54 protein-coding genes, 3 tRNA genes and 1 rRNA gene (1 of these 58 only partly in view) are annotated in these 56,691 nt (G+C 64.2%); 14 read left to right on the top strand and 44 right to left on the bottom strand.

All coding sequences use genetic code 11. The annotated features are described in order from the left end of the window. A protein-coding gene (locus MC381_RS09630) for a LysR family transcriptional regulator (protein ID WP_251977538.1) crosses the window boundary here: on the top strand, positions 1–439 show its 3' portion. Its footprint begins 479 nt before the window's first position; 439 of the gene's 918 nt are visible here — the last part of the coding sequence; its start codon lies off the left edge, out of view; the stop codon is at positions 437–439. A 62-nt stretch (positions 440–501) separates the two neighbouring features. Here MC381_RS09630 and MC381_RS09625 read toward each other — a convergent pair whose 3' ends face one another. The 4 genes from MC381_RS09625 to paoA form a co-directional block, all read right to left on the bottom strand. Then, on the bottom strand, positions 502–1,287 hold the full coding sequence (locus MC381_RS09625; protein ID WP_251977537.1) for an SDR family NAD(P)-dependent oxidoreductase: 786 nt from the start codon (positions 1,285–1,287) through the stop codon (positions 502–504). Between the two features lie 171 nt (positions 1,288–1,458). After that, positions 1,459–3,639 carry an aldehyde oxidoreductase molybdenum-binding subunit PaoC gene (gene paoC / locus MC381_RS09620; protein ID WP_251977536.1) on the bottom strand — a complete coding sequence of 727 codons (2,181 nt, stop codon included), beginning with the start codon at positions 3,637–3,639 and terminating at the stop codon, positions 1,459–1,461. 3 nt (positions 3,640–3,642) lie between these two features. Beyond that, positions 3,643–4,593, bottom strand: a complete 951-nt coding sequence (locus MC381_RS09615; protein WP_251977535.1) for an FAD binding domain-containing protein — start codon at positions 4,591–4,593, stop codon at positions 3,643–3,645. After that, on the bottom strand, positions 4,590–5,225 hold the full coding sequence (gene paoA, locus MC381_RS09610; protein WP_251977534.1) for an aldehyde dehydrogenase iron-sulfur subunit PaoA: 636 nt from the start codon (positions 5,223–5,225) through the stop codon (positions 4,590–4,592). Before paoA ends, MC381_RS09615 begins: the two co-directional genes overlap by 4 nt. A gap of 405 nt (positions 5,226–5,630) precedes the next feature. Between paoA and MC381_RS09605 the strand changes: the two genes are divergently transcribed. After that, positions 5,631–8,129: an EAL domain-containing protein gene (locus tag MC381_RS09605; protein ID WP_251977533.1), complete on the top strand. Its 2,499-nt coding sequence runs from the start codon at positions 5,631–5,633 to the stop codon at positions 8,127–8,129. Positions 8,130–8,177: 48 nt separating this feature from the next. Here the strand turns inward: MC381_RS09605 and MC381_RS09600 are convergent, their stop codons facing one another. From MC381_RS09600 to MC381_RS09545, 12 genes are all read right to left on the bottom strand, one after another. Continuing rightward, positions 8,178–13,172 (bottom strand): AvrE-family type 3 secretion system effector, encoded by a 4,995-nt coding sequence (locus MC381_RS09600; protein WP_251977532.1) that lies wholly within the window; start codon positions 13,170–13,172, stop codon positions 8,178–8,180. Positions 13,173–13,351: 179 nt separating this feature from the next. Then, positions 13,352–13,798: a hypothetical protein gene (locus MC381_RS09595; RefSeq protein WP_251977531.1), complete on the bottom strand. Its 447-nt coding sequence runs from the start codon at positions 13,796–13,798 to the stop codon at positions 13,352–13,354. A 98-nt stretch (positions 13,799–13,896) separates the two neighbouring features. After that, a complete protein-coding gene (locus tag MC381_RS09590) occupies positions 13,897–14,412 on the bottom strand; it encodes a hypothetical protein (protein WP_251977530.1) in 516 nt (171 codons plus the stop codon). 131 nt (positions 14,413–14,543) lie between these two features. Continuing rightward, on the bottom strand, positions 14,544–15,467 hold the full coding sequence (locus MC381_RS09585) for a hypothetical protein (RefSeq protein WP_251977529.1): 924 nt from the start codon (positions 15,465–15,467) through the stop codon (positions 14,544–14,546). A 215-nt stretch (positions 15,468–15,682) separates the two neighbouring features. Next, positions 15,683–16,936, bottom strand: coding sequence for a hypothetical protein (locus tag MC381_RS09580; RefSeq protein ID WP_251977528.1), 1,254 nt, complete (start codon positions 16,934–16,936; stop codon positions 15,683–15,685). A gap of 184 nt (positions 16,937–17,120) precedes the next feature. Continuing rightward, positions 17,121–17,744: a type III secretion system stator protein SctL gene (gene sctL, locus MC381_RS09575; RefSeq protein ID WP_251977527.1), complete on the bottom strand. Its 624-nt coding sequence runs from the start codon at positions 17,742–17,744 to the stop codon at positions 17,121–17,123. Positions 17,745–17,769: 25 nt separating this feature from the next. Then, a complete protein-coding gene (locus MC381_RS09570) occupies positions 17,770–18,309 on the bottom strand; it encodes a hypothetical protein (protein ID WP_251977526.1) in 540 nt (179 codons plus the stop codon). Next, positions 18,306–19,208: a type III secretion system inner membrane ring lipoprotein SctJ gene (sctJ, locus tag MC381_RS09565; RefSeq protein WP_251977525.1), complete on the bottom strand. Its 903-nt coding sequence runs from the start codon at positions 19,206–19,208 to the stop codon at positions 18,306–18,308. Before sctJ ends, MC381_RS09570 begins: the two co-directional genes overlap by 4 nt. A 98-nt stretch (positions 19,209–19,306) precedes the next feature. Next, the gene (locus MC381_RS09560; RefSeq protein WP_251977524.1) at positions 19,307–19,699 is read right to left on the bottom strand and encodes an EscI/YscI/HrpB family type III secretion system inner rod protein; all 393 of its coding nucleotides are present in this window, start codon (positions 19,697–19,699) and stop codon (positions 19,307–19,309) included. An 84-nt stretch (positions 19,700–19,783) separates the two neighbouring features. Continuing rightward, the gene (locus MC381_RS09555; RefSeq protein WP_251977523.1) at positions 19,784–20,050 is read right to left on the bottom strand and encodes a hypothetical protein; all 267 of its coding nucleotides are present in this window, start codon (positions 20,048–20,050) and stop codon (positions 19,784–19,786) included. Positions 20,051–20,334: 284 nt separating this feature from the next. After that, positions 20,335–21,039, bottom strand: coding sequence for a hypothetical protein (locus MC381_RS09550; protein WP_251977522.1), 705 nt, complete (start codon positions 21,037–21,039; stop codon positions 20,335–20,337). A 168-nt stretch (positions 21,040–21,207) separates the two neighbouring features. Continuing rightward, a complete protein-coding gene (locus tag MC381_RS09545) occupies positions 21,208–21,807 on the bottom strand; it encodes an RNA polymerase sigma factor (protein WP_251977521.1) in 600 nt (199 codons plus the stop codon). A gap of 612 nt (positions 21,808–22,419) precedes the next feature. On the opposite strand from MC381_RS09545, the gene MC381_RS09540 reads away from it, so the two are divergent. From MC381_RS09540 to MC381_RS09515, 6 genes are all read left to right on the top strand, one after another. Then, complete coding sequence (locus MC381_RS09540; protein WP_251977520.1) at positions 22,420–22,638, top strand: type III secretion protein HrpF; 219 nt, start codon at positions 22,420–22,422, stop codon at positions 22,636–22,638. Positions 22,639–22,787: 149 nt separating this feature from the next. Beyond that, a complete protein-coding gene (locus tag MC381_RS09535; RefSeq protein WP_251977519.1) occupies positions 22,788–23,174 on the top strand; it encodes a hypothetical protein in 387 nt (128 codons plus the stop codon). Between the two features lie 45 nt (positions 23,175–23,219). Continuing rightward, positions 23,220–25,391: a type III secretion system outer membrane ring subunit SctC gene (sctC, locus tag MC381_RS09530; RefSeq protein WP_251977518.1), complete on the top strand. Its 2,172-nt coding sequence runs from the start codon at positions 23,220–23,222 to the stop codon at positions 25,389–25,391. Continuing rightward, positions 25,388–25,597 (top strand): HrpT family type III secretion system protein, encoded by a 210-nt coding sequence (gene hrpT / locus MC381_RS09525; RefSeq protein WP_251977517.1) that lies wholly within the window; start codon positions 25,388–25,390, stop codon positions 25,595–25,597. The genes sctC and hrpT overlap by 4 nt, the downstream gene beginning before the upstream one ends. 16 nt (positions 25,598–25,613) lie before the next feature. Next, on the top strand, positions 25,614–25,967 hold the full coding sequence (locus MC381_RS09520; protein ID WP_251977516.1) for a hypothetical protein: 354 nt from the start codon (positions 25,614–25,616) through the stop codon (positions 25,965–25,967). A gap of 94 nt (positions 25,968–26,061) precedes the next feature. Then, entirely contained in the window at positions 26,062–26,460 is a 399-nt protein-coding gene (locus MC381_RS09515; RefSeq protein WP_251977515.1) for a CesT family type III secretion system chaperone, read from the top strand. Between the two features lie 59 nt (positions 26,461–26,519). Here MC381_RS09515 and sctU read toward each other — a convergent pair whose 3' ends face one another. The 18 genes from sctU to MC381_RS09425 form a co-directional block, all read right to left on the bottom strand. After that, positions 26,520–27,626 carry a type III secretion system export apparatus subunit SctU gene (sctU, locus tag MC381_RS09510; RefSeq protein WP_251977514.1) on the bottom strand — a complete coding sequence of 369 codons (1,107 nt, stop codon included), beginning with the start codon at positions 27,624–27,626 and terminating at the stop codon, positions 26,520–26,522. A gap of 73 nt (positions 27,627–27,699) precedes the next feature. Then, entirely contained in the window at positions 27,700–28,500 is an 801-nt protein-coding gene (gene sctT / locus MC381_RS09505; protein ID WP_251977513.1) for a type III secretion system export apparatus subunit SctT, read from the bottom strand. Between the two features lie 2 nt (positions 28,501–28,502). Continuing rightward, positions 28,503–28,763, bottom strand: a complete 261-nt coding sequence (gene sctS, locus MC381_RS09500; RefSeq protein WP_251977512.1) for a type III secretion system export apparatus subunit SctS — start codon at positions 28,761–28,763, stop codon at positions 28,503–28,505. Between the two features lie 7 nt (positions 28,764–28,770). After that, positions 28,771–29,424 (bottom strand): type III secretion system export apparatus subunit SctR, encoded by a 654-nt coding sequence (sctR, locus tag MC381_RS09495; protein ID WP_251977511.1) that lies wholly within the window; start codon positions 29,422–29,424, stop codon positions 28,771–28,773. Then, positions 29,421–30,524: a FliM/FliN family flagellar motor switch protein gene (locus MC381_RS09490; protein WP_251977510.1), complete on the bottom strand. Its 1,104-nt coding sequence runs from the start codon at positions 30,522–30,524 to the stop codon at positions 29,421–29,423. The genes sctR and MC381_RS09490 overlap by 4 nt, the downstream gene beginning before the upstream one ends. Further along, positions 30,521–31,120 (bottom strand): type III secretion system HrpP C-terminal domain-containing protein, encoded by a 600-nt coding sequence (locus tag MC381_RS09485; RefSeq protein WP_251977509.1) that lies wholly within the window; start codon positions 31,118–31,120, stop codon positions 30,521–30,523. The genes MC381_RS09490 and MC381_RS09485 overlap by 4 nt, the downstream gene beginning before the upstream one ends. After that, positions 31,117–31,548, bottom strand: coding sequence for a type III secretion system stalk subunit SctO (gene sctO / locus MC381_RS09480; protein WP_251977508.1), 432 nt, complete (start codon positions 31,546–31,548; stop codon positions 31,117–31,119). The genes MC381_RS09485 and sctO overlap by 4 nt, the downstream gene beginning before the upstream one ends. Further along, complete coding sequence (locus MC381_RS09475; protein ID WP_251977507.1) at positions 31,538–32,890, bottom strand: FliI/YscN family ATPase; 1,353 nt, start codon at positions 32,888–32,890, stop codon at positions 31,538–31,540. Before MC381_RS09475 ends, sctO begins: the two co-directional genes overlap by 11 nt. Continuing rightward, a complete protein-coding gene (locus MC381_RS09470; RefSeq protein WP_251977506.1) occupies positions 32,890–33,822 on the bottom strand; it encodes an FHA domain-containing protein in 933 nt (310 codons plus the stop codon). The genes MC381_RS09475 and MC381_RS09470 overlap by 1 nt, the downstream gene beginning before the upstream one ends. A gap of 158 nt (positions 33,823–33,980) precedes the next feature. After that, positions 33,981–36,077 carry a type III secretion system export apparatus subunit SctV gene (gene sctV / locus MC381_RS09465; RefSeq protein ID WP_251977505.1) on the bottom strand — a complete coding sequence of 699 codons (2,097 nt, stop codon included), beginning with the start codon at positions 36,075–36,077 and terminating at the stop codon, positions 33,981–33,983. Next, positions 36,074–37,159 carry a TyeA family type III secretion system gatekeeper subunit gene (locus MC381_RS09460; protein WP_251977504.1) on the bottom strand — a complete coding sequence of 362 codons (1,086 nt, stop codon included), beginning with the start codon at positions 37,157–37,159 and terminating at the stop codon, positions 36,074–36,076. Before MC381_RS09460 ends, sctV begins: the two co-directional genes overlap by 4 nt. 113 nt (positions 37,160–37,272) lie before the next feature. Next, positions 37,273–38,259 carry a hypothetical protein gene (locus tag MC381_RS09455; RefSeq protein WP_251977503.1) on the bottom strand — a complete coding sequence of 329 codons (987 nt, stop codon included), beginning with the start codon at positions 38,257–38,259 and terminating at the stop codon, positions 37,273–37,275. A 340-nt stretch (positions 38,260–38,599) separates the two neighbouring features. After that, positions 38,600–38,675, bottom strand: a tRNA-Thr gene (locus MC381_RS09450). A gap of 20 nt (positions 38,676–38,695) precedes the next feature. Continuing rightward, positions 38,696–38,770, bottom strand: a tRNA-Gln gene (locus MC381_RS09445). Between the two features lie 8 nt (positions 38,771–38,778). After that, a tRNA-Phe gene (locus MC381_RS09440) sits at positions 38,779–38,854 on the bottom strand. A gap of 100 nt (positions 38,855–38,954) precedes the next feature. Continuing rightward, positions 38,955–39,227 carry an oxidative damage protection protein gene (locus tag MC381_RS09435; RefSeq protein ID WP_251977997.1) on the bottom strand — a complete coding sequence of 91 codons (273 nt, stop codon included), beginning with the start codon at positions 39,225–39,227 and terminating at the stop codon, positions 38,955–38,957. 8 nt (positions 39,228–39,235) lie between these two features. Continuing rightward, complete coding sequence (gene mutY, locus MC381_RS09430) at positions 39,236–40,318, bottom strand: A/G-specific adenine glycosylase (RefSeq protein ID WP_251977502.1); 1,083 nt, start codon at positions 40,316–40,318, stop codon at positions 39,236–39,238. Between the two features lie 185 nt (positions 40,319–40,503). Continuing rightward, entirely contained in the window at positions 40,504–42,885 is a 2,382-nt protein-coding gene (locus MC381_RS09425; RefSeq protein WP_251977501.1) for an AsmA family protein, read from the bottom strand. A 253-nt stretch (positions 42,886–43,138) separates the two neighbouring features. On the opposite strand from MC381_RS09425, the gene hisB reads away from it, so the two are divergent. From hisB to hisF, 4 genes are all read left to right on the top strand, one after another. Next, on the top strand, positions 43,139–43,732 hold the full coding sequence (hisB, locus tag MC381_RS09420; RefSeq protein ID WP_251977500.1) for an imidazoleglycerol-phosphate dehydratase HisB: 594 nt from the start codon (positions 43,139–43,141) through the stop codon (positions 43,730–43,732). 37 nt (positions 43,733–43,769) lie between these two features. Next, entirely contained in the window at positions 43,770–44,411 is a 642-nt protein-coding gene (gene hisH, locus MC381_RS09415; RefSeq protein WP_251977499.1) for an imidazole glycerol phosphate synthase subunit HisH, read from the top strand. A 103-nt stretch (positions 44,412–44,514) separates the two neighbouring features. After that, positions 44,515–45,261, top strand: coding sequence for a 1-(5-phosphoribosyl)-5-[(5-phosphoribosylamino)methylideneamino]imidazole-4-carboxamide isomerase (gene hisA, locus MC381_RS09410; protein WP_251977498.1), 747 nt, complete (start codon positions 44,515–44,517; stop codon positions 45,259–45,261). Between the two features lie 11 nt (positions 45,262–45,272). Then, positions 45,273–46,046, top strand: coding sequence for an imidazole glycerol phosphate synthase subunit HisF (gene hisF, locus MC381_RS09405; RefSeq protein WP_251977497.1), 774 nt, complete (start codon positions 45,273–45,275; stop codon positions 46,044–46,046). A gap of 125 nt (positions 46,047–46,171) precedes the next feature. Here the strand turns inward: hisF and MC381_RS18345 are convergent, their stop codons facing one another. From MC381_RS18345 to MC381_RS09390, 3 genes are read right to left on the bottom strand one after another with little or no spacing between them, the layout of a single operon-like run. Next, entirely contained in the window at positions 46,172–46,999 is an 828-nt protein-coding gene (locus MC381_RS18345; RefSeq protein ID WP_251977496.1) for an RsiV family protein, read from the bottom strand. Between the two features lie 57 nt (positions 47,000–47,056). Then, a complete protein-coding gene (locus tag MC381_RS09395; protein ID WP_251977495.1) occupies positions 47,057–47,647 on the bottom strand; it encodes a YjaG family protein in 591 nt (196 codons plus the stop codon). A 52-nt stretch (positions 47,648–47,699) separates the two neighbouring features. Continuing rightward, the gene (locus tag MC381_RS09390) at positions 47,700–48,002 is read right to left on the bottom strand and encodes an MGMT family protein (protein WP_251977494.1); all 303 of its coding nucleotides are present in this window, start codon (positions 48,000–48,002) and stop codon (positions 47,700–47,702) included. Positions 48,003–48,061: 59 nt separating this feature from the next. On the opposite strand from MC381_RS09390, the gene MC381_RS09385 reads away from it, so the two are divergent. Continuing rightward, positions 48,062–48,733 carry a type 1 glutamine amidotransferase gene (locus tag MC381_RS09385; protein ID WP_251977493.1) on the top strand — a complete coding sequence of 224 codons (672 nt, stop codon included), beginning with the start codon at positions 48,062–48,064 and terminating at the stop codon, positions 48,731–48,733. 13 nt (positions 48,734–48,746) lie between these two features. On the opposite strand, the gene mnmH is transcribed toward MC381_RS09385, so the two are convergent. The 5 genes from mnmH to MC381_RS09360 all read right to left on the bottom strand — a co-directional run bounded on the left by mnmH (position 48,747) and on the right by MC381_RS09360 (position 54,155). Next, positions 48,747–49,850: a tRNA 2-selenouridine(34) synthase MnmH gene (gene mnmH / locus MC381_RS09380; RefSeq protein WP_251977492.1), complete on the bottom strand. Its 1,104-nt coding sequence runs from the start codon at positions 49,848–49,850 to the stop codon at positions 48,747–48,749. Beyond that, positions 49,847–50,887, bottom strand: coding sequence for a selenide, water dikinase SelD (gene selD / locus MC381_RS09375; protein ID WP_251977491.1), 1,041 nt, complete (start codon positions 50,885–50,887; stop codon positions 49,847–49,849). Before selD ends, mnmH begins: the two co-directional genes overlap by 4 nt. An 83-nt stretch (positions 50,888–50,970) precedes the next feature. Continuing rightward, positions 50,971–52,350: a DNA repair protein RadA gene (gene radA, locus MC381_RS09370; protein WP_251977490.1), complete on the bottom strand. Its 1,380-nt coding sequence runs from the start codon at positions 52,348–52,350 to the stop codon at positions 50,971–50,973. Positions 52,351–52,465: 115 nt separating this feature from the next. Further along, the gene (locus tag MC381_RS09365) at positions 52,466–52,927 is read right to left on the bottom strand and encodes a copper resistance protein NlpE N-terminal domain-containing protein (RefSeq protein WP_251977489.1); all 462 of its coding nucleotides are present in this window, start codon (positions 52,925–52,927) and stop codon (positions 52,466–52,468) included. A 130-nt stretch (positions 52,928–53,057) separates the two neighbouring features. Beyond that, positions 53,058–54,155, bottom strand: a complete 1,098-nt coding sequence (locus MC381_RS09360; protein ID WP_251977488.1) for an alkene reductase — start codon at positions 54,153–54,155, stop codon at positions 53,058–53,060. Positions 54,156–54,360: 205 nt separating this feature from the next. Between MC381_RS09360 and hisC the strand changes: the two genes are divergently transcribed. After that, positions 54,361–55,413, top strand: a complete 1,053-nt coding sequence (gene hisC / locus MC381_RS09355; protein ID WP_251977487.1) for a histidinol-phosphate transaminase — start codon at positions 54,361–54,363, stop codon at positions 55,411–55,413. 26 nt (positions 55,414–55,439) lie between these two features. Here hisC and MC381_RS09350 read toward each other — a convergent pair whose 3' ends face one another. After that, positions 55,440–56,189: an SDR family NAD(P)-dependent oxidoreductase gene (locus MC381_RS09350; protein WP_251977486.1), complete on the bottom strand. Its 750-nt coding sequence runs from the start codon at positions 56,187–56,189 to the stop codon at positions 55,440–55,442. Between the two features lie 403 nt (positions 56,190–56,592). After that, a 5S ribosomal RNA gene (gene rrf, locus MC381_RS09345) occupies positions 56,593–56,691 on the bottom strand; the annotation flags it as partial.

Genomic DNA, 56,691 nt, shown 5'->3' with positions numbered 1-56,691 from the left:
CCGGCTCGGCACACAGCGGCTGGTGATCTGCGCCGCGCCGGCGTATCTCGCCGCCCACGGCCGCCCGCAGACGCCCGAGGAACTGGTGACGCGAGACTGCCTCGTCGGCTGGCGGCGCCACGATCAGGCGCGTTGGCTGCTGCGCGACGCTACGGGAGGATTGTCGTCGCAGCTGGTTCGCGTGCGCCACGCCTTGAGCGATGGCGAAGCGATCGTCTCGGCGACGCTCGCCGGCAGTGGACTGAGCCAGCTACCGACCTGGCTGATCGCCGACGAGCTGGCGACTGGCCGTCTGCAAACCGTGCTCGACGACCATGCGGGCGCGGAGATGTCCATCCACGCGCTGTGGCCGGCCAACCGCTATCTGAAGCCCGGCGTGCGCGCGGTCATCGATGCACTTCAGCAGGCGGCACGTGAAAGCCCGGAGTTCGGGCTCTGATACCGATCGCCTCTGGGCGTCGTTGAAACCGACCCGGCCAGCTCACCACCCGTTGGCGAATCTCAATCCGCAGGCAAAGCCGTCAACTCGACACCACTTATCGCGCGCAGCCGTTCCAGAAGCGCCTGCTGAAAGGCTTCATCGTTGACCTCACTGGAAGGCTGCTGGCGCCGGCGATGAAACCAGTAGCCGCCGCTCCCCATTGCCTGCTCATCATCGCTAACCGCCAGCCAGGCCTGGGTCTGGTGTCCGGCGTCCAGATCGTCCGACGCCGAGCTGCCGCCCATCTTCGTCGGGACCCAGCCGGGATCGACGGCGTGAACGATGGTGTCAGGCCAGCGCACAGCCAGTGCCATCGCAAGCGTCGTCACCAGCAGCTTGCTCTCGCCATAGGCTTCGCTGCCGGCCCAGCGCCGCTCACGCCACGCCATGTCGTCCTGGGCCTTCCGGGCATCGTGGCCGCGATGCATGCTGCTGCTGATGAAGATCAGCCGGGCTGGCCTATCGAGGTCGGCGGTGAGCACATAGGGCGCCAGCACGTTGACCGCCAGCATGCGAAGCTGTCCCTCGTCGTTCTCCTCCCGCGAGCGATCGAAGATACCGGCATTGTGGATGACCGCGTCCATACGTCCGAGTTCATTGACCTTGCGAGCCAGCGCCCGCGTCTCGTCCAGCCGGCTCAGATCGCCGGTGACCACCGCCAGCGCCCGCTCGGCGGTACTGCCGATGTCGCGGGCACGCGCCGCGGAGCGCGTGTGAAGCACCACCTCATGCCCCTGCGCGATCAGCTCTCGAGCGGCGTTGAGGCCGAGACCGTCGGCGGAGCCGGTAATCAGAATACGTGCCATGCAGCGGTTCCTCCTTGAGCCGATCGACCGCCCTGAGCTGTCGATCGTCATGTGTCGTCTTGCAGGCAGCGGAGATCACACCATCGCCGCCCGACTGACGGAAAGGCCCGGCATGTCCAAGACATGCCGGGCCTTCGGTGGGTAATCGTTCTGCCGGTATTGGGGCAGCGCTTATACCGCTGGCAGCTGGTCGATCATGCGATCCAGCGTGACCGGGTAGTCGCGCACGCGGACGCCAGTGGCGTTGTAGGCCGCGTTGGCAATCGCCGCCGCCACGCCGCAGACGCCCAGCTCCCCGACCCCTTTCGCCTTGAGCGGTGTCGCCACCCCATCGACGGTATCGAGGAAAACGACTTCCTGGTGCGGGATATCGGCATGCACCGCGACCTCGTAGCCGGCCAGATCGTGGTTGGCGAAGAAGCCATGCTCGAGATCGACCGCTAGCTCCTCCGACAGTGCTCCGCCGGTGCCCATCACCATGCCGCCGATGACCTGACTGCGTGCGGTGATCGGGTTGAGAATGCGCCCGGAATCGCACACCGCCAGCATCCGCCGGACGCGCGTCTCGCCGGTCGCCACATGCACGGCGACCTCGACGAAATGCGCCCCGAAGGTCGCCATCAGGTAATCCTCGGTCTGGAAGCCGCCGAAGTTGATCGAATCTTCGGCGCTCAACTCCTCGGTGATCGCCGAGAGCGGGGTGACATTGTCTCCCGCCACCACATTGCCATCACTGAACTCCGGGTCGCTGACGCCCAACCGTTCGGCGATCTGCTCACGCAGCGCGACGCAGGCGGCATAGACACCGGCGGTGGAGCTGGCCGCCCCGAACTGCCCGCCGGAGCCGGACGAGACCGGCCAGGCGCTGTTGCCCAGGCGCACCTCGACCCGCCCCATCGGCAGCCCCATCGTCTCCGCCGCCGTCTGCGCGAGAATGGTGTAGGAGCCGGTGCCGATATCGGTCATGTCGGTCTCGATGATCACACGGCCGTTGGAGAGCGTGGCACGGGCGCCGGACTTCAGGTTCAAGTGACCGCGATAGGCGCCTGCCATACCGTGGCCGATCCACCACATGCCCTCGCGACGCCCGCCGGGAGTCGTGTTGCGATCGGCCCAGCCGAAGCGATCCGCGCCCTCGCGCAGACACTCGACGAAGTGCCGCTCGGAAAACGGGATCGACGGATCGCTCGGGTTGACCTGGGTATCGTTGAGAATGCGGAACTCGACCGGGTCCATCTCGAGTTTTTCCGCCATCTCGTCCATGGCGATCTCGAGTGCCATCAGCCCGGAGGCTTCGCCGGGCGCGCGCATGTCCGACGCTTCCGGCAGATGCATCTCGACCAGATGGTGGATCACTCGGCGGTTCGGTGCGGCATAGAAGTACGGGGTCTGCGCGGTGGCGTTCTCGCCGCGGCCGCCCGGCAGCGTGTGCGAGGCCGCCTCGTGATCGATCGCCGTCAGCTTGCCATCGGCACCGGCGGCCAGCCGGATGCGCTGGATCGTGGCGGAACGATGGGTGGTGTTGTTGATCATGAACGGGCGCGGCAGCGCCAGTCTGACCGGCGCGCCGAGCGCGCGGGAACCGATCGCGGCGAGCACCGCATCGGCACGCAGCCACAGCTTGCCGCCAAAACCCCCACCGATGTATGGGCTCTCGACGCGGATACGATCGGGCTCGATGCCGAACGTGGTCGCCAGCGCCTGACGGTTCCATTCGATCATCTGGCTGGAGGTCCAGACCGTCATCTGCCCGCCGTCGGACCAGTCGACGATGGAGGCGTGCGGCTCCATCATGGCGTGGGTCTGTGACGGCGTGTGGTACATCTGATCGAGCGTGACGGCGGCACTGTCGAACGCGGCGTCGACGTCCCCGACCTGCGTCGACGGCTCGCCGGTGCCCTGCATGCGCTGCCAGCCCGCTTCGAGGTCGACATCGATCGCGTCACGTTCGTAGGTGGTCTCGATCAGGGCAGCGGCGGCCCGGGCCTGCTCGAACGTCTCGGCCACGACCACAGCGATCGCCTGCTGATAGTGTTCGACCACGTCGCCGCCAAACAGCCGCGCGACATTGTAGTTCCAGATACCGAGCGGCTCGATATCCAGCGTGGTGACCACCCCGCGTACGCCGGGCGCACTGCGCGCCGCGTCGGCATCGATCGCGACGATCCGCCCCTTGGCGATGGCCGAGCCGACGGGGTAGCCGTAGAGCTGCCCCGCGACCACGTCATGCCGCTCGTAGGCGTAGGGCGCCGTGCCGGTCACCTTGAGCAGGCCGTCGATCCGCGCATGCGGCTTGCCGACGACCGTAGCGCGGTCGAAAAGGTTCTGGTCTGCCGGTTGATTGAAGTCCATGGATCACCCCTCGGCCAGCATGCCGGCGAGCGTGCGCTCGGCCAGCTGGATCTTGAAAGCGTTCTCTTCGGTCGGGCTGGCGCCATCCAGAAGGCGCGACATCACCGCGTTGGCCCCGTCCGGCAGCGCCGCATCGGCCTGTGCCCGTCGCCACGGCTGTGGCGCCACGCCGCCCAGCGCCACGCGTCCGCTGCCGTCCGACTGGCGCACCAGCGCCACCGAAACCAGGGCAAAGGCGTAGGAGGCGCGATCGCGCACTTTATAGTACGCCTGACGCCCGCCGACCGGCGGCGGCAGCTTGACCGCCGTGATGAACTCGCCGGGCATCAGCGCCGTCTCGATCTCGGGCGTATCGCCCGGTAGCCGGTAGAATTCATCCAGCGGAATCGTGCGCGAGGCACCGGCAGGCGTGACGGTCTCCACCTCGGCATCGAGCACGCGCAGGGCCACCGCCATGTCGGAGGGGTGCGTGGCGATGCAGGCGTCAGAGGTGCCGATAATGCCGAGCTGGCGCGAGAAGGCACCCTGCCCCAACGCCGCACAGCCGGTACCGGGCGCACGCTTGTTGCAAGGCATCGCCGTGTCGTAGAAGTAGGGGCAGCGAGTGCGCTGCAGCAGGTTGCCGGCGGTGGTCGCCTTGTTGCGCAGCTGACCGGAGGCGCCGGCCATCAGCGCCCGCGTCAGCACGCCATACTCCCGCCGCACCCGTTCGTTGGCGGCCAGGTCGGTATTGCTGACCAGGGCACCGATGCGCAAGCCGCCCTCACGAGTGTCGGAGATGCTGTCGAGCCCGGTGCCGCTGACGTCGATCAGGTGGACCGGCGTCTCGATCTCGAGCTTCATCAGGTCGAGCAGGTTGGTCCCGCCGGCGATGAACTTGGCGCCGGGGACTTCGGCCGCCCTCGAGGCCGCCTGCGCCGGCGCGCTAACCCGTTCGTAGGAAAACGCTCTCATGTCGGTTCCCCCGCCGCCTGGTGAATCGCTTCGAGAATATTGGCGTAGGCGCCGCAGCGGCAGATGTTGCCCGACATGCGCTCGCGAATCTCCTCGTCCGTGGCTTCGATCCGCGCCGTCAGGTCCTGCGTCACATGACTCGGCACGTTATCGCGGATCTCCTCCAGCACGGCCTTGGCCGAACAGATCTGTCCCGGCGTGCAGTAGCCGCACTGGAAGCCGTCGTGATCGAAGAACGCCTGCTGCATCGGATCGAGCTGCTGGGGCGTACCGAGACCTTCGATGGTGGTCACCTCATCGCCCTGGTGCATCACTGCCAGGCTCAGGCACGAGTTGATACGCTCGCCGTTGACGTTGACCGTGCAGGCACCGCACTGGCCGTGGTCGCAGCCCTTCTTGGTGCCAGTCAGCTGCAGGTGTTCGCGCAGCGCATCGAGCAACGTGGTGCGGTTGTCGACCGCCAGTTCTCGCGGCTCGCCATTGACGACGAGCGTGAAGGTGGAACGTTCCGGCCCGGCCAGCGAGGTCGGCTGGGCGTTGGCTCGCCAGGGGATATTGGCCGCGACGACCGCACTGGCGGTTCCCACCAGAAAGGTTCGTCGACGCATCTCGAATCGAATGGGAGGGCTCATAAGCTAGGTCCTCTCGAACGCGGCGTCGGGCGCCGAGTCACGGGTTGTCTCGTTATTATGTCGGTCAAGCGAAGTCAGGTTCGCCATGGCTACAGCCTAGTGCGCTCGACGCGGATGAACACGGATTTGCGTAGACGCCAGGCTGATAGCACCCATGATCTATTCTCATGAATCTTTGCCCTTGCCGGACGTTGATCGCGAGACGCCTTGCTCTCTCACCCGCCCCGGCCCACTTCGTTCCAGTCTCTTCACACGTGGGCGCCCCTGACCCGCCATGCCCGCGGTCACGATGGCGCCAGGCTGAATCGGACCGCGCAATTAAAAATACTTAGCTTTCGGCCGATAGACCTATCGAGCGCCTTCTTGATGCGCGTGTTTCCCCCTTGCCAACCGAGACTCTCCCCCATGCTGGCTGACTGGAACCTGCCGCTGGTCGCGCTCTCCTATCTGGTCGCGACGCTGGCTTCGTTCACTGCACTGGAGCTGACACGCCGCCTTCGCCAGACGCTCGGCGCCAGCATGCGGCGATTCTGGCTGTGCTGCGGTAGCTGCGCCATGGGGCTCGGCGTATGGTCGATGCACTTCGTCGGTATGCTGGCGTGGAATCCGGCGGCCGGTATCGACTATGGGCCAGGGCTGACGCTGCTCTCCCTGCTGCTGGCTATCATCAGCGCGGCTCTGGCACTGCGACTGGCCGCCGATCGGGCCACTCGCCGCTGGATGCTGGTTCCCGGCGGGCTGGTCATGGGCAGCGGTATCGCGCTGATGCACTACCTCGGTATGGCCGCCATGGAAATGGGCGGCGGGGACTGGTCCTACGACCTGCCACTGCTGCTGCTCTCCATCGCGATCGCCGTGATCGCCGCCACCGTGGCTCTGGGACTGTTCCGCTTCCACAGCGAGCGGCCCGCCGAGGGGTTCTGGCAGGCTCGGTTGCTATCCGCCGGCGTCATGGGGTTGGCGATCTGCGGCATGCACTATACCGGCATGGCGGCGGTTCGCATGGACATGGCCACCACGCACGACGCGGCGGGTGCCAATACCCTCTGGCTCGCCTTGTCGGTTGCGATCGCGACGCTGATGATTCTCGGCTTCACCCTGATTCAGCTGCTGGCCGACGGTAAGCTCAGTGCACAGATTCGCATGGGGCGAGAGCTCCAGCACCTGCTCGACAGTACCCACCAGACGCTCGATCACGAACGTACCCACGGACGCATGATGCTCAACGCGATCGACGACGGGGTGTTGACCGTCGATCAGCACGGCATTGTCCAGCATGCCAATCCCCGGGCGCTGAAACTGCTCGGCGTCGATGACAGCTTCGACCTGCAACGCCCCTTCGATGCGCTCTGCCACCTGCATAGCGAGTTCGAGACACAGGCCATCGAGTCGCCCCTGGCACCGGTATTGGCACACGGTCAGGTGGTGCATCTCTACTCCGATATCATGCTGGCCGCCTGGGACCAACAGCACCACTTTATCGATCTCAAGGCCTCGCCACTCCACGCCCGTAACGGCGACGTCATCGGCGCGGTCGCGATCCTGCGCGATATCTCATTTCGGCGTGAGATGATGGGGCGACTCGCGCACGAAGCGCTGCACGACAGTCTGACCGGCCTGAACAACCGCCGCGCGCTGGATCAGGAGCTGCTGCGCTACCGTCAACGCCTGGATAGCGGCAACGACTACCTGCTCTTTCTGGATCTCGACCACTTCAAGGTCATCAACGACAGCTGCGGCCATGGCGCGGGCGACGAGGTCCTGCGTGATTTCGCCCGCATCCTGCTCGCCAGCTTCGAACCGAACGACTTCGTGGCCCGGTTGGGCGGTGACGAGTTCGCCGTCATCGTATGCCAGCAGCTGCAGGAAAACGTATTGCGCAATGTCGAGCGGCTGCGGTACGCCGTCTCGACCTACGCCCATGAACACGATGGTCAGCACTACGGTCTGGGGGTCAGCATCGGCCTGGTCGTGATGAACGGTCGCTTTACCTCGATCGACGAGGTCATGATTGCCGCCGACCGCGCCTGCTACAGCGCCAAATGCAACGGCCGCAATCGGCTCAAGATCTACGAGGAGGGCGACCGCCAGGCGCTACAGCGTCAGCACGAAGCCCTCTGGATTCCGCGGATCAAGGATGCGCTGAAGCACGATCGCTTCGTGCTGTATGCCCAGCGGATCGTCCCGACCGTCGCCGCAGCGGGGGAGGAGCGCCAATATCACGAGGTGCTTTTGCGCTACCTCGATGACGACGGTGCCCACGTGGCGCCCGGTACGTTCCTCCCCGTCGCCGAGCGAGGGGACCTGATGCCGGAGATCGATCGCTGGGTCATTCATCACACCTTCCAGATCCTCTCCCGACAGCCGCGACGCGACGGCATCCGCTACCGATTCTCCATCAACCTATCGGGACAAAGCCTGAGCGATGAAGGTCTCGCCGCCTGGATTCTCGAGCAGTTACGCGCGTTCGCGATCCCGCCCGACTTGATCTGCTTCGAGATCACCGAGACCGCCGCCATCTCCGGATTCGATACCGCGCAGCGCTTCATGCAGACGCTCAGTCGCCACGGCTGCCGCTTCTCTCTCGATGATTTCGGTAGCGGCATGTCCTCATTCGCCTATCTCGCCGCCCTACCGATCCATCAGATCAAGATCGACGGCAGCTTCATTCGCGACCTGCCCGGCAACGAGGTGAATCGAGCCATCGTCGCCTCGATCCGCGGGCTCGGCCACAGCCTCGGCTTGAAGACGGTGGCGGAGTTTGTCGAAAACGCCGAGATCCGTGCCATCCTCGGGGCGCTGGGCGTCGACTATGTCCAAGGCTACGGCATCGACCGGCCGGGAGAGCTCGCGCCACGACTCGCCCTCACTGTCGAGTCAAGCGCCCTGACCGACGCCAGATAGCCCGAGTGTGCCGAACGGGCATGTGCCCATCGGCGAGCAGGCGCGGCGCTACAAGCCGCCGCGACCGGGGCGCGATGCCGTCTCGTAGGTCGGACCGCGCACCTCGCGAGGCTCCTGGGTCTCGACCTCTTCGGCTTCCTCCGCGGGGGGCGTCAGGTTGGCAAGATAGTGGAAACGTACGCCGCGCTGCTGCAATCGGGTATGCAGTGGGCTGGCATTGTCCTGCAGAGCGAACCCGCCCCCGGCTACGACCGCCATGGGGCGGTCGGGATCCGCGCCATACTCGAATTTGATCGAGCCGCGCTGCTGCGTGTGCTGCAGCTCTGCCTTGCTACCGAAGCCGATCAGGAAAGGCGGGGTGGCAAAGGCGCTGGGCGAGGAAACCGTGTGCGTGACGCTGATACCGCCGACGCGAAGATTCTCCGGGTTCTTCAGGGCCTCGCGCAGGACCGTGTCGATCCCTTCGTCACCGGCAATGACCTGGTCTTCGAGTGCCTCGCGCACGCTATCCTTGAGCTCGAATTCCGCTTCGGCCGCCGTATTGCGTGCCTCCAGCGCGCTGACCAGATCGGCGAAACGCGGCTGTCGCACCATCAGATCTCGCACCTGTCGCTGGTTCTCCGCCGACGCCCCCTGAAGCCATGGCTGCTGGGCGCGCGTACGCAACTCGTCGCGTTGCGCCGTCAGGTATTGGCTCAGCCCCCCTTTCCACCACTGGCCACGACGATTCCCACTTGCCGTATTGGCCTCGTCAGCTGGCCCCTTCGGCGGTGCCAGCCAGCCCTTGGCGGACGGGAGCGCCAGCGTCTTGGTGGCCGAGGCGAACTGGCGTACACCGGTGTCATAGGCACGCTGCTGGCGCACGAGCTGCCCCAGCGCATGCAGTACCGTGTGCTGTTCGTCGTTCAGCGCGCCGCCACCGGCGGTCTGCCCTTCACGCCAGCGCTGCAGTCCCGCCAGCCTGTCGGAGACCGGCCGCGTCTCGGCGTTCGCCGCGTCGATGCCCTCGCGGCGCTCGGGGAATGCCTCCTTGAGCGACTTCACCAACTTGTCGATCGATGCCGGCTTGACCGTCTGGGGCGTCTTGAAAGCGACACTGAAGGTATTGGCCTTCGAGCGGTCCAGCGTGATCTTGGAAGAGATCTCCAATGGCACACGCTGGAACGCGTGCTCGCTGCTCGCGACGGCCTGCACGGGGCGGAACAGCACTCCCGCGCTGGCCTGGGAAAAGAGATCGGTCCGGTGACGGGTTGCCTGCTCGACCTTGCCGCCAGGTCCATGAGTCTCCTTGTGCTCCCGCTCACGGGTAACGAGGTTGAGGCTTCCGGAGAGACCGATGCCGGCTCGGAACCAGGCAGAGGGCGATGACTGGGTATCTCCCAGACTGATTCGCAGGTCCGCGGGAATGGCACTCAGATCCAGTTGTGCCTGTTGGGTCACGGTGCGCGACACCGACGGGTCGTGACCGATACGCAGCAGGTCGAGCAGGCGGGCGTTACGCTGCGTGAAATGGCGCATGACGCTCTGGATCTCGTTGCCATGCAGATTCATGGCCAGGCTGTCCTGAGTGCTTCGGCTCACGCTGCCGTCGAGATCCACACCGGAGAAGAGGCCGGACGATGCCTGATCGTTGATCCGCGGCATGGGGGACTCCGTCACCCCACCGGCAGAGACCAGGAAGGTCCCCCAGGTATTGCTGAGACTGGCAGCCTGCTTACGGGACAGCGATAGCTTCACGCCTTCATCCCGGCGCGCGACTTTCATCTCGTTGCCGCGCTCGGCGCTGGCGCTGGCCGACGTATAGATCGGCACGCCGGGGGCCGGAAAGAGATACGGCGTGGCCAGCGTACCGGAACGGGACGTACCGAGTTTGGTTTCATCCCCCTCGCGCATGCTGCGCACCTGCGTCGTCAACGCCTGTTCCAGGTTGTCGCCGCCCTCCAGCGTCCGCTGCAGATGCCGGTTGAGCGGACGCCCGGACTCAGCGAGATCGCGATTGAGTGCCTCGTGGGCCGCCGCGACGCGCTCCAGACTGCGATAGCTGTTGAACGACGCCGCGGCATACTGCTGCAGCTCCGAGGTGTCGAAGCCGTCGTATATCAGCTGGTCGAAGCGCTGCTTGAGCGCATCGAGGCGGCCTTCCGGCAAGCCGGACGCCGCCTCGCTTTCGAGACCGGCGGCGATCTCATGAAGCGCACGCAGCGTATCGCCGTTCTGAATCAGGCTGGCCCGCAGAATGGCTGTCGGATCGCGTCGATCTCGCTCGGTCTGTCGGGTTGGGTAGGCGATCACCATCCCGCGCTGCAACAGCTCGCCGAGGGCCTGCGCCGACCGGTTGTCGGCCGTGCCGGGATAGCGCAGCAACAGCCGGTGAATATCGGCCAGCAGGTTCGGCGCTTCGGCATCGCCGGCGCGCCCGCTCAGGCGCTGTCGTGCCCGCCCGATAAGGCCCGAATCCGCCGGTGTCTGCTGGCGGTGAATCTCGCCCAGCCGAATGATATCCCCGTAGCTGCGGGTGTCGAGCTTCTCGCCCCAGTGCTCGAGGCTGGTCAACAGGGGAAGACGAGCGTCGGCAGGCTCGCCCTGCCGCAGCGCCTCGACCCGCGCCGCAAGGTCCGCTGGGGCGGCCGCCGGTGACGCCGCCACCAGTTGTGGCAGGCGTGCTACCATGGCGCGTTCTTCCCGGTAAAGCGTCTGCAGATCATCGCGCCCGCCATTCCGGCGCCCCAGGTCACGCATCGCCCGCCCGGCGTCACCTCGTGGGCGCAGGTGATTGGCCATGTCGGAAACCGCATGTCGCTGCCTCAGAGGATTGAGGCTATTGCCGGCAGAGCCGAACACACTGTGTGTCTCCGTGGTATGGGCATCTCCATGGCGCATGCCTTTTCCCGGATCGTGCTGCTGCTGTAGCTGTTCGTGAAGCCGGCCGGCGGCGCCCTCCGCCAGCGGCACCTCGCGAGCCACCCGGTCGCCAGGCTGCCAGGTCGGCGCCCCCGATGCCGACTGTCTCAGGCTGAAACGTCGCCCGCCGGCGCTGGCACTGAGCTGGCCCGAGGCATCCGATGTCACACTATCCACCGGCAAGCCCGCGGGCGGTGCCGTCGCCTGCCAGCGTGCCGTGTCGGGCATCAGGCGCTGCCACTGACGCCGCGCCAGTGAATGCAGGCGCCCTCGCGCATCGAGCAGGTGCAGAGTCTGATCGCCATCAAGCGCCAGATCCCGGGCCGACGGCACGCCAGCCGGCAGCGGGATCGCGATGTCTCGTCCGTCAACTCGCGCCCGGCAAGCACCTTGGTCATCAAGCGTCAGGAAACGATCCCTGTCGGCGACCGCGAAAGCCTGAACGGTCTGCCCGCCCCCGCCAGCGATCGTCTTATCCATCGCCACGCGCGTGCGTCGCTGCGACGGACTCAGCTCATGCAGGTCGTCGACCGGCATGCGGGACCCGGTATACTGAATATCGAGCGGCCTGACCTTCCCATGGCGCAGGATATAGGCGACGTTGTCCAACCCCTGCTCAAGCCTGTCGATGCCGTCGATGCGCGTACTGCTCCAGTTTGCCTCGTCAGGGCCCTGCACACGCAGCGTCCCCTCGTGTAGCGCGAGGTTGCCGCGTCGGCCCAGATCGACCACGTGATCATCACTCGGAGCATCGCGGTCCGCACCCGCGAGCGTCATGACCACCGCATCCGTCAGATTCCAGCCCGGTTGGACATTGGCGTTTTCGTCGATGTAGACGCTGTGCAGCTGATCATGCCGATCCCTGACGAGCAGGTTGAGCCGGCCACTCTCGTCGTGCATGAAGCCTTCGGTCTTGAGCTGGCGACCGAGAAAAGCCTCGATCGGCGCCATGTCGAACGGCACCATTGCGAGCGACTGTTCCGACGTCGACGTCTCAAACAGCCGGCCGCTGCGGTCGGCCACCGAGCGGATCGGCGCATCCTCCTCGCCATCGAGATAAAAGTAGGTCGGCTCTGCCCCGTCACTGCCGACATCCTCGCCGGCAGCGGCCAGCGCCGGCAGCGCGTCGGTTCGGAAAAGCGTCCCCGCCTGATCTGCGGCGTAGAGCACCTGGTCACTGGCGTGGGCAATGCGCGTGGCCTTCAGCGGGCGTCCATCCGCCTGCGTCAGACGCAATGACAGACCGATATCCCGCCCCTCGGCGAAATCCGGCCCCCTGCCTGGTAGCTCGCTGATACGGATACGCGAATTGTCTCGCCGCGGCAGGTCGAAGCGAAAACCGTCGGCACTGATGGAAACATCCCAGGCACCGCTCGGCGTACCGTACACGCGGCCGTCGGCATGTCGGGCCAGCCGTTGATAGCGTGTCTCGTCGGCCAGCGCCTGCCAGTCGCCGCCCTGATCGTCGTAACGATGGACCCGCGTGCCGACCAGCCGATACTGACCCTCGTCACGACTGCCGTGAATGCCGCTGACGACCCCCAGATGCTCGCGGTCGGGCGCGCCGGGGGGATTGGCACGCGCATCGCCCGGTGCACGTCGTTGGCTCGCGCGCAGCGCCCCGGCCATGATTTGCGTCTGCTGGACATGAAAGTCCCGCCCCTGCTGGTCGCGAAAACGGAAACCGCTCCCGTCCTCCTGGCCCTCGACGAACCGGGCATTCTCGTGGTTCAGCCGTTCCTCCAGATAACGTCCGGCGCCGGATGCCATCCGGAAGCGACCGTTCTCGAGTCGAGGACGCTCAGGCTCGTCATTCGCGTCCGCATCGTCGCCACGCGCCGCCTCGGCCCGCCGCGCGTTCAACTCTGTCTGGCTTGGCTTGAAGGTACTGAAGACGCGAAAACCGGGACGCCCCTGCGTGACCTCAGTCTCGGACGTGGCGGCATGGCGCCCCCGCAGGTGCAACAGGCGACCGGCACGCGCAAGGCGACTCTTGAGGTGCTGCTGCACCAGCCCGGCAGTCTCGTGAAGACGGGCTCTCGAGGCCCCCTCGCCGTGCGACGAGCGAGCGGACGGCTGTCCGGCAGTGTCCGAAGAGCGCTGAAACCTGAAAGCATTCAGAGTGGATGAAACCCGGTTCATGCCGAACTCCCGGCGTCATGGAATCACCGCCTGAGTGACCGACCACGCGATAGCGGTTCCATCGCCCTTGATGGCAGAGACAGGAAAAGAAGATCAGCCGGATGGCGTGGATCGGTCCGCGGGTTCTAGGACTTTACAGACAAAACCTAGGGGCCAGGTCACCGAGCGACCATCAACGCTCACAATGCTACGGTAGCTGCAGGCGCAGTCGCGGATGCCAGGCGTCGCTGGGCTCGCGCGAACAGCCGGTAAGCGCCCTCCAGTGCCGACAGGTCTTCCTCGAACTCGGCGAAGCTGGCGCGCGCGAGGGCGCGGCTGGTCCACGCCAATACGTAGCGACCGGAGGCCTCCAGACAGTACTGAACTGCCTGCTCGTGGTTGAAAGCGTTGAGGCTGAGACTTTCACTCATCACTAGAAAACCGTCGTGGCGCGACAGGCGCTCGAGGTCGGCAACGAAGGTGAAGAAGACGACCCGCGCCATGGTCGGATGCGTAATGAAGACGGGAAACTCACGGTCGACTTCGATCATGAAACTGTCCTGCAGCTCGAAATCCTGCCCCGATCCGGGCACCTGGGTAAAACCATGGGCGCGGATGAAGGCCTTGAGAGGATGCTCACGATTCATGGGTTCGTCCTTTCTTTGACGGGCGGTCTCGATGACAGCCGGGCTCGATGACAGGCGGCCCGAAGAGAGAGGATGCGTCTGCCGACTCATGCCTCCGATCAACCCTGTCCTCGGATTCGGTTCGATATCAGCGGGGCAACTGGCACGCCCCTGGCTGATTCGGCAGTCTCGGCTGCTTCGCTCGGTGTTGCGGCCGCAAGAACGCTCTGGCGACGCCTGAGTTCACGCAAGGCCTGTTGAGTCGCCGCCTGATATCGCCCGAGATCGGCGAACGTCGCACTCTGGAGCGGCATTTCGTTCCAGACAATCAGAAAACGTCCTTCTTCCTCCAGGGCATAACGGACCAGCGAGCCAGCGTGGAACCGGTTCAGGCCGAGGCTTTCACGCAGCAGTCGATATGCCGCCTCGAGGTCCATACCCTCGAGATCGACGGCAATCGCGAAGAGGACGACACGATCCCGCTCAAGGCGAACCAGGATGGGTGGGCTATCGGCATCCTCGAGAAGCCAGAGGTCGTTGTCTCCGGTCTGTTTATCCGATTCCCGATCGCTAGCTTCCACTGCCCCACTCTCTCGTATAAACCTCTCGATCTGTGGATATTGCTCAACCCGCATAACGCTACCACTCCGTGTTGCCAGTCCCTCAAGATAACCAGGAAATCCCGATGGGCTCATCGAGCCCTCCAGCGCTAGACGATCCTTGAGCTATCCGTAGAGGCTACTGAGTATCCGTAAGGACGATGGGACTAGCCGTAAGGGCCATTCAAAGCTTGATCAAGGCCATATTGTGAGAGCTCATGTTGAATGCGTTCCTTTTCCCGAGACTTCCTCGCCGATTGATGGTCAAAGCCGATAGCACTTTGCGAAGGGGAACGGTACTGGATAACAATATCGTCATCGGCATCGGCGTAGTCATGATCGAAAACATGAAATCTTTCAGACCGATAATCTTCCAGCAGTTCTTTATTGAATTTCGTGCGTTTCCTGTCGGATTGAATACTCCCCAAGAACTCCTTCTCCAGACCGTCAATGTCTCGCCGCCCCACCCGCTCATCGAGGTAGCTACTATGCTCCCTAACAGTCGATGAACGATATAGGAACCCGCCTTCGAAAGCGGAGTGATCCATCGTATGTGCCGAAGGGCGCATCACCCAACCGTCGACGGTAACGACTTCCGACATCGGGCGCTCTCTCGGATCGCCCAGCACGGTGAAGGTATGATCACCTTCCCAGCTAGCAACGGTCACCGGCATGACATCCTTTTTCGTCTCATGTCGATGCCGCCGATTCCAGGACGCTCTCTCATTATTGATGGCGGCCAGAATATGCTCGGAATACGCTGACAGCTCGCCACAGTTACCGCCAAACACTTTGTTGCGCGAAAAGTCACCACCCAAACCATTATCTCTGACAATATCTAGACGACGCGTCGACTCACCTTTCGTGGCGTAGATGCTCTCTTTCTGATTGCCTTTATAGCAAAGCCTGTCGATCGTCTTTCCCACCGCACTCGATAGTTTAAGGCGATCCATCACCGTATCGGAGACGCTATAGCATTCCAGTTTTGTGGCATCCGGTTTCGAACTGACAACCTCTCTTCTTCCCGAAGACTGAGAATGACCATTTTTCCGGTAATGAACAATGCCGTCTCTTGCCGTGTTGATATGCATGATTCTCTCCTGTCGAAGTTTCCCTCGTATTGACCGCACTGATCCTGATGCCAAGATTTGTCTCTTGCTGCCTCTATTCCGCACAGCACTTCCATATCGCGCACTGCCATATCGCCGTGGCGCGGTCATATTGTCGTCGACCGTCCCCGCCCTACCGGGGAAACAGGGCACGGCCTGAGCAAGTGCCCTGTTTCGTTCGGTTGACGGTCGTACTATCACACGATTTTGGCAATATCCTTGACGATATCGGGCGCGGCCTCGGTCTCTCCAAGCGCGCCCTTATACATGCCGAACAGCATGGAAGCCGGATTCATGCGTCCTCCCTTGAAGGCATCCAGCAGTCCCTCCGCGGCGCCTTTCCAGGTATCCACCATGCCCTTTAAGCCACCCAGCAATGTCTCGCCAAAACCGCCCTGCGTATTGCCCATTCCGTTCAGAACATTGCTGACGCCGGGGATAAACCAGAGTGCGTCGCCCACCGTCGACATGATGCCCTTTATTTCGCTCTTGTTGGTACCATTGTCGAACACATAGTGGCGATCCCGGTCGTTATTGGGTCCGCGCAGCTTGCCGTCATCGGGTATTTTTCCGTAAAAAGCGCTGACGGCTTCTTCATGGCTTGCCCCCTCACTCTTCTTGCTTTCATAGGCGCGCCAACTGTCAGCGAGATGGCCGGCCGGCGTGCCACTTCGCGCATCGCCATCCTTGGTGATGCCTTCGAAATCACCGTTGCCGGCGGCATCCCCCCGGCTCTTGCCATTGGCGGCATGGAGGTTGTCGACATAGTTGAGATATTTCGACGCGTTATAGGCAGCATCAGCCCGCGAGTCCGCATCGGTATTGTTTTCGGTCCAGTCACCGAAGACTTCGTAAAGCGTGGAGCGATTGATGTCTTTCTGGTGGCCCAGATTCTTGAGAATCGGGTTGTCTTCGATGATCTCGTCCGCGGAACGGTTATCACCGGGCGGACGGCCGCTCGCTTCTGTCGGGCGTGTCGCATTGTCCTGCTCCGACTTCACCGCCGGTGCACGCCCCATACCGCCTGTCGGCATCGCGGCGAAGGGGTCGACCCCGGATGATGATGTCCCCGATGATGCGCCCTGAGCCTGCTGGAAAAGCTGCAGGATCTGGCTCACCATGGCGATCTGAACCAGCTTATTCATGGTCGACATCAGGGGGGATTGTCCGCGCTGTTCTGCAGCGCGACTCATCTGCCCGCCGGGCGACTGAACACCCCCCATTGTCGACGTATTGGCACTGCCAGCGCCGCCAAAACTGATCGCCTGGGAACCCAAATTAAGAGCCGTTCCCAAGGAGCCGGCATGGCGACCGACCATCGACTGCCGCGCTTCGAGTGTGGCCCCCGCCCCCTCTGCAGCAGCTCGCCCCGCCGGGGCGCCCCCTCGGGCGAGCGCGCCGCCACCAGCGCTTGTCGCACGCGCGACATGACTTATATCTGGCATCTTCATGTATAACCTCCAGGAAAAGACTACCGCTAAGAATCTGACGCAATGACAACGTCAGTCGACGACTGGATAGCATCCAGGCGCTCTTTGCTGAGTGATGGCAGGCAATCCCGGAGTTCCCTAATGACGCGAAAACCTGGGGTTCAATGACAACGGCAATGCAGACAATTTCGCGATTTCTCCTCGATCATGGCTCGACAGGACGCGCCTCATGTTCGGCGCTTTCCACGGCATTGATCAGGCTCTGGCAAACGGCCTGCCAGGAGATCGAGAAATGTCCGGTATCGGTCTCCAGACACAGTGTCTCCTCCTCCAGTTGAGGATCACCATTGACTTTCCAGGGCCACGGAGAGCCGTCGTCGGCAGACATCGCCAACGCTTCTTGCACTTCAGGCAATTTCGCCGGATGACAAGACAAGCGTGCTTCGATCTCGGGACTACGGGCACGCGACAGTTCGCCAAGCATTGACTCGAGGCGTGCCATGCTCGGCGTTTCCTCGAATACACGCGCCAGTGCCTGTTTGACCAGTTCACTAGCGTGCAGCTCGATCGAGTGCCACATGACTTCACGTTCGTGGGACCATGCCTCCAGCAGCTCGGTGGCCTGCCGCCAGAATTCGCCTTCGCAGCGCGTCAGCAGGGCATCGCGATCGGCGTATGCGCTTTCCTCGATACTCAAGGCCTGAGATTCCGCTCGCGCCACAATGGCCTCGGCACGCCCACAATCTTCGAACGTCTCGCGGGGAATCAGCGCCTGTTTCAGGCACGGGCGATCATCGGGGCGAGCGTGCAACGTCCGGCGCGTCAGCATCTCCGGTTCCCCTTTGCGAACATGTTCATCGATCCGCGTCCTGACTCTGCCAGATCGCGGCTTGCCAGAAGGTCTCCAACCGCCCGGCATGCAGCGCCCCCGGGCGTGGCTGGTGCTCAAGGCTAGCCACACGCTGGCGGCAGAAACGCAGACGCAGGCGTGCCCAGCAAGGCTCGCTGACCCACTCGCGCAGCAACATCAGGACGTCGCCCCCGGGTTCGAGCCAGTGTCCCGGCCTGAGCCCCCGGGCAATGCGTTCGCACCAGCGATGTTGCGCTACAGTCAGCCCCGTTTCGCGACCGGGATCGCACATGGTGCTCGCCAGGGCCAACGTCAATTGCCACCGCGTCGGCGCGGACAGCACCAAGGCCTGCAGCGCCTCGTCAGCCCTTTCCGGCATGGCAGGCTCGATACCGAACTCGACGCCGATCGACTGGTGATAGCCTTCCGCCAGACCCGCTAGCCTCTGCGGTGACAACGACTGCAACGAGGTAGGCCACCAGGATTCATGGGCTTGCCACCATGGCTGTGACCACCATCGAACCCAGCCAAGTGCTTCGTTCATGGCGGAGCATCCCGATAGGACGAGCTGCCCTCGTCATCATGTGGCGGTGGTGGCGTATCGTTACTGGCCCCCGCTGGCATACCGAGGATGTCCGAAATACTGCCGTCAGGACGCGAATCGCTTCGAGGCGCCGCGACCTGTTGCCCCTGGCGCACCGAATTCGCCCGGTGCCGCAGGCGCCACATCCCCAGGGCGGCGACGCCAATCAAGAGGATGCCTACGCCTACTGCCAAATTGCGCCAGAATCCGATGCGTTCCTGAGGCAGCAGGAAGGGGCCGAAAGCCGCAAGCTGGGGCTGCTCGGCCTGATAGGTCTGGGCGGGCACGAAGACCACGGACAGCTTGTCGCCGCCGTCGGCGCCGGCCATTCCCGGAATACTGCCGGCTACCAGCTGCCGGACTCGCGCACGCATGACATCCGGATCGAGCCGGTCGTTGTGCTTGAGAAATACCGATGCCGAGGCCGGCTGCACGGGTTCGCCGGGCGCAACTCGGTCTGGCAATACCACCTGTACGCGCGCCGAAACGACGCCGTCGATCTGTCCCAGGGTCGACTCCAGCTCCTGGGACAGGGAATAGATATATCGTGCCTTCTCGGCAAAGGGGGTCGAGATGATGCCGTCTTTCTTGAAGACTTCGCCGAGGTCAGTTCGCGTCTTGCGAGGCAAGCCGGCGGCATTGAGCGCCTCGACCGCGCGCTGGGTATCGGTCGGGTCGATCAGGACGGCGATACCCTCATCGCCACTCGCCCGAGACGCCGGAATCTGCTGACGCCTGAGTTCGGCCAGTACATCGTTGGCATTGCGCTCGGAAAGACCGCTGTACAACTGGCTCTGGCCATCACAACCCGCCAGGAGCATCACCATCAGCGCCGCCAGCAGCAGCAGACCTGTTTTCAAGACGGCAGGATGGTAGGAAGCTCCCTCAGCAGGGCGCTTTTGATGTCCCATGGTGCTCGCGATGACAAAGCCTTGCATCCGCATAGTCGGTCACTCGCTTACTGCATGCTGGTCAGTTTATCGAGTCCCTTGACACCGCTTCCTACCATCTTCGCCATCAGGCGCGTCTTGATGTCGTAGTCTGAAACCTCATGCAGACTGTCCAACATATTCGATGGCGCCGGATCTTTCGCCACTTTCAAGAGGCTGTCCTGAAAACGATTTGAAGTCTTTTCGTAGTCGTTGACATACTTCGCCATAGACTCCGAAATGCCGTCACTCGAGACTTTTTGTTTCGATGCTCCCGTTGACAGATGTCGGGAAAACTCAGCATTGAACAGCTCGATATCTGCCGTTTGCGGGCTGCCGGCAACGGATGCATGACGCGGCGCGTCGATACCACCATTCGCTGCCGGCAGGACGGAAACCTGCGTGGAATAACTCTGTGCCATGGTACCAAGCTCCTCGAATTCGATAGCTACCCCGCCGGCATTTCCACCAAGCGGGGCGGCAGTATCGAACAGATGCGTCAGGGCTTACTGATACTTGTCCAGCGCTTGGTCGGTCTTGCTGGCCGCCTGCATCTGCATGCCTTCGACACGCGTCATCTTGCCGATCTCCAACTGCGTCTTGCCGGCCTCGGCCGAGAAGTCCATATAGTCGGAATAGGCCTGGCTTAGTTCGCCCATGGTGTTGCGGCTGGCCCCTTCGGTGCCCTGCAGGTTGGCACCGACACCGGCCGCGCTATTGAGCGTTCCACTCAGGCCACCGAGACCACCCAGGATGTTGTTCATGATGCTCATGCTGATTACTCCAGTCATTTAAGGAAAACAGACAGACCTGCCACTTGCGGTTCACGACACCCATCAGGTTTTCGCAATCGCAGGCTTCCTGCTCGATAATCTAGGTGGAAGAAGAGCGAGAGTGGTTCCAGAATTTCTTTTCTCTCTTTCTCTTTTCTGCCATGCGACATCGACTCATTCACCGAGCCTTCCACGTTAGTGTCGCTGGCACCCTCGACACCGAACAGACTTCTTTCTCGGCCACTTTCTCACCGGTCATCAAAGGCATAATCGACAGTCATTCTTTAGAAGACGATCTGATTGCTGCCTTGGTTTCCTCCCTGAAAACCGGCGTCGATCACACCGGCGGGGAGGCCACCGTCCTTGACCGGTCCTGCTCCCATCGATGCCGGCAGACCGCCACGGTCTCCCGCTGGTTGCCCCAGCATGTCACCGATGGCGGACGCCAACTCGCCAGCCAGCGCCTGCATCGCCGAGCCACCCATCCCTCCGGCGTCCGGCTGCCCTCCCCCACTCAGAGACTGCAGCGTTCCGAGCGCTTCCTGAACCTGCTGAAGCCCCGAAGAGAGATCGCTAGACGCCTGACTCAAGGGCTGCAGCGCCTGCGTGAGCCCCTGCAGGCCACTACCGCCACCGGGTGCCGAGGCCTCACCCCCGGAGAGACCGTTCATGCCACTGGCCGGCGAACCCGTCGCAGACTGGCCGTCACCGGACGACCCACCCTGGTCGAGCAGCTGGACCAGCGCTTTCAGCAGCATTTGAACCAGCCCCTCCATGCTGCTTTGATCCCCTTGCCCGGTACTGGACGGGTCATCCGCACTTTGACTAGGCGCCTGCTGGCTATCCAAAAGGCTGCCGAGCACCTGTGCCAGCGCCTCGACCAACTGCATCATCTGCTGCCCACTGAGACCGCCAGCCTGCCCGCGGTCCATGGCAACTCCCCCCATGGTCGAGGACGGCGTCGTAACATTACCGATCGCTTGATTCATTCGGCTTCTCCCGTATCGCTATCGTGAGGAAGACGGCTGACCGGTACCTCGAACTCGAGGCAGGCCAACCCGAGAGGCCCATGCCGCTCTCTTGCTGAGTGAAATTTTTACGCGGCAGGTTCCCTCGTCAAGGCAAGCCGAAGGCGGTCAGGACATCAAAGACATGCGCTATTGAGACGCTTCCCTAAGCTGCGCACGAGCCCTGGAAAGACGAGAACGAACCGTACCGACTGCGACGCCCAATCGTTGAGCCGTATCCTGATAGCTGCCGTCGCTTTCCAATCGAGCTTCCAGCGTGGCCCGCATATCTCCCGGCAACTGCTGGATTTTTTCCAATGTCAGGTGCAGGCGCTGCTGACACTCAGCGCGGCGATCAGGGTCGATGGAGCTGAGGTAAAAAACATCGATATCTCCCGATGCAATATCGTCGATGTTACTGGCAGAGGGACGCATCGTGTTCTGGAAGTATTTCCTGACGAGGTTGAGCGCAATCCCACAGACCCACGTTTCCGGCGAAGAGACGCTGGCATATCGACTCCGGTTTCGCCATGCCTCGAGATACGTCTGCTGGATCACATCCTCGGCATCTTGAGACTGAAACATTCTCTTACGAACGAAGTTTTCGACTTTCCGACTTCCGGTACTGAGAAGCCGCTCTAGCTCAACACGTTTGGAAGGTGGCGGCATCCCTTCGATGTCGAGACAACGTGCAGCCATCCCCAGAGAATGACCGACTTCTCGCGTCTTCGAGTCACAATGAACGACCATGGAATCCTCAACTTTTCACGTCAAAAAATAGAGTGAAATCATGAAAGCGCCCCTTTTTTGGAGATGTATCAGGGCACTTCATGACTCAGCGGTTTTTAATTGAACGGTACGACAACAACAACAAGTTGAGTCAAAACAATGATGTTTTGTGATTCATCGTGTTTATTTTTATACATTCTTGAAATAAAAGTTTTCTTTCTACGCTTTAGAAAACAGGTGGATAAGTGGGATTTGCTGAATGCAAAACAACCCGGAACATAGCGAAACTTCAAAGCAACATATTGAAAACAGTCACTCGCTTTACGTCTAAATTAGCAATAAGCGAATACAGGATTTGTTAAACAAATCAGGACCGAATGGTTCATTTCTTGAGAGGATTACAAGCATTTAAATCACGCAAAACGCTCGAATGAAGCGGAGTCATCGTCATTGGCACCCTATGACACCAGTGGCATGACATGGCGATTCAACGTCTCCAGCGAATGTTGGAGCATCGAGTCGGGAACCGTTCGTGGAAAATGATCACACAACGACAGCATCCCGCAGATCAGCGGGCATCGGTTACGACCGGACAACGTCATTGCCCCCCACACCACGGTAAGGAGAGCCGCCATGGCTTCGATCAGCGCCGATCAACGACACATGGACAATCGTTTCGAACACGCCATGAAAGAAATCAGCAAGGCCGCACTGACCAGTACCGGCTCACCGGAGGATATGGCGCAGTTTTCCAACCTGGTTCAGCAGGCCAGCGGTATCCAGTACGCGGTGACCAACAACGCAAAGTACAACCATAACCTGGCGACCAAGATCATCGATTCGATGCCCTGAGATGCGGTGCCCTGAGATGCGAAGCCTGGGATGGTGAAGCCAGGCATCATGGTGGGCGATCGACTCGATGTGGCAGGAAGCGATGCGCGTGGCCAAAGCCGCCGCACGGCACCGCCTCGCAAATGGAACCGATACGATGAACCTAACCGATGGAATCTCCCGAGTTTGAGCAATACCTGTGCCGCTGGTGCACCGATCCGAGTGCGCCACCGCTGGCCGCGGAGTTCGACGATCAGGCGGCGCGGCTTCGACATGTCGCCCACGGTGTCCGTATCGATATCCATCTGCCGCTGCCGGAGAACGACGGGCAGTGGCGCGCCACCTTGCAGTGCGCTGGCGCGTCCACGGCAGCCCACCCGGGGTCGCTGGCTCTCAACCCGGACGATGGTGACCTCTGGCTGATCGCGATTGTCCGCGAGGCAACCGGGAATGCGGTCCTGGACACGCTGGAGACCCTTCTGAACCAACGCGACAGCTACCAGCAAATCGCGAATGACCAGCCCCTCCCCGGCGGCGCCATGCCGGCCGGAAGTTAAGCCCAGTTAGAGTTGAGCCCAGTTAGAGAGCGAGTCCCAATGCCCATGAAACGAGGTGTCCTGGCACGGTTACGCTCCGCGCCTTCGTCAAGACGGCTGCCCCCGGGGGGGCGCCACGTACCGCGGGGAGCGGCGCTACTGTTATCGGCCGTATTGATGATCGGCACCGGAGACGCCGAGGCGGTCGCGCCAGAGACCTGGCAGGACGCCTCGTATGCCTACGCGGCAAACGGTATGTCGCTGCAGGGCGTCATCCGCGATTTTGCCCAGACATTCGGAGTCATTCCGCGTATCGAGGCATCGGTCACCGGTACGGTCGAAGGCAACCTGTCAGCGAATTCGGCCAGTGACGCGCTCGATCGGCTAGCCAACCAGTTCCATTTCCAGTGGTTCGTCTACAACAACACGTTGTACGTCAGCCCGACCTCGAGCGAGACGTCGGCAAGGATCGAGATCTCGGCCGACGCCGCGCCGGACCTGCGCCAGGCCCTGACAGATATCGGCCTGCTCGACGCGCGCTTCGGCTGGGGCGAGATCCCTGATGAAGGCGTGGTGCTGGTCACTGGCCCGACACGTTACGTCGAGCTGGTGCGCCGCTTCGCGAGAGAGCGCAAGTCCGAGGACGAGAAACAGGAGGTCATCAGCTTCTCGCTGCGTTACGCGCAGGTGGGCGATCGCCAGATCAGCTACCGAGACAAGTCGCTGACCATTCCCGGCGTGGCCAGCATCCTCACTGACCTGCTCAATCCGGAAGGCGGTGACCAGACGCGCTACAGCGGCTTCACGGCCGCCAGTCAGAGCGGCCCAGGCAGCACGGGGGCCGCGCTGGGCAGCCTCGACGGTTTCAGCAACGAAGTGGCGCAGGGGCTGATCAGCCAGGCCAGACCCCGCGACCGTTCGGAGCTACGTCGCCTCGCCGGTGACGAGGAGGGCATTCGCGTCGCCGCCGATATCCGCAACAACGCGGTGCTGATCTATGACGATCCCGAGCGACGGCCGCTCTATCAGAACCTGATCGATCAATTGGACGTCCCGCGGGATCTGGTCGAGGTGGATGCCATCATCGTCGACATCGACCGGGATCGCCTTGGCGCGCTCTCCTCGAACTGGCAGGTCGAGAACGGCAACTTCGATGCCGGCGCCTCGATGATTCCGCAAGGCAGCAACTCCACCATCTACATCAACGACTACGATAACTTCTTTGCCCAGCTGCGCGCGCTGGAGGGCGAGGGCTCGGCGACACTCGTCGCCAATCCGTCGATTCTGACCATCGACAACCAGCCTGCCGTCATCGACCTGAGCGATACCGACTACATCACGGCGGTCGGCGAGCGGGTCGCCAATATCCAGCCGGTCACCGCGGGAACCACCCTACGGGTCATCCCCCATGTCATCCGCGAGAATCAGCCACAGACCGACCTGTCGCCGCGGGACGTCATCCAGATGGACGTCAACGTGGAGGACGGACAGATCGAGGAGTCCAGCATCAACCCCGGTCTGCCCGGCGTCAGCCGCGCCACGGTCAGCACGCAGGCCGTAGTGGATGAAAAGCGGTCGCTGGTCATCGGCGGATTCCACTCCCGCGAGAATAGTCGCGAGCGTCGACGCGTGCCGATCCTGGGGCATATTCCCATTTTGGGCGATCTGTTCTTCTCCTCGTCCGAGAGCGAGAGCCGCCAACGCGAGCGCCTCTTCATCATTACCCCGCGTCTGCTCGGCGATCAGGTGAATCCCTCCGAGTACCTGCCACCCTCGGATCGCTATGGCGTCAACAACACGCTGGACCGCATCGATCAGCGCCGCGCATCGGAGATCGAGCGTCCTGCGGTCGAGCAGGCTCTGGCCAACCTGGCGGCCAGCCGAATCCCGGCCGGTTTCTCACCGGGCGAGCCGCCGGAGACGCCGAGCGCGCTGTGCCGGTCGACGGCCGAGATGGCGATTCAGCAAGACCAACAGCAGTGGTACCGCGGCGATCAGTTCGATGTCGGCATTACCGTGGTGCGCAACCTCACCGACGAGCGTCGGCGCTTCGACGAAATCCACTGCAACGGCCGACGGACCCTGGCCGTGGCCGCCTGGCCCCGAGTCTGGCTAGCGCCGGGCGAGCAGACCGAAGTCCTCGTCGCCACGCGACATCCCGAACCGCTACCGCCCGGCACGCAACAACGTGCATCGCTGCTGACGCCTGACAATCGCTCTACGGGAGATCATCAGTGAACCATGTTCCACGTCTTTTCATCGTGTCGATCCTCCTGGCCCTGCTGGCGGGATGCGCCTCCCGCCAGGAGTGCACGGATCTTAGCTGTCAGCGGCCGGCGGCCACGCCGGATTCGATGGTGATCTGGTGGTCCCCTGCCATGCAGACCGCAACCGAAGCCGCGGAATCCTCGGATTACAGCCGGGTTCGCGTCCCCGTGAACTAGCCCTTGGAGCCTCGACATGGCACAAGTTGAATCGCGCACCCGCTTTATCGAGCGGACAGCGGCGGGCGCCGATGTCCAGTGGCCGGCGGCGCTCGGCGTCGAGTTCGCGCATCACCACATCGGGGCAGCTGGCTGCCTGGAAATGCGTCTGTACCCGAATGCCCACGCCCCCCGTCAAATCGAAGCGACCCTGATCCGTCGCTACGAGCATGCCGAAGCCTTTCAGGACTGCTCAATCGTCATGGACGACGACGCGCTCGTCATCCGGCACCGGATGACGGCATCGCTTCTCGCCCCCCGCGCCATCGAAGCCTTCATCGATCAGGCGATCGCCCTATGCGACCTGCCCGCCGCCACGGCGGCCCCGTGAAGCGGCTGAACCGTGCCGTACGGCGCAGAGTTTCAACGCGGCCGTCGGATGTCTTCCCCGGCTTTTCTCTCTCGCTCACTTTCGGATACTTTCCATGACCCTCTCGTCTTCCGACGCCTCGACCTCCTGCATTGCGGCCCTTGGCGAGCGCCTGGGCATCCCGCTGACGCTTCGCGACGGCGCCTGTGCCCTGTTCGATACACATCACCGCGAGGCGGCGATTATCGAGTTCACCCCCGACCAGGACCTGGTGACCGTGCATCGCCAGCTACGCTCTGCCGCCGAGACGAGCGCTCTCGATGCCAGCGCCATGCTACGGATCAACGCCGATCAGGCAAGGCTTGCCGGCAGTTGGCTAGTGCTGGACGACAGGGAAGCGCTGCGCCTGATGACCGTCGTGCCACTCTCCCTGCTCTCGACCAACATCTTCTGCGACTGGGTCACGGGGTTCATGCAGGTCGCCCAGGAGGTCGACGCCTGGCTACCGGACTAGGATTCGTACGAAAAGTCGGCGAGCACAGGCAGTTTTCGCACAAAGCCTAGGCCGTAACGTCACGGCGAGAAGACGCTGTCCGGCACTTCGATCACGTCACCCTCTAGCGAGGCATCGAGCTGGCGCAGCATGCCGTAGAGCTGGGCCACGCCGCGTAGCGTCTCGCGCGGGATATAACTGCCGACATCGGTGGGATAGATCGCCCGCGCGAGGCGAATGCACTGCAGGACCGGAATCTGGTGGCGGTGCGCCTGCGCGATCAAGTCACGAGCCTCCGCATCACCGCCCTTGATCAACAGTTTGGGCAGCGCCGTCTCCTCAGGTCGATAGTAGAGCGCCACGGCGACATGGGTCGGATTGACCACCAGCATGTCCGCATCCTCGATCCGGGCGTCATTGGCCGGCGGCTGATTCAGCAGCTCCATCGAGCGTTCTCGCTGCGCCTGCTTGACCTCCGGCTTGCCCTGGGTCTCCTTGCTCTCTTTCTTCAGATCCTCGTGACTCATGCGCATCTTGCGGGCGAAGAAGAACTTCTGGATCCCCAGGTCGCCGACCGACAGCACGATCAGCACCGCGAACGTGAAATAGAGCACCTGCCGGAACAGCGCGATCAGGCCAAGCCAGAATTGCTGCAGATCCGCCGTGACCAGCAGGATAAGCGTACCGAGCGCCGGGCTGAGCACGGCGTAGACCACCAGCGAGATAAAGATCGCCTTGAGCACGTTCAGCAGCAGATCCATGAAGGCCTTGCCGGAAAATTTCTCCTTGAAGTTGGTCACCGGATTGAGCTTCTTGATATCCGGCTTGACGGCTTCCGGCGCAAACAGGAAGCCGAACTGCAGCCAGCTGCCGAACGCGCGCATGAGCATGGCGGTGGCAATCGTGACCAGCAGGAAGTAGGCCAATATGCCGAACGCCCCGTTCAGCACCAAGTCGAGGGCCGCCGGAAACGGCATTTCGAGATGTCCAAGTGGCAGCAGCACCAGCGTCTGCAGTCGCGCCAAGCTACTCGCGGACAGATCCAGCGCCATCTCGCTGATCACAAGCAGGATCAGTAGCTTGGGGAAGTCCTGACTCTGTGCGACCTGTCCTTTCTTGCGTTGATCATCGAGTTTCTTGGGCGTCGCCCTCTGATTCTTTTCTCCCCCGCCTTCCCCCTCGCTCATGCTCTGCCCCTTATCCCGGTGAATGCTTGCCTGCCTGTCGACGTCGGCGAGATATCCGCCGAACCGCCACGCTTCAAGGCGGCGCCTGGAACAGCCCTGTCAGCGTCGCCGGCAGATCGTTCAGGAGATCGACACGTTGCGCCATCAGATCCAGCAGTGTCGGCAGATACAGCAAGAGAAACGCGAAGCCGATGAGGCTCTTGGCCGGCACGGAGAGCAGAAAGACGTTGAGCTGAGGGCTGAACAGATTCATTACCCCCATGGCGAACTCCACCAGTAGCATCACGACGATGAAGGGGGCGGCGTAGAGCACCATGTGTCTCAGCGTCTCGTCGAGCACCCCGAGAAAGATCTCGAAGCCGTCCGGCGCCACGCGCGGAAACCAGGCGGTCGGCGGCCACAGCTTGTAGCTGTCCCAGATCAACTGCACCAGCCCGGAAAAACCCAGCACCATGATCAGCAGGTAGATGGTGATATCGCGAAAAAGACGACCGGTCGGTGTATCGCTGGGCCCGAAGTTCGGGTTGATCTGCCCGCCCATCAGGGCACCGCGCTGACTGTCGAACAGGGCACCGACGGATTCGAACATCCAGAACGGCATGGCCAGCAGGATGCCGATGACGCCGCCCAGCAGCAGCTCCTTGGCGAGAAGGCCGACGAAACCCAGAACGCCGAGCGTCTCGACGCTCAGGAACTCGCGGATGCCGGGGGCCGGGATCAACGCCAGTGCCAGTACGATGGCGTGTCGCGGTAGCCCCTTGAGATATTCGGCGCTGAACACGGGGATCAGGAGCACGCAGGGGTAGAGACGCGCCATGCCGACGCCCACGGCCACGACGAAGTCGAAATCGACGATGCGCAATGGACCGTCCACGCTCACCCCTCGAGGTAGATCAGTTGCTCGAAAGCGTGATTGGCCAGCTCGATCAGTTCGACGCCGACCCAACGAGCGGTCGCGGCCAGCGTGACACTGACCGCCAATAGCTTGATGCCAAAGGGAAGCGTCTGGTCCTGTATCTGCATCATGCCCTGCACGAGCGAGATCAGTACGCCTGCCAGCACCGCCGCAATCAGTGCTGGGGCCGATAGCAGCACGACCAGCGTCATGCCCTGCTTGAGTATCGCCAGCGGTTCCATGCCTGCCTCACTGATACGAGTAGAAGAGACTATCGAGAAGATGCGTCCAGCCGCTCACCATGACGAACAGCAGAATCTTCAGCGGCAGCGAGATGGTCATCGGTGACACCATCTGCATCCCCAGCGCCAGCAGCAGGTTGGAGACGATCAGATCGACCACGATGAACGGGATATAGATCAGAAAGCCGCTCTCGAAACCTTTCTGCAGCTCAGACAGCACGAACGCCGGCAGTACGATCACCAGGCTGTCACTACCGACCTCGCGCGATATCTCCTCGGGCCAGATGTCGCGCGTCATGCCATCGAGATGGGCGATCAGGTCAGGATTGGCGTTGCGCTGCATGAAGTCGCTGACCGGCGAGAGCCCGCCGACAACGCTCTCCTGCAGCGTTTCCACGTTGCTGAAATCAGCCGGTGTCTCACGAAAATTTTCCGCCACCGAGTAGCCCACGGGCGCCATGATGAATAGCGTGGCCGCCAGCGCGATACTGTAGATCGCAATGTTCGGCGGGACCTGCTGAACGCCCAGCGCGCTGCGGGTAATCATCAGCACGATCGCGATCTTCAGAAAAGCGGTGCTGACGATCATCAACAGCGGCAACAGCGACATGGCCGCCAGTACCGCCGTCAGCATGATCAGATTGGTCTGCTCCAGGTTCATCCCGAGAGCTCCAGCCGGCTGATCTGCAGCGCCAGTTCGCCGTCCACGCTGACAAGCTCGCCATGCGCCAACGGCCGCTCGCCGTGATAGAGACTGGCCGCGCCGGGGCTGACCCCGGAAAGCGAGACGATGGCGCCCTCGCCCAGCTGGCGCAGCTCTTCGAGCGTCATGCAGATCGAACCGCAGCGCACGGTCAGGGGCAGCGGCAGATCGTCGAAGGCCTCGTGACCGGTTTGGCTGGCGTGCCCCTCGGGCGGCGTCGCATCTGCCCGTGTGGCCTCGCGCTCATAATCCATGCTGGCCGTTTCGGCAGTTTCGTCATGATCCGGTGGCATCGGCTCTCCTCGTTCGTCAGTGATCAACAGATAGGACCCATCGCCAGCCAGCTTGACGGGTAGACGCCGCCGCCCGAGGGGGATAACGCCATCCCCCTCGGGAGTGAAGCGAGCGCTCTCCGGCATGACCACATCGCCGATACGCAGCCCGCGCAGCTCACCGAGCGACAGCCGCAGTATCCCCAGCACCAGCGGCCACTGCATCGCCAGCGTGGCCGGCAGCGGCGGCGCCAGCGTCTGCCACCGGGGCGACTTCAGCACACCGCACAGGGTGTCGGGCGCAAGCGTCAGCGTGCCGCGGGCCTGTATCTCGCCTCGCCGAACGTCGACCGTCAGCGGGATCGTCTCGGCATGCCCCCTCTCGGCACGATTTCCCGCGGGAAAACCGCCCTCGTCCTCTTCTTCACTCGCCACCGTGGCCGGCGCGATACGGCCGAAGACATCACGCACGGCGGCAGCCATGTGTTCTTGGTAGAGCGCCCAGAACCACGCCGCGCCGGGCGTTTCCCCCTCGGCCTGGATCACCGGACAGGCGCCGAGCAGACTGAGTACCGCCCCGGCATCGTCGAGCAGGAAATTGCCATGTTCACAGCGCCACGACACCGAGGTTCGCGTCGTTTCGGGTGTCCCGGCGGCCGGGCGCAGCTGCAGCGTGGCCGGCTCGCCGTCGACGTCAAAGGTGAACGCTCGCCCCTGTCCCAATGCGCGGCGCGCGTGCATCTCGGCCCGAGAACGCCGCGGCAATGACAGCGCCTCGACAGTCATACCGCCCCCTCGTCATCGCCCACGTAAAGCGCCACCGTCTGCCCCAGCGCGGCGCCCAATGCCGTCTCGCAATGCGTCTGCTGCTGGCCGAGAAGCGCGCGCGTCGCCGCCTGCTCCGGATGCAGCGTCATGCACCACCCGTTGGCGTCCTGGCGGGCGCTGACACGAATGCGGCCGAGCCTGGGCAGGTGAATGCCGACCTCCAGCGCCTCCGTCGACGCGGCCTGGAGCGGTGGTGCCAGCGACTTCACCAGCTCGCCGGCGAGCACGCTCGGCGCTGCGCTGCCGAATCCGGTCGTCAACTCGGCTTCCGCCGGTGACGACTGCGGTAGCGCAGCGGGCAGCGGATCCGACAACAGGTGCGCAAACAGCGCGCCGTCATCGCCCCAGGTATCCAGGGCATCGAGATCGAGCGCGTCGAACCGGCGCAGACCCGTGTCGTCGAGCGCCTGTGGTGACATGCCGCCACCGCGGGCAGCGGAGGCCGAGAGCGAGGATGCTTGACCGCCGGACGCCTCCGGCCGACGTCGAAACGGCTCGCGGGCGTCGGCCGTTCGCTCACCGACACCCACGGTGTGGATCGTCCCTGCCGTCATGACGATGCCGCCTCATGAGTGCGCGCGTGATCGAGAATCCGGCGCATTTCATCCAGTTTCTCCAGCCCGATACGCCGCTGTCTCAAGCTGTCGCGATCGGCTTCCAGCTGCGCCTGCTGCGTATCGCGCGACGCCCGCAGCGTCTCCAACGCCGTCTGCCGTTCGGCCAGAGACGTTTTCAGTGCGCTTTCCGCCTGGCTCCACGTGTTCAACTGCGCCAGCGTCACGGCCTTGCCCTGATACTGCGCACTAAGCCTCTCGCGCTCGCGATCATGCTCGACCTGGCCGCTTTCCAGCTGTCGGCGTGCCTGTGCAAGACGCTCATCGAGCGCGTCCAGACGACGGCTGGCCGCCTTGACCTTACGCTCGGCTCGATCCCGCCGGTGACGACGCAGCGTCCGCAGTTCCGCCATGGCTTCAGGTGACATGCTCGGTCAACTCCGCGAGATGGCTGAGGGTCAATGAGATCGGCGAGGGGTCGCGCAGGTCCTGGCGCAGGAAGCGCTCGATCGCCTCATGCGACTCGACGGCCAGATCGGTAAGGGGCTGATGACCGGCCTCGTATTCACCCAGTCTCAGCATCAGCTCGACGTCGGCGTAGGCGGACAGCAGGCGGCGCAGGCTGGCGCCGTCTCGACGATGGTCGTCATCCACCACATTCGCCTGGGTGCGAGACAGGCTCGCCAGGATGTCGATGGCCGGGAAATGACCGCGCTCGGCGAGCTTGCGCGACAGCACGATATGGCCATCGAGTAACGATCGAACCTCGTCGGCGACCGGGTCGTTCATCGAGTCCTGTTCGATCAGCACGGTGTAGAGCGCGGTGATCGCCCCCTGCTCCGCCAAACCGGTGCGCTCCACCAATCGCGGCAGCATGCTGTAGACCGAGGGCGGCAGCCCCCCGCGACCCAGCGGCTCGCCGGCCGCCAGGCCGATCTCCCGCTGGGCGCGGGCGAAACGGGTCAGCGAATCGATCAGCAGCAACACGTGCTTGCCGCGTCGGCGATAGTCTTCCGCGATCGCCGTGGCGGTAAAGGCGGCACGGGCGCGCTCCATGCTGGAGCAGTCGGACGTGGCACACACCACGACGGCCCGGGCGCGCAGCGACGCATCCAGCTCGTGGTCGAGGAATTCACGCAGCTCGCGCCCACGCTCCCCCACCATGCCGAAGACGATGATGTCGCAGTCGACATTGCGGGCGATCTCGGCCAGCAGGGTCGTCTTGCCGCAGCCGGCGCCGGCGAACAGGCCGATCCGCTGCCCCTTGCCCAGCGTCAGCGTGCTATCCAGCGCCCGCACGCCGGTCGACAATGCCTGGGTGATACGCGGCCGCTGCGTCGCCGGCCGCGCGGGACCGATGACATCGGTCGCCCATGGGGCGTGGCGGTCGGCGAAGGCCTCGGGGCCGCCGGGTTCCAACGCCCGCCCGAAACCGTCCAGCACCTGACCGAGCAGTCCGTCGTCGACGCTGACCCGATGGGCATGCCCCAGCGGCTCCACGCGATGATTCAGACAGATGCCTTCGATGCCACCGAGTGCGCTAAGCAGCGCCGCATGTCGATCGAAACCGATGATCTCGGCCAGCAGTTCGCCACCCTCTTCACGCTGGATCCGGCAGAGTTCGCCGACTCTCGCACTGGGCAGACGGCTATGAATCAACGTACCGTTGACCTGCTGCACCGTCCCGTAGGCGCGCAGCGGATCGAACAGCGCGATCTGGGCGAGGTTGCGCTGGTACCAGGCTTCGAGCGTGGGGCGATCTTCCGACATCACCATTTCACCTCGTACCGACGGTTCTCGCCGCGAAAGCTGACGTTGTCCGCGGAGATCGAGGTCAGCGTCAGCCCCTGGACCTGGTCGCCCGGGTAGAGTCGCCGACCGTCCGCCAGCACCACCTGAGCATACTTGCCGCCCACGATCTGGCGAATCTCGAACGGCAGCGTGTTGTCGTAGGTCTCGACACGGTTCTCGACCGCCAGTGCACTGTGGTAGCGCTGGCGGAAGCGATCGAGCATGCGTTCGACGACCGCGCGCTGGCCTTGCGGTATCTCACCGGTGAGTACAATCCGCTCGGCGCTCGGCGCCACATCGACGTAGCGGTCGAGTTCGCGGGCCTCGAGCATGCGTGTCAGGCGGCGTCGGGCATCCGCCACCGACAGCGCCGGCTCGGCCGGCGAAGAAGGCGTCACGCTGACCGTGTCGGGTGGCTCGCCCGGCAACTGGTTGACGAATCCCCAGGTCGTCGTCGCGACCGTGACGATCACCGCCGCCGTGGTCAGACGCTTACCCCAGGAGGGACGCCCGCGACGACGGGGCCTGGCCGGCGCGGGGGCAGCACTCGCCGCACGCTGCCGATCGGCAGATGCCTGCAGACGCCGCTCCGCTTCATCCATGGCGGCATCGCTGGGCCACGCCACATCAGCGCTGGTGATACAGAGCCAGATGCCGGCGATGGCGAAGGGCGTGTTGAGCGCCGGGGCATCCAGCCTGGCATGGGCATGGCCATCCCCATCCCGCAGCGCGCCCTCGAGACACTCGAGCTGCCACTGATCCCCCAGCCGGATGCGCAGGTGACGCGGTGCGATACCTGGGTCGAACAGCACCAGGTCGGCCTCCTCGGCGGCCCCGACCATCCACTGATCGCCGATCAGGGGCAGCGTCGCACCACGATGTAGACCGCTCATGACTCTTAGTTCATACATTGCCGAACTCCGGAAAAGACGTGGTCGACCGCTCGAGACACCGGATACCGTGCGTGGCGGTCACGGACGAGACGCCGACCGTGCGCTCGCGCCAGCGCCAGCGCCCTCGGCTCTCGCGACGTTGTCGGGTGACGCCGGCATGGCGTCGACCGTCGGTATCAGGCCGCATTCGCCGCCAGCAGCCGGTCGTCGATTAGATCCAGGCGCCCCGCCACCTCGACCTTGGCCGCGTGCCCCAGTTCGGCAAACGACATGACCGGTACATGGTTGAACTCATCCTGCAGCAGGTCCCGCATGGGGCTTCTCAGATCCTGCGCGATCAGCAGCACATGGGTCCGGGGGCCGCTGGCGGGGAAGGCCTGACCGAGCTGCTCGACCAGCGACTGGGCGTGCTGATTCTCGATCTGCAGGAAAATCCCGGTCTGGGTCTGACGCAGCGCATCGCGGAAAAGCTCCTCGGTCTCCGGCGTCATCAGCCAGACGTGCAGTGCGCCATCCCGTTGGTAGTGATCAAAGATCTGATCCTTGAGCGCGATGCGGGCGTAGTCGCTCAGCGCCGCGACGTCTCTCTCGTGCTGGCCGTGCTCGACCAGCGCCTCGGCAATCAGCCGGATCGCGCGCAGGGGCACCCGCTCGCTGACCAGGCGCTGAAGCACGCCGGAAAAACGGGTCAACGGCATGGTGCGCTGCAACTCCTGGGCCAGCTCTGGCAGCTGTGCCTCCAGCCAGGTCATCACCACCTTGCACTCCTGCAGGCCGAGGAAGCGCGACGCGGAGTGGAACATGGCGTCCTCCATGCGCTGCACGATCAACGCCTCGCTACCGCTGGGCTCGACGCTCTCTTCCTGCAACAGCGGGTCCCCGGGCGCGACCCAGAGCAGGTGCTGCTCCTGGCGTCGTTCGTCGCCCTCGATGGCGTCTTCGGGTTCCCGCGGCAACGGCCCGCGACGCACGGCCACGCGCTCGCTCAGGGTGGCGCGAAACATGGCCACCTCGTGAATACAAAAGCGGAACTCGTCTTCCGGTAGGCTCGCCAGACACTCGATGTCGAAGGCCGGCAGCGTCAGGCCATAGGTGGAGATCATCGAATTGCGCCGACGGCGAATGGCCTGGATCAACGGCGAGGCATCAGCGTGGCCGGCATAGCGAGCGGGAAGCTGGATCAGATAGGGGCGCGAGAGCGAGAAACCGCGCAGATCTTCCATGCCGTTGTCCGCTGGCGCCGGACGCGCCTCGGCGGCATCGCCCGCCGAGTCACGCCTTTCGCGCCGACGGTACTGCAGGTACCCCCCCAGACCGGTGAGCAGACCCATGGTGACGAATACCAGTGACGGCATGCCGGGCAGCAGGGCGAAGACCAGCATGCCGACCGCGGCGATGATCCAGGCGCGCGGCTCGCTGCTCATCTGCAGCACGATGTCGCGGCCGACGTTGCTCTTCTCGCCCTCCTCGTCCTGCGACACCCGCGTGATGATCATGCCGGCGGTCAGCGAGATCAGCAGCGCCGGAATCTGGGCGATCAATCCATCGCCGATGCTCAGGACCGAGTAGACGGCCAGCGCCTCGCCCATGCCCATCCCGTACTGGGTCATGCCGATCGCCAGCCCGCCGACGAGATTGATGCAGACGATCACCAGGCCCGCGATCGCGTCGCCCTTGACGAATTTCATCGCCCCGTCCATGGCGCCGAACAGTTGGCTCTCTCGCGTCAGCCGGTCGCGTTTTCGGCGGGCATCATCGGCGCTAATCAGGTTGGCGCGCAGATCGCTGTCGATCGACATCTGCTTGCCGGGCAGACCATCCAGCGTGAACCGAGCGGAGACCTCGGCCACGCGCTCGGACCCCTTGGTGATAACCAGAAAATTGACGACGGTAATGATGAGAAACATCACCAGCCCCACGGCGAGGTTGCCGCCAACCACGAAGTTGCCGAACGCGGCAATGATGTTGCCGCCATCCTGATCCAGCAGGATCAGGCGCGTGGTGGCGATCGAGAGGGCCAGACGAAACATCGTGGTCAACAGCAGCACAGCCGGAAAGGTCGAGAACGCCAGCGGCTTGGGCAGAAACAGCGACAGCGTGATCATCAGGCACGCTACGCAGATGTTCACCGCGATGAGGATATCCATCAGCCAGGTCGGCACGGGCGCGACGATCAGAAAGACGACTGCCAGGACCACGACAGCGCCGAGCAGCTCGGCACGCCGGCCGACCATGCCAGCCAGGCGCAACAGACGTGGGAGAAAAAGGTTCATGTGCCGCTACCCTGGCGACGCTGATCCGCCGGCAGCACGTTGCGCGCCACGTCCTGGGTCAGCTGTGCCATCATCGTCTGCAGGGTCGCGAGGTCGCGCTGACGCGCCTTCTCTTCACGCCACAGCACCAGCGGCAGACGCCGCACCAGACTGATCAAGCGATTGAAGGTGCCAAGCTGTTCGCGCTCGCTGTCGCCCCCTGCTAGCGACTGTTGCAGCGCCTGAACCGACCTCGGCGCCAGGCCCTGCCCCTGACCGATAAGCTCCACCACCCGCTGCAGCAGCACTGCTGGCGCCGGCTTCTCGGCCTGTGCCGGTACGCGCGCCAGTAGCTCGTGACAAAGGCGCAACGCTCCCGCGAGACGTACCAGTGTCTGCAGGACCAACAGCTCGACCTGGCGTTGCGCCCCGGTGTGCAGCCGACTCGTCGTCGCATTGCCGACCCGTCGCGACAGCGAGCGCTGCAAAGACTGCAGCTCGCCCCCCACGGCCTGCTCGTCGAACGTCTCCAGCAGACCTGCCAGCACACCCGCCGGCGAAGGGTTGCGCATCATCCGCTGGTGGTAGAGCGCCTGGATCTCATCGCTGGTATCCAGCGCAGGGTCGGCATTGGCGATCGCGTCCGCATAAGCGTCTTGCACTGCGGCCAGCAGTGCCGCCTGCTGCTGACGCTCGTCATCGTCGCCGGTCTGCGCCTGTGATACCTGCAGGGCCTCGACCGCAACGAGCGGGTCGCCGCCCAGCGCCTCAACGAGATCGCGGGCACCCGCGCCGCGCCGTGCCCGAGAACGGGCACGACGTGCCAGTGTCTCCAGCGAGCGGCGCCCGCGTCGCTCGACCTGCTTGGACATCGGCTCGCCGATTCGCCCCGGGGCGGAATGAAGGGGCATTTCATCGGGCAAGCGGATGCGCCGGTCCGCCATCGATTTGCGCACCTGCCTTTGCTGACCCAGCGTTGCGCTGAACGCCTGCGCTGCGACATGCGCGGCAGCGATCCCGCGTGACCGCACAGGCGGCACGGGATTGTCGTGCAGCGTGGTCAGCGCAAGGTGCTGCAGGGGAAGGCGCGCCTGGATACTCATGGACGGTTCGCTCCGGTCGGCAACGAATATGGCGAAATTGATTACTCGCCATAGGTGGCGAAAGCCGGGCAAATGGTTCCATCTTTCCGCCAGACCGCCGGTATCGACGCCTGTCAGGAATAGCGGGACAGCGCCTCGTTCAGCCGATCGGCACTTTCGCCCTGCAGCTGCAGCACGCGCTCGACCTGATGGCGCTGCAAGGGGTTGGCAGCAACGCGTTCGGGGCGTGGACCGGCCGCCGAAGGCACCGCCGACATTTCCGCCAGCGGCGGCACACGGCCGGTCTGCCGGGCCTGCCGCCAGGCGGCAGCGGCCAGGTTGTCCCGCAGATGGCGCTGCCATCCCTGCCGGTCGCGAGCGCCTTCGCGGACCTCGTCGATATCGGCCGACGTGACCCGACGCTCGCCGTCGCCTCCTCTCTTGGCCGGAACGCTCGCCCCGCTTCCCGGGACCACCGGTTTCCCTTGATGCGCGAGGGCCGCGGTCAACTGCTCGAGCGTCGCGACGGCATCCTCCGCCAGGCCGGAGCGCGCAAGACGAGCCTCGACCGCCTCGGCCACGTGCTCCACGGCTGCCTGTCGAAAGCGGCTCAGGATTCGATTACGCAATGCCCCACTCCCGCCGCCGGCCGTTGCGTCGATATCGTGGGCCTGTTCCAGTTGGTCCAGCGCCGCCGGCAGTCGACCCAGCCCCTCGCGCAGCGCCTGCGCGGCCATCTCCTCGCATCGGGCTTGCAGCCCCTCCCGCGCGTGATCGGCCAGCTCCTCCAGTAGACGTCCGGCGCGGCGTGCATAGAGCTCGCGCCGCAGCCCGGGCTGCATGACCAATCCCAGCGCCATCGAGACCAGATGCTGGCTATCACCGCGGGCTTGATGGTCTAGCGCCTTTGCCGAGGTGTGACGCGCGAGGCGCCGGCTGCCGGCCTGCGCTTGCGCGCTCGAAGGCCGCCAGGGCAATCGCTGCGCCAACTGCATCAATGACTGCAGACGCGCGGGTGAGACCGCCCCCGCCGACTCGGCCGACGTCGGCGAGGCACGCGCCGCGTTCGCCAAGGTCACCTTTCCAAGCGGCTTGAGGCCATGCGTCAACGTCGGGATCATTCGCAACACTCCGGGCAGGACGGCGAAGCGCCGTCAGTCTGCGCTTGAGTGATCAACCTCTCGCTCGGGGTTCCTGCAAAGCATGCGGAAAAGATGTCATCGACGATGATCGGGCCCTGCGGTGCACCGGCATCCGAAGGGATCGACCCTTGACGCCACGATGATTGAAGAGAGCTTGGCGGGGGCGAGCGGCTGTCGCCGGGTTCGGTGAAAAAGGAGAAGGCAAGAAGGAAAAGGAAGAAAAGAGAGAGGGGGACAGTCGACGAGCAGGCACAAAAAAACCGCCTTGAGGGGCGGTTCTTTTCAAGGCTAAAAGCCTTTGCAAACAATCTCTAAGCTCTGGTGCCGACACCAGGAGTCGAACCCGGGACCTACTGATTACAAGTCAGTTGCTCTACCAACTGAGCTATGTCGGCGAGCATAGAGACGTCAGCGATGGCTGGGGTAGCAGGATTCGAACCTGCGCATGCCGATACCAAAAACCGGTGCCTTACCACTTGGCGATACCCCAGCATTGGATGGTGGCCAGAGACGGAATCGAACCGCCGACACGGGGATTTTCAATCCCCTGCTCTACCAACTGAGCTATCTGGCCCTCGCCAACGGGGACGCATTAAACCAATATGCCGTTTGGGGGTCAAGCCTTTTATTTCAAAAAGATCAAAAAGATGGAACGCCCCCGCCCTGCCCGCCTGTTACGGCGTCGGCGGCACGTAGCCGGTGGCCTGATCCGTGTCGCGATTGTCGAAGAAGCGCTCCATCTGCTCCATCAGATAGGCTCGCGATTCCGGGTCGAGCAGGCTGAGATGCTTTTCGTTGATCAGGCGAGTCTGCTGCGCCTGCCACTCGTCCCAGGCCTGCTTGGAAACCGTCTGCTGGATCTCCTGGCCCTTGGCGCCGGGTAGCGGCGGAAACGGCAGGGCTTCCAGCTCTTGCTGGTACTTGCGGCAGAAAACCGTTGCCATGATGGACTCCTTCAGTCGGTGAGCGTGTGCGTCTGTGACAGTTTGGCCAGCAGCGTCTTGACCGGCGCTGCCAGCCCGATGGTGCCCGGATCGGCCGGGTCGATCCAGAGATATCCGCCCTCCTGAATGCCCGCGGCGGCGTTGGCAGGCAAACGGGCCGGCCGCGGCGAGATCTCGAGACGAAAATGCGTGAAGGTATGCGTAAAAGGTTCCCAGGCGCGGGCCAGATGCACACCGCGGCCGTGGTGCTCCAGCCAAGCCTCGAGCGCAGCGCCATCGTCGAACTGCGGAAATCCCCATAGACCGCCCCATAGGCCGCTGGGCGGACGCTGTTCGAGCAATACGCGCCCTCCATCGTCCTGCATCATCAGCATCTGCGTGTGGCGCGTCGGCAGTTCGCGCTTGGGCTTGGACCCGGGGTAGCGGCGCTCTTCGCCAGCCGCGTGGGCCACGCAGACATCCTCGAACGGGCAGAGCAGACAGCTCGGCTTGCCACGGGTGCAGATCATCGCGCCGAGGTCCATCATCGCCTGGGTATAGTCGGCCAGGCGATGATCGGGCGTGTAGCGTTCCGCCAGCGTCCACAGCTGTGCCAGTACATCGCTCTTGCCGGGCCACCCTTCCACCGCATGCAGGCGGGCAAGCACCCGTTTGACGTTGCCATCGAGAATCGGTGCCCGTCGACCGGTACTGATACTGACGATGGCGCCGGCGGTGGAGCGCCCGATTCCCGGCAGCGCGGTCATCGCCTCCAGATCGTGAGTCGGAAACTCGCCCGCGTAGGTCTCGACCACGGCCTGTGCCGCCTTGTGCAGGTTACGGGCCCGCGCGTAGTAGCCCAGCCCCGTCCAGAGATGCAGCACCTCGTCCTGCGGGGCGGCGGCCAGGCAATGGACGTCCGGAAAGCGCGACATGAATCGCTCGAAATAGGGGATGACGGTCGTCACCTGGGTCTGCTGCAGCATAATCTCGGAGACCCAGACCCGATACGGCGTTCTGTCGTACTGCCAGGGTAGCGACTTGCGGCCGTGGGCGTCGAACCAGGCCAATACGCGGGCTTGAAAAGCGTCAGCAGACAGCGCGATCTCTGCCAAACGGCACCTCTTTCGGTTGCGGAAATTGCAGTTGCGAAAATTGCGGTTGTGGGAATTGCCATTGCAGGATGACGCCGGCGATCGCGATTCGCGTCACGGCTACGCCATCGCTGGACGAGAGATTCAGCGGCGGGAGAAAAAGGCGCCGACGCAAGGTCGGCGCACAAACTGGCTTCTGGCTTGGTTCACTGGAATAGACCGCGAAGCTTGTTGCCGAGTTCCTCGGCAGCCCCGTCACCGAGTCGTTCATCGATCTTGCGCCGCGTATCGTCATCCAGCCGCTCGTCGAGCGCCTCATCGACACGCTCGCCGGCCTTGCGGCGCGCTTCGCTGGCCGCCAGCTCGCCCAGCGAACGCTGGAACGCCTCGCGATCGAAGCCGCACCACTCGCCTGGCGCGCCGTCCAGCCGCCCCTGACAGCGGATCGGAAAGTCGACCTGCGCGAGGCGCGGGTTGACGCGGCAGGCGGCCTGATCGGCGGTATCCACGAAACGGGCGGCCGCACGGTAGTCGATCCGATTGGTGACCAGGTTGACGTCGCCGCTTCCGGTTACCTCGATCCCCGGAATGGCGATAGTGAGATCCTCGTTGTGCGCCACGCCGTCGGCCACGGTAACGCTCGCGCGCAGTCGGTCGAAGGCCGTGTCATCGCTCCACTCGCGCGTCGACTCGCGACCCTCGAGAGTGGCCGCAGCGGTGCAGAGCTGACGCGAGACGTTGACATCGAGCATGGCGCCATTGTCGACGCGCAGTGCAGCCTGGCCGTTGAGATGCTGCTTGAGGCCATCGAGCGTATTGGTACGCGAGTCGAAATCCCCCTGCAGGTTCAGCGTGCCGCGCAGGGGTGAGGTCTTGCCGCTGGCAGCCTGATACAGCGGCGCGATCTGTACCCCCTGCAGCCGTTCGGTGAAGGAGAGGCGAATCGGCGCCTGACGCAGATCGAGCGCACTCGAGGCACGCAGCGAGCCTTCATAAAGATCTGCGCTCAGCGAATCGACGCGCTGGCGGCCGCCGCTGCCACTGGTGGTCAGTGACACGTTGCTTAGCGACAGCCCTTTGGCCTTGAGCGACTCCAGCGTCAGCTGGCCCTCCTGCTCGAGCCCGGCGAGCCAATCGACCGGCAACAGCTCGGCACCCTCGCTAGCCGCCAGCGCCGGCGCCACCCCCAGCGCCTCGAGCCAGGCGGTCTGCGCCTCTCCCCCCTGCGCGGCATCATCCGATGCGGCTGGCGCCGGGGGCAGGTAAGCGTCCAGATCGAGCGCGTCGCCGGCAAGATCAAAGTCGAGTGCCTGACCGTCGAAGCGTGCACCGAGTGATCCCGTGAACGCGGTATCGTCGAGAGTCAGTTGCAGCTCGTTGAAGTCGATACGCTGGGCATCGCCGGTGAAGGGGCCATGCAGCGACAGCGACGTCAGCGCGCTGTCGTCGGCGGTATTCGGCGCGACGCCAACACGCACCAACCAGTCGCGCACCGAGAGCGGCGCCAGCGCCAATTGCCCCTGAAACTGCGGATCGGCGCCGAGCGCACTGACGTCGACTTCGCCGCTCAGATCGAGGCCGTTGTCGCCGCTGAGCGCCATGTCGTTCAAGGCTGCGGTCCCTGCCGCGAGATCGACACTGGCATTGGCCGCCAAGGCCAGCGATAGCGGCGCTTCCTGTAGCTGAGGATGGTAGAGCGAGGTCTTCAGGTCGATGCCGTCGGCGCGGTACTGCGCCGCCTGTGTGTCGGCGACCAGCGTGGCGATCTTGAGATTGGCGGTCTGTGCCTGTTCGGCAAGATTCGGCAGCTGCGCCCGGCCGTCCAGCGTGACGCCCTCGAAGGTGTAGCGACCGTCGGCCAGCGCCATGCGCATCTGGCTCTTGAACTGCAGCCGCCCGCTCAGGGCCGGCTCGGCGCCATCGATATCGAACGACAGTTGCACCGGGAACGACGACTGCGGGCTGACATTGCTGCTCTTGAGGTCGAGATTGGCCAGCGTGAGGTCCAGCCCTTGCTGGCGATCGACATAGCGCACCTGGCTATTGGAGACCTGGACACTGGCGATATCGAACGCCACCGGCTGGCTCGGCGCCGCATCCGACTCGTCCTCGGCAGGCGTCGTCTCCTTGGCAGCGGTCTCCGCCTCGGCCGTCCCGGCATCGCCATCGGCGAGATTGTCCAGCAACTGTTGCCAGTTGCCCTGCCCCTGCGCATCGCGGGACAGGTTGAGGCGCATGCCGTCGAGAATCAGGCCGTCGATCGAGACATCGCCACTCAGCAGCGGCGCGAAGGCGACACTGACCTCGGCCCGGTCGAAACCGGCAAAGGGCGCCTCATCCGGCGTCTGCGACGGCAGCCATGCCTCGGCGTCCTGCACGCTGACGCCGATTCGCGGGTAGAACGACCAGGAGAGCGGGCCGTCCAGATGCAGCTCTAGCCCGCTCTGCTGCTTGACGGCCTGGACCAGCCGCGGCTTGAGATCATTGGGGTCGAAGAAGGTGGTGATGTAGACCACCGCCACGACGACGAGAATTCCCAGGACACCGATTGCCGCCAGCAGCGCTCTGACCAACCCCTTCATTCGCATCCCCCATCTCCGGCGTCGTGAAATCGCATCGGTGCTGCCGACACGCTGCCCGGGCGGCGCCTCTCTCTCGCGGGCGTGAATTCCTGTTGCGACTCGACGTGCTGCGCGACTTGCGGCATGCCCCCTGGTTCTCCCTGTCGGCGATGAGCGGTCCGTCCTGGCCGCTCCGTGATCTCCCGCATTGTAGCGGATGCGGTGGCCGATTCTCTATAATGGCCGATTCTCGCCACTCTTACCGGGAGACTCCCCACGCATGTCCCAGCGCATCGCCACGGTGTCACGCCAGACCAAAGAGACGCAGATCGCAGTGACGGTCAATCTGGATGGTGACGGCCATCTCGACTGTCGTACCGGCGTGCCTTTCCTCGACCATATGCTCGACCAGGTCGCCCGCCACGGCATGATCGACCTCACCATCGACGCCCATGGCGATCTGGAGATCGACGAGCATCATACCGTCGAGGACCTCGGTATCACGTTGGGCCAGGCATTTGCCCAGGCTATCGGCGACAAGCGCGGCATTCGCCGCTATGGCCACGCCTATGTACCGCTGGACGAAGCGCTCTCCCGCGTGGTGGTCGACTTCTCCGGGCGCGCCGGGCTGTTCATGGACGTCGAGTTTACCCGCGCCAGCATTGGCCGGCTGGACACCCAGCTTTTCTGGGAGTTCTTCCAGGGCTTCGTCAATCACGCCCAGGTCACGCTGCATATCGACAACCTCAAGGGCTTCAACGCGCACCATCAGGCCGAGACGATCTTCAAGGCCTTCGGCCGGGCCCTGCGCGCGGCGGTCGAAGAAGATCCGCGCATGGCCGGCCAGATGCCATCGACCAAGGGCAGCCTGTGAGCGCCAACATCTTTACCGATTCAGCGAGGAGCGAACCATGACGATCGCCGTGATCGATTACGGAATGGGCAACCTGCACTCCGTGGCCAAGGCGCTCGAGCACGTCACCCACGAGAACGTCATGGTCACCCGCGACCCGCGCTCGATCCGTGGTGCCTCGCGCCTGGTGCTGCCGGGCCAGGGCGCGATCCGCGACTGCATAGGCGAATTGGAACGTACCGAACTTACCGGGCTGGTCAAGGAGCTGCTGACCGCCCAGGCCAAGCCCCTGCTTGGCATCTGTGTCGGCCAGCAGATGCTGTTCGAGCGCAGCGAGGAGAACGGCGGCGTGGACTGCCTCGGCTTCCTGCCCGGCCGGGTGCGCCATTTCGGCCAGCACCTGAGCAGTCCCGATGGCGAACGCCTCAAGGTGCCGCACATGGGCTGGAACCGCGTCGCCCAGCGTCATGCGCATCCACTCTGGAACGGCATCGACGACGGCGCCCGCTTCTATTTCGTGCACAGCTATTTTGTCGAGGCTGACAGCGATGGCGATATCTTCGGCACCACTGACTACGCCGGTGCCGAGGCACATGTCGCCACCGGGCGCGGCACGGTCTTCGCCGTGCAGTTCCATCCGGAGAAAAGCGCCCGCGACGGTCTGCAACTGCTCGAAAACTTCGTTAACTGGGCGCCTTGAGCCACATCAGACGCAAGGCTCGTACCGCGGACGCCTCGCGGCGCCGTTCAACCATCAATACGTCGTTTCGCGCTCGCCGCAACGACGCAAAGGATTCGACGACATGCTGGTGATACCCGCCATCGATCTCAAGGACGGCCAGTGCGTGCGCCTCAAGCAGGGCCGCATGGACGACGCCACCTCCTACGGTGACGATCCGGTCGCCATGGCCGCCCGCTGGGTCGAGGCCGGCGCCCGCCGACTGCATCTGGTCGATCTCAACGGCGCCTTCGAGGGCAAGCCGGTCAACGGCGAGGCGGTCACCGCCATCGCCCGTGCCTACCCGGACCTGCCGATCCAGATCGGCGGCGGCATCCGCAGCGCAGAGACCATCGAGCACTATCTCGCGGCCGGTGTCAGCTACGTCATCATCGGTACCAAGGCGGTGAAGGAGCCGGATTTCGTCGGCGAGATGTGCCGTCGCTTCCCGGGCCACGTGATCGTCGGCCTGGATGCCCGTGACGGCTTCGTCGCCACCGACGGCTGGGCGGAGGTCTCAACAATCAAGGCGGTCGATCTCGCCAAACGCTTCGCGGACGACGGCGTCTCGTCCATCGTCTACACCGACATCGCGCGCGACGGCATGATGCAGGGCGTCAACGTCGAGGCCACGGCCGAGTTGGCCCGCGATGGTGGCCTGCCGGTCATCGCCTCCGGCGGCGTGACCAATCTCGACGACATCGACGCGCTGGCGAAGGTGGCCGACAGCGGCATCATCGGCGCCATCACCGGCCGCGCGATCTACGAGGGCTCGCTCGACGTGAGCCGTGCCCAGACCCTGTGCGACGAACTCGCCAAGACCGCTCGCTGACGGAGAAACCGATGACCCTGGCCAAACGCATCATCCCCTGTCTCGACGTCGACGCCGGCCGCGTGGTCAAGGGCGTCAACTTCGTCGGGATCCGCGACGCCGGCGATCCGGTGGAGATCGCCAAGCGCTACAACCAGCAGGGCGCGGACGAGATCACCTTTCTCGATATCACCGCCAGCCACGAGGATCGCGATACCACGGTGGAGATGGTCGAGCGCATTGCCGGCGAGGTCTTTATCCCGCTGACCGTCGGTGGCGGCATCCGCCGCTGCGAGGATATTCGCACCATGCTCAACGCCGGCGCGGACAAGATCTCGATCAACACGGCCGCGGTGACCAATCCGGAATTCGTGCGCGAGGCCGCCGAGCGCTTCGGCAGCCAGTGCATCGTGGTCGCGATCGATGCCAAGCGCGTCAGCGCTGAAGACGAGACGCCGCGCTGGGAGATCTTCACCCATGGCGGGCGCCGCCCGACCGGGCTCGACGCGGTCGAATGGGCACGCAAGATGGCCGATTACGGTGCAGGAGAACTACTGCTCACGAGCATGGACCGGGACGGCACCAAAGTCGGATTCGATCTTGGCGTGACGCGTGCCATCAGCGACGCGGTGGACGTACCGGTCATCGCTTCAGGGGGCGTCGGCAATCTGGACCATCTGGTCGCGGGGGTACGCGAGGGCGGCGCCGACGCGGTGCTGGCCGCCAGCATCTTCCACTTCGGCGAGTACACGATTCCCGACGCCAAGCGCTACATGGCCGAGCACGGCATCGAAATGCGCCTGTAGTGGATAGCGGCCGTGGGTCGCCTCGTGCGTCGCGACGGCTTACCGGCACCACTTACCATGACGCCGCCTCCCTGACCGGAGGCGGCGTTTACGTTTCAACGGCACGGCCCTTCACGCCCGATCGATCAGGGGAGATAGCGCGGCTTCAGCACGCCGTCCAGTTCCTCGTAGGGGATCGTCAACTCAGGCTGACCAAGCGCATAGGGCGCCAGGTCGTAGACCTGATAGCTGACTGAGAGACCGCTATCGAGCGGCGCCGCGTTGTCGGAAACTACGAACGGCCATTGCGTCCGCGACAGGCCGCTGGCCTGCGCGGAGCGCAGCCAGCGCCGATGCGCGCGTTGTAGCGCCGCCACGTAGGCCGGACGCTGCCCCGGCAGCAGCATGGTCTCCAGCGTCAGCGGTTGCTGCGTCTCACGGTCGATCACCAGATAGCGGGTCAGCGGCAGGCCGTGTGCGCCGCCACTGAAGAGATAACCGTCGAGCTCGACGACTACCACCGCGTCTTGCGACGAGACGACCTTGGCCCGCAGGTCCGCCTGATAACCAGGCAGGCCTGGCACATCGCGACGCCCCTGGCGCGAGGCCGCGAAGATCTCGTCGGCAAAGGCCTGAAGGTCCTCGGCCCGACTCACATCGGGGTCCTCCCCCAGGCCGCTGGCCAGCGAAAACAACCGCTGTTCCAGCGTGCGCGACAGTGCCGGGGCGTCAGGGAAGCGCAGGTAATCGGCCTCCACCGTGGCGCAACGATCCCCCGCGCAGTTCGGTTCCTCCAGGCTGGCGACGACCGGCTCGGTGCGCAGCGGGTCTTCCGCCTGCCACCCGCCCATGCCCTGGCAACCTGCCAGCAAGAGCGCCAGACCTGCGCCCGCCATGCCTTTCCGATACCGCTTGCGTTCTTCCTTGAACATTGCCTCGATCCCTTCCGCGTCCATGGCGTTCGTCGTTGTCACCCACTGATCTCAGCGTAGCCGCTTTGGCGCCGAGCACGCGCGCTCTCGCGCCAGGGCCTAGTCGAGGGCGAGCCCCAGATTGCTGACGCCCTGATTGCGTCCCAGGCGACGCAGCGCCGTCAGATCGGCCAGCGACGGATCCTGCTCGACCGCCTCCAGCACCGCATCCTGAAAGTCGCGCTCGTCCTGCATCAGCGCATGCTCGCGGAACAGCGCTTCCAGCTGCTCGGCATCCTCACTGCCCTCGCTCATCTCGATCATGGCACGAACGCCATCGCGGGAGACCTGACTAACCTCCAGCATCGCTTCCGGCGCCTCGCCCCGCAGCGCATCGAGCAGCGTCGTCAGGGCCATGATGCTCTCTGTGGCGCGTCGCGCGCCGAAACTGTCGTCGGCTTCCGGCGGCTCTGCCTCGGCCAGTTTTTCCGCCTGCTTGTCGAAATCGATCTTCGCCGATTTCACCTTGAGGCGCTCCCATACCAGATCGAGCACATTGTTCAGCACGCGCGGGTCGCCGTTGCCGCTCATGCCGGCATAGAGCGCATAGTTTGGCAGCAGGCGCTCGCTCAACGCGGCCATGAAGGCGATCCGCTGGCGAACGTCCAACTGGCGCAGGCGAGCGTTGAATCCCGTTCGGGGCTGTGACATGTCATCTCCGTCAAATCCGGTCTGGTCGCTTCGGTCAAATTCGCTCGGCCCGTCAATCCGGCCAGAGCAAGTGAGTCGGCACACGGCCACGCGCATCGAAGACAATCCCCTCGGCGCGCAGCCGCTCGCGCTGGCGAACCGCTCCGCCATGCGCCGCCACCTGGCGCGTCGCGCTGATCACCCGGTACCAGGGTAGCTGATGTCCGCTCGGCAGCTGCCGCATGGCCGTGCCTACCATGCGCGCCGTGGCACCTTCGGTCATACCGGCAATGCGCCCGTAGGTCGTCACCCGCCCAACCGGCACCTGTGCCACGATGGTATAGATCTGCTCGAGGATATCGGGGCGAATGGGCATGAGGAAATGCATCCTTGTCGCTTGTGTCAGGGCATCGCTAACGCCATGATAAACCTGACATGCATATCTATTTTCTGGAACACGAACCGTTACTCGGACCGGCTCGCCTGGCGGACTGGCTGGAGGGCATGGGCCACAGCCACAATGGCTGCCGGCTGCATCAGGGCGAACTGCCGCCACCGTTGGCCAACTGCGACGCGCTGGTGCTGCTCGATGCCCTGGAGCCCCCCGAGCCGGCTTTGCTCAAGCGCGAGCGAAAGCTCGTCGACCGCGCGCTCAGAAGCAACAAGCCGCTGCTCGGTATCGGCTTCGGTGCCGGGCTGATTGCCGAGGCGCTCGGCGCGATCGTCTCACCCGCCGTAGAGCCGGAGTTCGGCTGGCAGACGATCACGCTGGCCGACGCCAGCCCGTTCGACCTGCCGGAGCAGTTCGAGGCACTGCTGTGGCACCGCGACATCTTCGGCCTACCCGACGAGGCGCTACCGCTGGGGCAGACACCTGCGGGGCCGGTTCAGGGCTTCGCCTGGGACCGCGGCCGCGTCCTCGGCCTGCAGTGTCATCTCGAGCTGACCGCCGAAGGCGTCAGCCGCCTCTGGGAACGACACGCGCCACCGATAGCAGGCCCGTATGTCCAGTCGCGCACCGAAATGCTCGCCGACCCTCGCCGCTTCGATCGCCAGGCGGCACTGCTCGATCGCGTGCTGACACGCTGGCTTGCGTCGCCGGTCTAAGCGTCACGTCGGTTCAGGCGCCGGTCCTTTCGACGCCGTGATCACGCTCCCACGCCAGAACGGCTTCGCGACACGCCGCCCAGCTACCGACATGTAACGTCGGCCGCGATTGCGACTCGATCTGGTGACGATACATGGGGTCGTAGTATTCCCGCAGGAGCGGCGCCAGCCAGCTGTCATGTGCCTGCAGGTCGCCCAGTCGCTGCGCTTCGAAGGCGCGCTGTTGCGCGGCCTGCAGGCGCCCCTGGCGTTCGCTTCCCAGGCGTTTGCCGAGCCGCCCCAGCGCCCCGGAAAGCTGCTTGCGGAACAGCACTTCGCCGAGCTGCGGCCCGTAGTGGCCATGGTAGAGCGCCGCCAGATCCTCGATGTAATCCTTGCGAATCTGCTCGAGCCGCCACTCGAGCGGCATCTCAACGCGCACACAGGGCGCGTGCTTCATCGCTTGCCAGAACGTTGCTGGAATCGCCAGGCGCCCGATGCGCTGCGATTCGTCCTCGACCACGCGGGCCCGAGGTCGCGACAACAGATCCAGCGTCAGCCCATGCTCGAAGTCGATCTGCGACGGGCCCGCCAGCGGATGCTGCCCGAAAGCCGAGCCCTTGTGGCGCGCATGCCCCTCCAGATCGATGCCACTGGACAGCGAGTTGACCAGCGCCGTCTTGGCGCAGCCGGTCAGCCCCGCGACCAGCAGCAGCGGTCCGTCGCTGCGTGTCTCCAGCGTCTCGAGCAGGCGATTGCGCATCGCCTTCCAGCCGCCGCGAATACGCGGCAGCACATGGCCACGCTCGGCCAGCCAGCGCTGCGAGATCTGCGAGCGCATGCCGCCGCGAAAGCAGTAGAGTACGCTGTCAGGGCGCACTGCAATGGCACGCTCCCACGCTTCGAGGCGCGCTTCACGACACTCGCCCGATACCAGTCGATTGCCCAACTCGACGGCCGAAGCTTGGCCCTGATGGCGATAGCGAATGCCCACTTCTCGGCGCTCGTCGTCATCCATCAACGGCAGGTTGATCGCACCCGGCAGCGCGCCGGCGGCGTACTCGATCGGTGCCCGCACGTCGATCAACGGCCGCTGGAGCAGCGCTAGATCGGCCGCGAGCGTTTCGCCCTCGCTCAACCCCGCACCTCGATCAGCGCGTCACCACCGCGCTGGGCGACGCACTCGCCGAAGGCTTCCAGCGTAAGCTGATGCTGACGCCCGACCCGTTCGACATCGTCCGCCCAGGCGGGGTCGACGGCAATCAACAGGCCACCGGAGGTCTGCGGGTCGCACAGCCACTGCCAGTGCGCCTCATCCATGGCCGGTAGCGCCTTGCCGATCGCCTCGCGATTGCGGCCGGTACCGCCAGGCACGGCTCCCTGGCGGCGGTAGGCTTCGGCCTCCGCCAGACGCGGCAGCTTGGCGAAGTCGATCCGCGCCTCGACGCCACTGGCGGCACAGACTTCGCTGAGATGCCCGGCCAGGCCGAAGCCGGTGACGTCAGTCATCGCGTGAACGCCCTCGATTCCCGCCAGCGCGCGACCGATATCGTTGGCAATCAGCATGGTCTCCCGCGCGAGCCCCTGATGGCCCGCCTGCAGCAGCCCTTGCTTCTCCGCTGTGGTCAACATGCCCACCCCGAGCGGCTTGGTCAGGTAGAGCAGGTCGCCGGGCTTGGCGCCGCTGTTGAGCTTGAGCTTGTCGAGATCGACCAGGCCGTTGACCGAAAGCCCGAAGATCGGTTCCGGGGCATCGATCGAGTGACCGCCGGCCAGTGCCAGTCCCAGCTCGCGGCAGACCGTCTGGGCGCCGGAGACGACATCGCCGGCGACCTCGCCAGGCAGCTTGTCTAGCGGCCAGCCGAGAATACCCAGCGCCATGATCGGCTCGCCGCCCATGGCGTAGACGTCGCTGATGGCGTTGGTCGCGGCGATACGGCCGAAGTCGAACGGATCGTCGACGATCGGCATGAAGAAATCGGTGGTGGAGATCAGTCCACGACCGTCGCCCAGGTCGTAGACGGCGGCATCCTCGCGTCCCTGATTGCCGACGATCAGGCGCTTGCTGTTGGCGCCCGGGCCCGCCTTGGCCAGGATCTTGTCGAGCACGTCGGGGGCGATCTTGCAGCCGCAGCCGGCACCGTGGCTGTACTGCGTCAGGCGAATGGCACTCATGGTCTGACTCCTCGTCGCGCGTTCCGGATGATGGCGATTGTGACGTGCAGTGTACCCGACGAGGCGCCGGGACTCAGCCGTCGCTATAGGGCTTCCAGCGCTTCAGCAAGCTTGTCCACGGCCACCACCTGCATGCCCTCCGGCGACTGCCGGGGGGCATTGCCGCGCGGCACGATGGCCCGCGTAAAACCGTGCTTGGCGGCTTCGACGATCCGCTCCTGACCACTGGGAACCGGGCGAATCTCGCCGGAGAGGCCGACCTCGCCGAAGACAACCAGCTCCCGCGGCAGCGGTCGGTTCTGCAGACTCGAGACGACAGCCAGCAGCACGGCGAGATCGGCGCTGGTCTCGAGCACCTTGACCCCGCCTACCACGTTGAGGAAGACGTCCTGGTCGCCGGTAAAGAGCCCACCATGCTTGTGCAGCACGGCCAGCAGCATGGCCAGGCGGTTGGGATCCAGGCCAACTGCCACGCGACGCGGGTTGCCCAGGGCAGACTCGTCGAGCAGCGCCTGCACCTCGACGAGGATCGGTCGGGTGCCCTCCCAGACCACCATCACCAGGCTGCCGGCGGCCTGCTCCTCACCGCGGGAGAGAAAGATCGCGCTGGGGTTCTTCACTTCCTTGAGTCCGAGCTCGACCATCGCAAACACGCCCAGCTCGTTGATGGCGCCGAAGCGGTTCTTCTGGCCACGCAACGTGCGGAAGCGCGAGTCGCTGCCACCTTCCAGTAACAGCGAGGCATCGATCATGTGCTCCAGCACCTTGGGGCCGGCGAGCGTCCCGTCCTTGGTCACGTGGCCGACAAGCAGCAGCACGGTGTTGCTCTGCTTGGCAAAGCGCGTCAGCGCCGCGGCGGACTCGCGCACCTGGGCCACGCCGCCCGGTGCCGAGCCGATATCCTCCAGGTGCATGGTCTGAATCGAGTCGATGATCAGCACTTCCGGGCGCTCGCGTTCGGCCACCGCCAGCAGCGTCTCGACACTGGTCTCGGCCAGCATCTTCAACCCCTGGGTCGGTAGCTGCAGACGATGAGCTCGCATCGCCACCTGCGACAGTGACTCCTCGCCGGTGACATAGAGCACCCGCTTGCTCTGTGCCAGGCGGCACGCGGTCTGCAGCAACAGCGTCGACTTGCCGGCGCCGGGGTGCCCGCCGAGCAGTACGGCGGATCCCGGCACCAGGCCACCGCCGAGCACCCGATCGAACTCGACGAAGGTCGAGCTAAAGCGTGGCACTTCGGTCAGGTCGACGCCGGAGAGGTCAACCACCTCGCGAGATAGCGTGCCGGCGTAGCCGCCACGCGAACCGCCACCGGCGGTCGAGGCCGCGCCGGGGCGTGAACTGCCAAGACGGATCTCGGTCAGCGTATTCCACTCCCGGCAGTTGCTGCACTGCCCCTGCCACTTGCTGTACTCCGCCCCGCACTCGGTGCAGACGAAGGCGCTCTTCGCTTTGGCCACCTGCGATTGTCTCCTGTCCCGCGCCATCGACCGGATGACCCGCGCATCGCATGACCGGGCCTCCAACGAACGGGGGCGGCCAGTGGCCGCCCCCAGGTACCGCCAGACTCGCCGTTTATTGGCGTGTCAGTCGCAGCATCTCGCCATTCTCGAAACGACGACGCTGCGGATCGATCAGCTCGAGCGTGCTGTCATCGATCTTCTGGAAGTAATAGATCTGGCCTTCGCCGTCCGGCGTCAGCTCATAGACCGTCGCCTGCGGATCGACAGCCGTACCGGTCATCACTTCCCACTGCCCGTCGTAAGCCTCGGGCTCCGGGTCCTGCGGGTGATTGAGGTAGTTGGCCTCAAGCGTGAAGGTGCGCTCCGGCGCGGGCGAGGATTCGGTACCGGCAAGATTGACGGTCAAGTCAATGCCGTCGCAGCTGCGGCAGGGCAGCGTGCCCTCATAAGTCGTCGTGGCGGACGACGCGCCGGCAGTCTCTTCCGGGGCGGACTGCGTCTGCCCTCCACCGCTGGCACAACCGGCCAGTACGGCAACCGTGGCGGCGCTGGCCAGCAACGTCCTGATCTGCATATTGGTTCTCCTTACACTTCTGGGCCATACAGGCCGCCTGGGCGGCCACGTGACTACAGGATAGCGGCTCGGCTCCCGCCTGACACCCCATTCGCGATGTGGTGACAAACCGGCAGGCACTGCCGCCGCATCAATCCAGCGTCGGATAGTCGATATAACCCTCTGCGCCACCGCCATAGAAAGTATCGGGATCGGGGGAGTTGAGCGCGGCATCACGGCGGAATCGCTCGACCAGGTCCGGGTTGGCGATATAGGGCCGCCCGAAAGCGACGGCGTCCCCCAGGCCATCCGCTATCAGCCGCTCGGCGCGCTCTGCCGTGTAGTGGCCGCAGTAGATCAACGCCTGCGGGAAGCGCTCGCGCAGATCGCGGCGGAAGGCATCGGTCAGTTGGGGCCCCTCGCCGGTCCAGTCCGGTTCGTTGATATGCAGATAGGCGATACCGCGCCGGCCGAGCTCGCTGGCCAGGTAACGCATCATCGCCTCGGGCTCGTCGTCCGAGAGGCCGAATATCTCGATGAACGGCGACAGCCGAACTCCGACACGCCCAGCCCCCATCACCCCGCTGACGGCATCCACCACCTCGAGCAGCAGCCGCGCGCGATTGACCACGCTACCGCCGTAACGGTCGCTGCGCCGGTTGCTGCCGGTCGCCAGGAACTGCTGCAGCAGATACGCATTGGCGGCATGGACCTCGAGCATGTCGAAGCCGGCGCGCTTGGCTCGGCGAGCCGCCCGCCGATAGTCATCAATTAAACCGGGGATCTCGTCGAGTCGCAGTGCCCGAGGCGTGCTGGTCGGATGCTGACCGGCGCTGCCATCTTCGAATTCAACGAAGCTATTGGTTCCCTCGGCGCGCAACGCACTCGGGGCAACAGGCGTCTGACCATCCGGCTGCACCATTTCATGGGAGACGCGCCCCGCGTGCATCAACTGCAACGCCATTCGTCCTCCGGCGCGATGGACCGCGTCTACCACCTGACGCCATCCAGCCTCCTGGGCGTCGTTCCAGATACCCGGGGTATAGACGTAACCGCACGCGGCGGGCGAGATATTGGTCGCTTCGGCGACGATCAGCCCGGACGAGGCGCGTTGCGCGTAATAGGTTGCCTGCAGTGGGCCGGGGATACTGTCCGGTGTGCGCGCTCGCGTCAGTGGCGCCATCAGCACGCGGTTATCCAGCTCGATATCGCCCAGCGTGAGCGGAGAGAATAGTTTGTCGTAAACCATGGGCAAGCCTTCCTGGCGTAGAGCGAATTCGGCGGCTCGGCATCGCTGCCGAGAGATTGTTGTCGGTTTACCAAGATGCGGCCATGAGCGCACTAATCAACCCTGGCCGGAGGCGGGACAACGGCTTGCACCCTCGCGATGCTCAGGCCACTATGGCAGTTGCCCTTACCCCCAGTTTCACGCGCTAACGCGTTCACGAGAGATCATGAGTCAATTCTGGAGCCCCGCCGTCCGCGCCCTGACCCCGTATGTTCCGGGAGAACAGCCGCGAGAGAAGCTGATCAAGCTGAATACCAATGAAAACCCCTACCCCCCCTCACCGGCGGTCGAGCGGGTACTGCAGCAATTCCCGATCGACCATCTGCGCCGCTATCCCGATCCGGAATCCTTCGCGCTACGGGAAACGCTAGCCGAGGTTCACGGGGTCGGCCCCGAGCAAGTATTTGTCGGCAATGGCTCCGATGAAGTATTGGCGCTCGCCTTTCAGGCCTTTTTCTGCCAGCCCAAACCGCTGCTGCTGCCGGCAATCAGTTACAGTTTCTACCCGGTCTACTGCAAGCTCTACGATATTGCCTATCGCACCGTTGCCCTAGACGACCGCTGGCAGATCTCGCTCGAGGCTTTTGACGTCGATAACGGCGGCGTGGTCTTTGCCAATCCCAACGCCCCGACCGGACATGGTCACGGGCGAGACGCCATCGCGGGCCTTCTGAACCGCATCACCGACAGCGTGGTGCTGGTGGATGAAGCCTATGTCGATTTCGGTGGCGAAAGCGCAGTACCGTTGATCGCCGACCACCCCAACCTGCTGGTGACTGGCACGCTGTCGAAATCACGCAGTCTCGCCGGTTTGCGCGTGGGTTACGCGATTGGCTCCCGTGAGCTGATCGAAGGGCTGGAGCGAGTCAAGAACTCGTTCAACTCCTATCCGATCGATATGCTCGCGAGTGATGTGGCCATCGCTTCTCTCAAGGACGGCGCGCATTTCCAGGCTTGCTGCGAACGCGTCATGACAACTCGCGAGTGGACACGCACACAGCTCGAATCGCTCGGCTTCGAAGTCCTGCCATCGCAAACGAACTTCCTGTTCACGCGCCACACTTCATACAGCGGGGCCAGTATCTTCAGCGGCCTGCGCGAACGCGGTATTCTCGTCCGCCACTTCGACAAGGATGGACTCAGCGACTTCCTGCGCATTTCGATCGGCACCGATGACGAGATGCAGAGCCTGGTCGAAGCGCTGCTCGCCATCGTCTAAGCCGGGCCGCCAGAGGCCGATTTCCGCTACCAGGGAATCGGCTTTCCCGCCCAGTCCCAGAACGTACCGCTCTCCGCTGGGCCTCGCTCGCCCATTACCGCCAGCAGGCGCTCGGCAACGAAAGCCGGCGTGAACAGTTTGCCTTCCGGCACCCGAGCCTGAAACGGCTCCGACAGCTTCGTGTCGGTCGTGCCCGGATGCAGGCAAAGCACGATAGCCTGCGGGTTGTAGCGGGCCAGTTCGATCGCGGCAGTGCGCAGCAGCATGTTATGCGCCGCCTTGCTGGCCCGATAGCCGTACCAGCCGCCGAAGCCATTATCCTCGATTGAACCCACGCGGGCGGAGAGACTGGCGATGATCGCCGGATGCCGCCCTTTGAGCGACGCCTGGAGCGCCTGAATCACCAACATGGGCGTGATGGCATTGACGTGAAATGAAGCCGCCAGTGTCTCGGCGTCCAAATCCTCGAGCCGCTTCTCCGGGGTCAGGGTGGCGTCATGCAGGATACCGATGGTATTGAAGAGCAGATGGACCGGCGCCCCTGCGAGATCATTCGCCAGGATGCCGCGGCCCTCGGCCGTGGTCAGATCGGCGCGTAGCGCTCTCAGCCGATCATCGTCCGTCGCCGCTTTCTCGGCCTGCAGCGCCTGCCGCGATACGGCGAGGATTCGGCCGGCACGCGTGTCCGCTTTCAGGGCGGTCACGATGGCGCGACCGATACCGCCTCCGGCTCCGGTAACGACGGCCGTATAGCCCTGCGGTAGCTGCTGCAGCATAAGTCTCTTCCCGCTCCGACTGTCGAAAGGTCACTGAACTGAAGAGAAGCTAGCCCAGTTGACGCAGCACGGCCAATACCAGCGAGTATGCCCACGCAGAGTGCCGGGCCTTATTTACACCAGCCTTATCCACAAGCGGATTAGCGCGCCTGACATCGAACCGGCTGGGGATAACTTAACGGGATCGGGGTCGCTCGTAGCGACCGCCGCACCGGCCTCGCTACCCGCGCTGCTACCCGCCCGGCAGACTGGAGGGTGGGCATGCGGGATGACGCCAGGCCTGGGGTCGAAGACCATACGCCCGGTTTTCCCTAGCCCGGAGACGCGAACACCCCGGCCTCTGGCGAGACCGGGGTGCCCAAAAAGAAGAACCCCAGCCGGTTGGCTGGGGTTCGGTATAGATGCCTGACGATGACCTACTCTCGCATGGGGAGGCCCCACACTACCATCGGCGCGGAGTGGTTTCACTTCTGAGTTCGGCATGGATCAGGTGGTTCCCACT

It is taken from the genome of Salinicola avicenniae (genome assembly GCF_023736115.1).
Lineage (GTDB): Bacteria > Pseudomonadota > Gammaproteobacteria > Pseudomonadales > Halomonadaceae > Salinicola > Salinicola avicenniae.
The sequence above is the reverse complement of the archived record's forward strand: the minus strand, read 5'-3'. Positions and strand labels throughout refer to the sequence as shown.

Excerpts from the sequence above, each read along its gene's own strand:
- MC381_RS09395 (WP_251977495.1), bottom strand. The coding sequence starts at position 47,647 with ATGTCACAGCCCCGAACGGGATTCAACGCTCGCCTGCGCCAGTTGGAC.
- MC381_RS09560 (WP_251977524.1), bottom strand. The coding sequence starts at position 19,699 with ATGGCACAGAGTTATTCCACGCAGGTTTCCGTCCTGCCGGCAGCGAAT.
- sctC (WP_251977518.1), top strand. The coding sequence starts at position 23,220 with ATGAAACGAGGTGTCCTGGCACGGTTACGCTCCGCGCCTTCGTCAAGA.
- hisA (WP_251977498.1), top strand. The coding sequence starts at position 44,515 with ATGCTGGTGATACCCGCCATCGATCTCAAGGACGGCCAGTGCGTGCGC.
- selD (WP_251977491.1), bottom strand. The coding sequence starts at position 50,887 with ATGAGTGCCATTCGCCTGACGCAGTACAGCCACGGTGCCGGCTGCGGC.
- paoC (WP_251977536.1), bottom strand. The coding sequence starts at position 3,639 with ATGGACTTCAATCAACCGGCAGACCAGAACCTTTTCGACCGCGCTACG.
- MC381_RS09570 (WP_251977526.1), bottom strand. The coding sequence starts at position 18,309 with ATGAACGAAGCACTTGGCTGGGTTCGATGGTGGTCACAGCCATGGTGG.
- MC381_RS09580 (WP_251977528.1), bottom strand. The coding sequence starts at position 16,936 with ATGAAGATGCCAGATATAAGTCATGTCGCGCGTGCGACAAGCGCTGGT.
- MC381_RS09425 (WP_251977501.1), bottom strand. The coding sequence starts at position 42,885 with ATGCGAATGAAGGGGTTGGTCAGAGCGCTGCTGGCGGCAATCGGTGTC.
- hisC (WP_251977487.1), top strand. The coding sequence starts at position 54,361 with ATGAGTCAATTCTGGAGCCCCGCCGTCCGCGCCCTGACCCCGTATGTT.
- sctV (WP_251977505.1), bottom strand. The coding sequence starts at position 36,077 with ATGAACCTTTTTCTCCCACGTCTGTTGCGCCTGGCTGGCATGGTCGGC.
- MC381_RS09485 (WP_251977509.1), bottom strand. The coding sequence starts at position 31,120 with ATGACGGCAGGGACGATCCACACCGTGGGTGTCGGTGAGCGAACGGCC.
- MC381_RS09600 (WP_251977532.1), bottom strand. The coding sequence starts at position 13,172 with ATGAACCGGGTTTCATCCACTCTGAATGCTTTCAGGTTTCAGCGCTCT.
- hisH (WP_251977499.1), top strand. The coding sequence starts at position 43,770 with ATGACGATCGCCGTGATCGATTACGGAATGGGCAACCTGCACTCCGTG.
- sctU (WP_251977514.1), bottom strand. The coding sequence starts at position 27,626 with ATGAGCGAGGGGGAAGGCGGGGGAGAAAAGAATCAGAGGGCGACGCCC.
- MC381_RS09460 (WP_251977504.1), bottom strand. The coding sequence starts at position 37,159 with ATGAGTATCCAGGCGCGCCTTCCCCTGCAGCACCTTGCGCTGACCACG.
- MC381_RS09455 (WP_251977503.1), bottom strand. The coding sequence starts at position 38,259 with ATGATCCCGACGTTGACGCATGGCCTCAAGCCGCTTGGAAAGGTGACC.
- MC381_RS09550 (WP_251977522.1), bottom strand. The coding sequence starts at position 21,039 with ATGAATCAAGCGATCGGTAATGTTACGACGCCGTCCTCGACCATGGGG.
- MC381_RS09390 (WP_251977494.1), bottom strand. The coding sequence starts at position 48,002 with ATGCCCATTCGCCCCGATATCCTCGAGCAGATCTATACCATCGTGGCA.
- MC381_RS09475 (WP_251977507.1), bottom strand. The coding sequence starts at position 32,890 with ATGTCGGAAGATCGCCCCACGCTCGAAGCCTGGTACCAGCGCAACCTC.
- MC381_RS09555 (WP_251977523.1), bottom strand. The coding sequence starts at position 20,050 with ATGAGCATCATGAACAACATCCTGGGTGGTCTCGGTGGCCTGAGTGGA.
- sctL (WP_251977527.1), bottom strand. The coding sequence starts at position 17,744 with ATGCTGACGCGCCGGACGTTGCACGCTCGCCCCGATGATCGCCCGTGC.
- sctR (WP_251977511.1), bottom strand. The coding sequence starts at position 29,424 with ATGAACCTGGAGCAGACCAATCTGATCATGCTGACGGCGGTACTGGCG.
- MC381_RS09585 (WP_251977529.1), bottom strand. The coding sequence starts at position 15,467 with ATGCATATCAACACGGCAAGAGACGGCATTGTTCATTACCGGAAAAAT.
- MC381_RS09360 (WP_251977488.1), bottom strand. The coding sequence starts at position 54,155 with ATGGTTTACGACAAACTATTCTCTCCGCTCACGCTGGGCGATATCGAG.
- MC381_RS09595 (WP_251977531.1), bottom strand. The coding sequence starts at position 13,798 with ATGAATCGTGAGCATCCTCTCAAGGCCTTCATCCGCGCCCATGGTTTT.
- MC381_RS09385 (WP_251977493.1), top strand. The coding sequence starts at position 48,062 with ATGCATATCTATTTTCTGGAACACGAACCGTTACTCGGACCGGCTCGC.
- hisB (WP_251977500.1), top strand. The coding sequence starts at position 43,139 with ATGTCCCAGCGCATCGCCACGGTGTCACGCCAGACCAAAGAGACGCAG.
- MC381_RS09545 (WP_251977521.1), bottom strand. The coding sequence starts at position 21,807 with ATGGTCGTTCATTGTGACTCGAAGACGCGAGAAGTCGGTCATTCTCTG.
- MC381_RS09515 (WP_251977515.1), top strand. The coding sequence starts at position 26,062 with ATGACCCTCTCGTCTTCCGACGCCTCGACCTCCTGCATTGCGGCCCTT.
- sctS (WP_251977512.1), bottom strand. The coding sequence starts at position 28,763 with ATGGAACCGCTGGCGATACTCAAGCAGGGCATGACGCTGGTCGTGCTG.
- MC381_RS09625 (WP_251977537.1), bottom strand. The coding sequence starts at position 1,287 with ATGGCACGTATTCTGATTACCGGCTCCGCCGACGGTCTCGGCCTCAAC.
- MC381_RS09540 (WP_251977520.1), top strand. The coding sequence starts at position 22,420 with ATGGCTTCGATCAGCGCCGATCAACGACACATGGACAATCGTTTCGAA.
- MC381_RS09615 (WP_251977535.1), bottom strand. The coding sequence starts at position 4,593 with ATGAGAGCGTTTTCCTACGAACGGGTTAGCGCGCCGGCGCAGGCGGCC.
- MC381_RS09365 (WP_251977489.1), bottom strand. The coding sequence starts at position 52,927 with ATGCAGATCAGGACGTTGCTGGCCAGCGCCGCCACGGTTGCCGTACTG.
- MC381_RS09590 (WP_251977530.1), bottom strand. The coding sequence starts at position 14,412 with ATGCGGGTTGAGCAATATCCACAGATCGAGAGGTTTATACGAGAGAGT.
- MC381_RS09350 (WP_251977486.1), bottom strand. The coding sequence starts at position 56,189 with ATGCTGCAGCAGCTACCGCAGGGCTATACGGCCGTCGTTACCGGAGCC.
- MC381_RS09470 (WP_251977506.1), bottom strand. The coding sequence starts at position 33,822 with ATGTATGAACTAAGAGTCATGAGCGGTCTACATCGTGGTGCGACGCTG.
- paoA (WP_251977534.1), bottom strand. The coding sequence starts at position 5,225 with ATGAGCCCTCCCATTCGATTCGAGATGCGTCGACGAACCTTTCTGGTG.
- MC381_RS09490 (WP_251977510.1), bottom strand. The coding sequence starts at position 30,524 with ATGACTGTCGAGGCGCTGTCATTGCCGCGGCGTTCTCGGGCCGAGATG.
- MC381_RS09520 (WP_251977516.1), top strand. The coding sequence starts at position 25,614 with ATGGCACAAGTTGAATCGCGCACCCGCTTTATCGAGCGGACAGCGGCG.
- MC381_RS09535 (WP_251977519.1), top strand. The coding sequence starts at position 22,788 with ATGGAATCTCCCGAGTTTGAGCAATACCTGTGCCGCTGGTGCACCGAT.
- sctO (WP_251977508.1), bottom strand. The coding sequence starts at position 31,548 with ATGTCACCTGAAGCCATGGCGGAACTGCGGACGCTGCGTCGTCACCGG.
- MC381_RS09605 (WP_251977533.1), top strand. The coding sequence starts at position 5,631 with ATGCTGGCTGACTGGAACCTGCCGCTGGTCGCGCTCTCCTATCTGGTC.
- hisF (WP_251977497.1), top strand. The coding sequence starts at position 45,273 with ATGACCCTGGCCAAACGCATCATCCCCTGTCTCGACGTCGACGCCGGC.